Annotated in this window: 60 protein-coding genes and 1 pseudogene (1 of these 61 only partly in view); 26 read left to right on the forward strand and 35 right to left on the reverse strand. The window is 66.6% G+C overall.

The annotated features are described in order from the left end of the window. From ACZ1I2_RS07930 to ACZ1I2_RS07970, 9 genes are all read right to left on the reverse strand, one after another. Positions 1-574, reverse strand: the 5' portion of a protein-coding gene (locus ACZ1I2_RS07930; RefSeq protein WP_465174493.1) for a hypothetical protein. It extends 230 nt beyond the left edge of the window; the window shows 574 of its 804 coding nt (coding positions 1-574); its start codon is at positions 572-574; its stop codon lies beyond the left edge, outside the window. A gap of 92 nt (positions 575-666) precedes the next feature. Continuing rightward, complete coding sequence (locus ACZ1I2_RS07935; RefSeq protein ID WP_465170220.1) at positions 667-1,131, reverse strand: GFA family protein; 465 nt, start codon at positions 1,129-1,131, stop codon at positions 667-669. Beyond that, positions 1,128-2,504: a glycoside hydrolase family 47 protein gene (locus ACZ1I2_RS07940; RefSeq protein ID WP_465174492.1), complete on the reverse strand. Its 1,377-nt coding sequence runs from the start codon at positions 2,502-2,504 to the stop codon at positions 1,128-1,130. Before ACZ1I2_RS07940 ends, ACZ1I2_RS07935 begins: the two co-directional genes overlap by 4 nt. A 68-nt stretch (positions 2,505-2,572) precedes the next feature. Further along, positions 2,573-4,357: a hypothetical protein gene (locus ACZ1I2_RS07945; protein ID WP_465174491.1), complete on the reverse strand. Its 1,785-nt coding sequence runs from the start codon at positions 4,355-4,357 to the stop codon at positions 2,573-2,575. A 106-nt stretch (positions 4,358-4,463) separates the two neighbouring features. Then, positions 4,464-6,026 (reverse strand): flavin monoamine oxidase family protein, encoded by a 1,563-nt coding sequence (locus tag ACZ1I2_RS07950; protein ID WP_465174490.1) that lies wholly within the window; start codon positions 6,024-6,026, stop codon positions 4,464-4,466. Then, positions 6,023-6,523, reverse strand: coding sequence for a Rid family hydrolase (locus tag ACZ1I2_RS07955; protein WP_465174489.1), 501 nt, complete (start codon positions 6,521-6,523; stop codon positions 6,023-6,025). Before ACZ1I2_RS07955 ends, ACZ1I2_RS07950 begins: the two co-directional genes overlap by 4 nt. A 201-nt stretch (positions 6,524-6,724) precedes the next feature. Further along, complete coding sequence (locus ACZ1I2_RS07960) at positions 6,725-8,542, reverse strand: tyrosinase family protein (protein WP_465174488.1); 1,818 nt, start codon at positions 8,540-8,542, stop codon at positions 6,725-6,727. A gap of 389 nt (positions 8,543-8,931) precedes the next feature. Next, entirely contained in the window at positions 8,932-9,123 is a 192-nt protein-coding gene (locus ACZ1I2_RS07965; RefSeq protein WP_465170214.1) for a helix-turn-helix transcriptional regulator, read from the reverse strand. Beyond that, a complete protein-coding gene (locus ACZ1I2_RS07970; RefSeq protein WP_465170213.1) occupies positions 9,120-9,515 on the reverse strand; it encodes a hypothetical protein in 396 nt (131 codons plus the stop codon). The genes ACZ1I2_RS07965 and ACZ1I2_RS07970 overlap by 4 nt, the downstream gene beginning before the upstream one ends. A 50-nt stretch (positions 9,516-9,565) precedes the next feature. Here ACZ1I2_RS07970 and ACZ1I2_RS07975 point away from each other — a divergent pair, with 50 nt between their 5' ends. The 4 genes from ACZ1I2_RS07975 (at position 9,566) to ACZ1I2_RS07990 (ending at position 13,993) form a co-directional block, all read left to right on the forward strand. Beyond that, the gene (locus ACZ1I2_RS07975; protein ID WP_465174487.1) at positions 9,566-10,732 is read left to right on the forward strand and encodes a sensor histidine kinase; all 1,167 of its coding nucleotides are present in this window, start codon (positions 9,566-9,568) and stop codon (positions 10,730-10,732) included. Then, positions 10,729-11,469 (forward strand): LytR/AlgR family response regulator transcription factor, encoded by a 741-nt coding sequence (locus ACZ1I2_RS07980; RefSeq protein ID WP_465170211.1) that lies wholly within the window; start codon positions 10,729-10,731, stop codon positions 11,467-11,469. Before ACZ1I2_RS07975 ends, ACZ1I2_RS07980 begins: the two co-directional genes overlap by 4 nt. A gap of 96 nt (positions 11,470-11,565) precedes the next feature. Then, positions 11,566-13,467, forward strand: coding sequence for an alpha/beta hydrolase-fold protein (locus ACZ1I2_RS07985; protein ID WP_465174486.1), 1,902 nt, complete (start codon positions 11,566-11,568; stop codon positions 13,465-13,467). Then, entirely contained in the window at positions 13,451-13,993 is a 543-nt protein-coding gene (locus ACZ1I2_RS07990; protein ID WP_465170209.1) for a DUF6265 family protein, read from the forward strand. Before ACZ1I2_RS07985 ends, ACZ1I2_RS07990 begins: the two co-directional genes overlap by 17 nt. Here the strand turns inward: ACZ1I2_RS07990 and ACZ1I2_RS07995 are convergent. After that, positions 13,990-14,889: a LysR family transcriptional regulator gene (locus ACZ1I2_RS07995; RefSeq protein WP_465174485.1), complete on the reverse strand. Its 900-nt coding sequence runs from the start codon at positions 14,887-14,889 to the stop codon at positions 13,990-13,992. The two genes, ACZ1I2_RS07990 and ACZ1I2_RS07995, sit on opposite strands and share 4 nt — an antisense overlap. Positions 14,890-15,006: 117 nt before the next feature. Between ACZ1I2_RS07995 and ACZ1I2_RS08000 the strand changes: the two genes are divergently transcribed. From ACZ1I2_RS08000 to uvrA, 3 genes are all read left to right on the forward strand, one after another. Continuing rightward, on the forward strand, positions 15,007-15,927 hold the full coding sequence (locus ACZ1I2_RS08000; protein WP_465174484.1) for an alpha/beta fold hydrolase: 921 nt from the start codon (positions 15,007-15,009) through the stop codon (positions 15,925-15,927). Next, positions 15,924-16,400 carry a cupin domain-containing protein gene (locus ACZ1I2_RS08005; protein WP_465174483.1) on the forward strand — a complete coding sequence of 159 codons (477 nt, stop codon included), beginning with the start codon at positions 15,924-15,926 and terminating at the stop codon, positions 16,398-16,400. The genes ACZ1I2_RS08000 and ACZ1I2_RS08005 overlap by 4 nt, the downstream gene beginning before the upstream one ends. Positions 16,401-16,501: 101 nt before the next feature. Continuing rightward, complete coding sequence (uvrA, locus tag ACZ1I2_RS08010; protein ID WP_465174482.1) at positions 16,502-19,540, forward strand: excinuclease ABC subunit UvrA; 3,039 nt, start codon at positions 16,502-16,504, stop codon at positions 19,538-19,540. Positions 19,541-20,001: 461 nt separating this feature from the next. On the opposite strand, the gene ACZ1I2_RS08015 is transcribed toward uvrA, so the two are convergent. Further along, positions 20,002-21,333 (reverse strand): hypothetical protein, encoded by a 1,332-nt coding sequence (locus tag ACZ1I2_RS08015; RefSeq protein ID WP_465170204.1) that lies wholly within the window; start codon positions 21,331-21,333, stop codon positions 20,002-20,004. A gap of 13 nt (positions 21,334-21,346) precedes the next feature. Between ACZ1I2_RS08015 and ACZ1I2_RS08020 the strand changes: the two genes are divergently transcribed. After that, on the forward strand, positions 21,347-21,553 hold the full coding sequence (locus ACZ1I2_RS08020; protein ID WP_465170203.1) for a hypothetical protein: 207 nt from the start codon (positions 21,347-21,349) through the stop codon (positions 21,551-21,553). Between the two features lie 333 nt (positions 21,554-21,886). Then, a pseudogene (locus tag ACZ1I2_RS08025) lies at positions 21,887-22,191 on the forward strand (transposase); the annotation flags it as partial. 101 nt (positions 22,192-22,292) lie between these two features. Here ACZ1I2_RS08025 and ACZ1I2_RS08030 read toward each other — a convergent pair. Continuing rightward, positions 22,293-22,673, reverse strand: coding sequence for a hypothetical protein (locus tag ACZ1I2_RS08030; RefSeq protein ID WP_465174481.1), 381 nt, complete (start codon positions 22,671-22,673; stop codon positions 22,293-22,295). 346 nt (positions 22,674-23,019) lie between these two features. Here ACZ1I2_RS08030 and ACZ1I2_RS08035 point away from each other — a divergent pair, with 346 nt between their 5' ends. The 3 genes from ACZ1I2_RS08035 to ACZ1I2_RS08045 all read left to right on the forward strand — a co-directional run bounded on the left by ACZ1I2_RS08035 (position 23,020) and on the right by ACZ1I2_RS08045 (position 25,049). Next, positions 23,020-23,622, forward strand: coding sequence for an NIF family HAD-type phosphatase (locus ACZ1I2_RS08035; protein WP_465174480.1), 603 nt, complete (start codon positions 23,020-23,022; stop codon positions 23,620-23,622). A gap of 240 nt (positions 23,623-23,862) precedes the next feature. Further along, positions 23,863-24,219: a DUF7662 domain-containing protein gene (locus tag ACZ1I2_RS08040; protein ID WP_465174479.1), complete on the forward strand. Its 357-nt coding sequence runs from the start codon at positions 23,863-23,865 to the stop codon at positions 24,217-24,219. Positions 24,220-24,821: 602 nt separating this feature from the next. After that, positions 24,822-25,049, forward strand: a complete 228-nt coding sequence (locus tag ACZ1I2_RS08045) for a DUF6429 family protein (RefSeq protein WP_465174478.1) — start codon at positions 24,822-24,824, stop codon at positions 25,047-25,049. A 248-nt stretch (positions 25,050-25,297) separates the two neighbouring features. Here the strand turns inward: ACZ1I2_RS08045 and ACZ1I2_RS08050 are convergent, their stop codons facing one another. Then, positions 25,298-26,224, reverse strand: a complete 927-nt coding sequence (locus ACZ1I2_RS08050; protein ID WP_465174477.1) for a DUF3829 domain-containing protein — start codon at positions 26,222-26,224, stop codon at positions 25,298-25,300. 258 nt (positions 26,225-26,482) lie between these two features. Here ACZ1I2_RS08050 and ACZ1I2_RS08055 point away from each other — a divergent pair, with 258 nt between their 5' ends. Both ACZ1I2_RS08055 and ACZ1I2_RS08060 read left to right on the forward strand, forming a co-directional pair. Further along, positions 26,483-26,947: a transposase family protein gene (locus ACZ1I2_RS08055; RefSeq protein ID WP_465174476.1), complete on the forward strand. Its 465-nt coding sequence runs from the start codon at positions 26,483-26,485 to the stop codon at positions 26,945-26,947. A 165-nt stretch (positions 26,948-27,112) separates the two neighbouring features. Next, positions 27,113-27,943: an NYN domain-containing protein gene (locus ACZ1I2_RS08060; protein WP_465170196.1), complete on the forward strand. Its 831-nt coding sequence runs from the start codon at positions 27,113-27,115 to the stop codon at positions 27,941-27,943. A gap of 39 nt (positions 27,944-27,982) precedes the next feature. On the opposite strand, the gene ACZ1I2_RS08065 is transcribed toward ACZ1I2_RS08060, so the two are convergent. Continuing rightward, positions 27,983-28,807 (reverse strand): sterol desaturase family protein, encoded by an 825-nt coding sequence (locus ACZ1I2_RS08065; protein WP_465174475.1) that lies wholly within the window; start codon positions 28,805-28,807, stop codon positions 27,983-27,985. Positions 28,808-28,949: 142 nt separating this feature from the next. Here ACZ1I2_RS08065 and ACZ1I2_RS08070 point away from each other — a divergent pair, with 142 nt between their 5' ends. From ACZ1I2_RS08070 to ACZ1I2_RS08095, 6 genes are all read left to right on the forward strand, one after another. Next, complete coding sequence (locus tag ACZ1I2_RS08070; protein ID WP_465174474.1) at positions 28,950-29,666, forward strand: TonB-dependent receptor; 717 nt, start codon at positions 28,950-28,952, stop codon at positions 29,664-29,666. Positions 29,667-29,686: 20 nt separating this feature from the next. Next, on the forward strand, positions 29,687-30,454 hold the full coding sequence (locus ACZ1I2_RS08075; protein ID WP_465174473.1) for a hypothetical protein: 768 nt from the start codon (positions 29,687-29,689) through the stop codon (positions 30,452-30,454). A 340-nt stretch (positions 30,455-30,794) separates the two neighbouring features. After that, positions 30,795-31,028, forward strand: a complete 234-nt coding sequence (locus tag ACZ1I2_RS08080) for a hypothetical protein (protein WP_465174472.1) — start codon at positions 30,795-30,797, stop codon at positions 31,026-31,028. Beyond that, a complete protein-coding gene (locus ACZ1I2_RS08085; RefSeq protein ID WP_465174471.1) occupies positions 31,028-31,969 on the forward strand; it encodes a hypothetical protein in 942 nt (313 codons plus the stop codon). The genes ACZ1I2_RS08080 and ACZ1I2_RS08085 overlap by 1 nt, the downstream gene beginning before the upstream one ends. 116 nt (positions 31,970-32,085) lie before the next feature. Next, positions 32,086-33,171: an LLM class flavin-dependent oxidoreductase gene (locus ACZ1I2_RS08090; protein WP_465170190.1), complete on the forward strand. Its 1,086-nt coding sequence runs from the start codon at positions 32,086-32,088 to the stop codon at positions 33,169-33,171. 86 nt (positions 33,172-33,257) lie between these two features. Continuing rightward, entirely contained in the window at positions 33,258-33,716 is a 459-nt protein-coding gene (locus tag ACZ1I2_RS08095) for a PA2169 family four-helix-bundle protein (protein WP_465170189.1), read from the forward strand. Between the two features lie 47 nt (positions 33,717-33,763). On the opposite strand, the gene ACZ1I2_RS08100 is transcribed toward ACZ1I2_RS08095, so the two are convergent. The 3 genes from ACZ1I2_RS08100 to ACZ1I2_RS08110 all read right to left on the reverse strand — a co-directional run bounded on the left by ACZ1I2_RS08100 (position 33,764) and on the right by ACZ1I2_RS08110 (position 36,342). After that, complete coding sequence (locus tag ACZ1I2_RS08100) at positions 33,764-34,255, reverse strand: hypothetical protein (protein WP_465174470.1); 492 nt, start codon at positions 34,253-34,255, stop codon at positions 33,764-33,766. A gap of 295 nt (positions 34,256-34,550) precedes the next feature. After that, entirely contained in the window at positions 34,551-35,909 is a 1,359-nt protein-coding gene (locus ACZ1I2_RS08105) for an aminotransferase-like domain-containing protein (protein ID WP_465174469.1), read from the reverse strand. Next, positions 35,902-36,342, reverse strand: coding sequence for a DUF983 domain-containing protein (locus ACZ1I2_RS08110; protein WP_465174468.1), 441 nt, complete (start codon positions 36,340-36,342; stop codon positions 35,902-35,904). The genes ACZ1I2_RS08105 and ACZ1I2_RS08110 overlap by 8 nt, the downstream gene beginning before the upstream one ends. Before the next feature lie 120 nt (positions 36,343-36,462). On the opposite strand from ACZ1I2_RS08110, the gene ACZ1I2_RS08115 reads away from it, so the two are divergent. Further along, positions 36,463-37,038 carry a hypothetical protein gene (locus ACZ1I2_RS08115; RefSeq protein ID WP_465174467.1) on the forward strand — a complete coding sequence of 192 codons (576 nt, stop codon included), beginning with the start codon at positions 36,463-36,465 and terminating at the stop codon, positions 37,036-37,038. A gap of 1 nt (position 37,039) precedes the next feature. On the opposite strand, the gene ACZ1I2_RS08120 is transcribed toward ACZ1I2_RS08115, so the two are convergent. From ACZ1I2_RS08120 to ACZ1I2_RS08145, 6 genes are all read right to left on the reverse strand, one after another. Further along, the gene (locus ACZ1I2_RS08120; RefSeq protein WP_465174466.1) at positions 37,040-38,101 is read right to left on the reverse strand and encodes a Ca2+-dependent phosphoinositide-specific phospholipase C; all 1,062 of its coding nucleotides are present in this window, start codon (positions 38,099-38,101) and stop codon (positions 37,040-37,042) included. A 27-nt stretch (positions 38,102-38,128) separates the two neighbouring features. Then, the gene (yghU, locus tag ACZ1I2_RS08125) at positions 38,129-39,004 is read right to left on the reverse strand and encodes a glutathione-dependent disulfide-bond oxidoreductase (RefSeq protein WP_465174465.1); all 876 of its coding nucleotides are present in this window, start codon (positions 39,002-39,004) and stop codon (positions 38,129-38,131) included. An 85-nt stretch (positions 39,005-39,089) separates the two neighbouring features. Further along, the gene (locus ACZ1I2_RS08130) at positions 39,090-39,485 is read right to left on the reverse strand and encodes a hypothetical protein (RefSeq protein WP_465174464.1); all 396 of its coding nucleotides are present in this window, start codon (positions 39,483-39,485) and stop codon (positions 39,090-39,092) included. Positions 39,486-39,494: 9 nt separating this feature from the next. Next, positions 39,495-40,325 carry a TIGR02587 family membrane protein gene (locus ACZ1I2_RS08135; RefSeq protein ID WP_465174463.1) on the reverse strand — a complete coding sequence of 277 codons (831 nt, stop codon included), beginning with the start codon at positions 40,323-40,325 and terminating at the stop codon, positions 39,495-39,497. A gap of 94 nt (positions 40,326-40,419) precedes the next feature. Further along, positions 40,420-40,842, reverse strand: a complete 423-nt coding sequence (locus tag ACZ1I2_RS08140; protein WP_465170180.1) for a hypothetical protein — start codon at positions 40,840-40,842, stop codon at positions 40,420-40,422. Positions 40,843-40,934: 92 nt separating this feature from the next. Next, the gene (locus tag ACZ1I2_RS08145; protein ID WP_465174462.1) at positions 40,935-41,534 is read right to left on the reverse strand and encodes a DUF4126 domain-containing protein; all 600 of its coding nucleotides are present in this window, start codon (positions 41,532-41,534) and stop codon (positions 40,935-40,937) included. 101 nt (positions 41,535-41,635) lie between these two features. On the opposite strand from ACZ1I2_RS08145, the gene ACZ1I2_RS08150 reads away from it, so the two are divergent. The 3 genes from ACZ1I2_RS08150 to ACZ1I2_RS08160 all read left to right on the forward strand — a co-directional run bounded on the left by ACZ1I2_RS08150 (position 41,636) and on the right by ACZ1I2_RS08160 (position 43,773). Then, positions 41,636-41,938, forward strand: coding sequence for a hypothetical protein (locus ACZ1I2_RS08150; protein ID WP_465170178.1), 303 nt, complete (start codon positions 41,636-41,638; stop codon positions 41,936-41,938). Between the two features lie 59 nt (positions 41,939-41,997). Further along, positions 41,998-42,420 carry a glycine zipper 2TM domain-containing protein gene (locus ACZ1I2_RS08155; RefSeq protein ID WP_465170177.1) on the forward strand — a complete coding sequence of 141 codons (423 nt, stop codon included), beginning with the start codon at positions 41,998-42,000 and terminating at the stop codon, positions 42,418-42,420. Positions 42,421-42,546: 126 nt separating this feature from the next. Further along, positions 42,547-43,773, forward strand: coding sequence for a hypothetical protein (locus ACZ1I2_RS08160; protein ID WP_465170176.1), 1,227 nt, complete (start codon positions 42,547-42,549; stop codon positions 43,771-43,773). Here the strand turns inward: ACZ1I2_RS08160 and ACZ1I2_RS08165 are convergent. Beyond that, positions 43,728-44,408 (reverse strand): TMEM175 family protein, encoded by a 681-nt coding sequence (locus ACZ1I2_RS08165; RefSeq protein ID WP_465174460.1) that lies wholly within the window; start codon positions 44,406-44,408, stop codon positions 43,728-43,730. The genes ACZ1I2_RS08160 and ACZ1I2_RS08165 overlap by 46 nt on opposite strands. 109 nt (positions 44,409-44,517) lie before the next feature. On the opposite strand from ACZ1I2_RS08165, the gene hslV reads away from it, so the two are divergent. Next, on the forward strand, positions 44,518-45,072 hold the full coding sequence (hslV, locus tag ACZ1I2_RS08170; protein ID WP_465174459.1) for an ATP-dependent protease subunit HslV: 555 nt from the start codon (positions 44,518-44,520) through the stop codon (positions 45,070-45,072). Between the two features lie 129 nt (positions 45,073-45,201). Beyond that, a complete protein-coding gene (gene hslU / locus ACZ1I2_RS08175; protein ID WP_465170173.1) occupies positions 45,202-46,500 on the forward strand; it encodes an ATP-dependent protease ATPase subunit HslU in 1,299 nt (432 codons plus the stop codon). A gap of 3 nt (positions 46,501-46,503) precedes the next feature. On the opposite strand, the gene ACZ1I2_RS08180 is transcribed toward hslU, so the two are convergent. The 11 genes from ACZ1I2_RS08180 to ACZ1I2_RS08230 all read right to left on the reverse strand — a co-directional run bounded on the left by ACZ1I2_RS08180 (position 46,504) and on the right by ACZ1I2_RS08230 (position 53,175). Then, positions 46,504-46,887: a hypothetical protein gene (locus ACZ1I2_RS08180; RefSeq protein ID WP_465174458.1), complete on the reverse strand. Its 384-nt coding sequence runs from the start codon at positions 46,885-46,887 to the stop codon at positions 46,504-46,506. Then, the gene (locus ACZ1I2_RS08185) at positions 46,887-47,279 is read right to left on the reverse strand and encodes a hypothetical protein (protein WP_465170171.1); all 393 of its coding nucleotides are present in this window, start codon (positions 47,277-47,279) and stop codon (positions 46,887-46,889) included. The genes ACZ1I2_RS08180 and ACZ1I2_RS08185 overlap by 1 nt, the downstream gene beginning before the upstream one ends. A gap of 47 nt (positions 47,280-47,326) precedes the next feature. Beyond that, positions 47,327-48,061, reverse strand: coding sequence for a hydroxyacylglutathione hydrolase (gloB, locus tag ACZ1I2_RS08190; RefSeq protein WP_465174457.1), 735 nt, complete (start codon positions 48,059-48,061; stop codon positions 47,327-47,329). Further along, complete coding sequence (locus tag ACZ1I2_RS08195) at positions 48,058-49,113, reverse strand: NAD(P)H-dependent flavin oxidoreductase (protein WP_465174456.1); 1,056 nt, start codon at positions 49,111-49,113, stop codon at positions 48,058-48,060. Before ACZ1I2_RS08195 ends, gloB begins: the two co-directional genes overlap by 4 nt. 1 nt (position 49,114) lies before the next feature. Next, positions 49,115-49,531: a VOC family protein gene (locus tag ACZ1I2_RS08200; protein WP_465170168.1), complete on the reverse strand. Its 417-nt coding sequence runs from the start codon at positions 49,529-49,531 to the stop codon at positions 49,115-49,117. A 59-nt stretch (positions 49,532-49,590) separates the two neighbouring features. Then, the gene (locus ACZ1I2_RS08205) at positions 49,591-50,373 is read right to left on the reverse strand and encodes a tetratricopeptide repeat protein (RefSeq protein WP_465174455.1); all 783 of its coding nucleotides are present in this window, start codon (positions 50,371-50,373) and stop codon (positions 49,591-49,593) included. Next, complete coding sequence (locus ACZ1I2_RS08210) at positions 50,370-51,104, reverse strand: alpha/beta hydrolase (protein ID WP_465174454.1); 735 nt, start codon at positions 51,102-51,104, stop codon at positions 50,370-50,372. The genes ACZ1I2_RS08205 and ACZ1I2_RS08210 overlap by 4 nt, the downstream gene beginning before the upstream one ends. A gap of 319 nt (positions 51,105-51,423) precedes the next feature. Then, complete coding sequence (locus tag ACZ1I2_RS08215) at positions 51,424-52,362, reverse strand: alpha/beta fold hydrolase (RefSeq protein WP_465181617.1); 939 nt, start codon at positions 52,360-52,362, stop codon at positions 51,424-51,426. Then, positions 52,359-52,568, reverse strand: coding sequence for a helix-turn-helix transcriptional regulator (locus tag ACZ1I2_RS08220; protein WP_465174452.1), 210 nt, complete (start codon positions 52,566-52,568; stop codon positions 52,359-52,361). The genes ACZ1I2_RS08215 and ACZ1I2_RS08220 overlap by 4 nt, the downstream gene beginning before the upstream one ends. After that, positions 52,565-52,771, reverse strand: a complete 207-nt coding sequence (locus ACZ1I2_RS08225) for a hypothetical protein (RefSeq protein WP_465174451.1) — start codon at positions 52,769-52,771, stop codon at positions 52,565-52,567. The genes ACZ1I2_RS08220 and ACZ1I2_RS08225 overlap by 4 nt, the downstream gene beginning before the upstream one ends. After that, a complete protein-coding gene (locus ACZ1I2_RS08230; protein WP_465170162.1) occupies positions 52,768-53,175 on the reverse strand; it encodes a hypothetical protein in 408 nt (135 codons plus the stop codon). Before ACZ1I2_RS08230 ends, ACZ1I2_RS08225 begins: the two co-directional genes overlap by 4 nt. Between the last annotated feature and the right edge of the window lie 146 nt (positions 53,176-53,321).

The raw sequence follows: 53,321 nt of genomic DNA on the forward strand, positions 1-53,321 counted from the left end.
CGATCAGCTGTTTCTCCGCCATGCGCCGCAACAGCACCGCCGCCCCGCATTGCGCGGAGGTCGCCGTATCGGACCAGGTCCCGTCGGCGACATATTTGCCCTTGGTATGGTTGGAGAAGCTCCACAGATAGGGCGACTTCACCTGCGGATGGTATAGCCGGTAACCCGAGCCATTATAGCGTTCCAGCTTGAACAGCGCCCCCGCCACCGACCAGTCGGTCCATGTGTTGAAGCCCTCCAGCGTCAGCGCGTCGGTCGCGCTGGCTTCCCAGGTAAAGGGCGGCGATCCCGTCTTCGGCCGGCCGGCGGGCACCTGTTTCGTGCGCGCGGTCAGCGGATCGCCATTGTGCAGGTGTTTCGCGAAGTTCTGGCTCGCTTCCATATTGTGGATCACGGCGACGAAATGCCAGGGAATGCCGAGCGGCCCGCCGACCGCCTCATAGCGGGCCCGGTTCGCGACGAGCTTGGCCACCAGCGCTTCGACCTCCGCTGCGCGTGCGGGGTTGACGGTGCAGCTGTCGAACAATGCCTTATATTCGACGCGGAGCGCATCGGTCAGCGAAAAGGTCGCCATCTCGTCTCTCCCGGAGGACCAGCGAGCGCGAACTGTGATGCGTTGCCGTACCGAGTCCAGCGGGAATAGAACCGAAAAGGGGCAATCCGTGCCTAGGCGACCAGTGCTTCGCGCCGCATCAGGCTTGCTTCAGGCCAAAGCGCCGCGCGGTCGTAATAGATCTCCACCGCCGGCACCTCCTCGGGGAGCGCGACCCAGGGCAGCTTCGACCGGGTGAAGATATGGACGTCGGGCGGCACCGCGCCTGGCGCGTCGAGCGTACCCACGCGCACGAACGCCAGCTTGCGCCCGAGCGTGGCATAGTGGCTCCACAACGCGACATGACAGTCGGGGCAGCGCATGATCTCCTGACCCGCGCCGCTTTCCGACGGAGTCATCACGGCTTTCGGCGCGCCGGCAAGCAGGTCGATACGATCCCCCTCGATCAGCGCATTGATCACGAAGGCCGATCCGGTTTCGGTCTGGCAGCTCGTACAGTGGCAGCAATGCACGAACATCGGCGCGTCGTTCAGCCGGTAGCGCACCACGCCGCAGGTGCACCCGCCCTCAAGGCTCATCGCTTCAGCCCCTTCAGCACATTGCCTTCGGTCGACAGATAATTGTCGCGATAGTCGAAGCGCGGACAGTCGCTGAAGATCAGCCAGTAATATTTCATCTGCTCGGACCACCAGTAACCGGGGCAGGCATCGTTCCATGCCCCGGCCACGGTGACGTCGCGCAGGCCGGAATAGCCATGGGCGACCTTGCTCGTGCGTTTCATGGCAAGGAAGTGCGTCCGCGCGACCTGCCGCCAATGCTCGTCACGATCGTGCAGCCAGAGCGTGAAGGCTGAATCGGCCAGCTCGGGGCGCAGTGCATTGCCCCTGGACGTGATCGACCAGTTGGTGGGATCGAACGCCTCGGGCAGCACGCCGAACCTGTCCTGCGCCTTTTCCCAGCCGCGCATCGCCGCTCTGGCCTCGCCGGGCTTGCCGCCCTCGCGGAGCAACCCGGGATAGAAAGCGGACAGCTCGCTCTGCACCAGGTCGAGCTTCTCGCCGGTCTCGAAATCCACATTGGCGAACCAAAGGTCGCCGGTCGTGCGGTCGGTGAGATGCACCAGGATCGCGGCGGTGCAACTGGCGTACGCGTCGCGCAGGCGCGTATCTCCGGTCAGCGCCCATGTATCCCACAGATATTCGAAATAGCTGTCGGTCGGCGGGCCGATGGTGGCGACGCGCGTGGTCCAGGCACCGGTGGTCACGTCGATCGTATCGGCGAGCAGGCCGATTTTCGACCGTTTCCCATACAGCGTGAGCATCGCGTCGACCGCCGCTTCGCCGAAGCGCTTCTCGCCGGTGAGTTTCGACAAGGTGAGGAATTCCGGCGCGAGCCCGCCGCCGATCTCGGCGGGGAAGCTCAGCGGATCGCGGGTCTTGCCGGTGCGGAGATTGACGTAGCGCATCGGCATGCCGGTCGGCGTATCGAAGGCGGGCATCATCCGCGTCGCGAGATCATGCGCCAGTTCGAGCAGCTTGGCCTCGCCGGTCGCGAGATGGCCGGAGAGCAGCCCGCCGACCAGCCGGATCGTCGCCTCGAACACCTGCGCATCGCCGTCGAGATCGAAGCGCAGCGACTGCTTGATCCAGCGCACCCCGTCCTCGAGCTCGGCGTCCAGCCCCATCAGCCACAGCGTGTCGAGTGCTTCGACGATCGACAGCCCGACCGTCTGGCCGGGAATCAGGAAGGACTTGCTGGTGCCCGAGACTGGCCTGATCTCGTCCTGGCCCCAGGCCAGTTGGCGATATTCGGCCCAGGCCCAGGCCATCTCCGCGCGGACCTCCCGTGCCAGCGCATGCCAGTCGGTGCGCCCGGTCCGGGCAGGGGCGGGGTAGGCCGCCAGCGCCGCCGAGGCGGCGGCGCTGGCCAGGACATGGCGACGATCGATCAAGGCGCACCCCATGAAGAACGAGCCGCCAACTCTACACCGTCACAGGCTCCCTTCAACTGCGCAGCGTGTCAGCGATTGTGGTCCCTGCCGTTCCCCGGGCCAGGCTGTGGGCGTTGCGCGGCGGCGCGTTGCTGCGCCTGTTGGGCCTGTTGCGCGGCGCGCTGCTGTTGCTGGGCCGCCTGTTGCTGGGCCTGTTGCGCCGCGCGTTGCTGCGCCGCTTGCTGCTGCGCCTGTTGGCGTTGCTGCACCTGTTGCTGCTGGGCGGCGCGCTGTTGCGCCCGCTGCTGGTCGGCCTGTTGGCGCTGTGCCGCGCGTTGCTGCGCCGCTTGCTGCTGCGCCTGTTGGCGTTGCTGCACCTGTTGCTGCTGGGCGGCGCGTTGTTGCGCCCGCTGCTGGTCGGCCTGTTGCCGCTGCGCCGCGCGTTGCTGCTGCATCTGCTGGCCGCGCTGTTCGGCGGCGCGCTGGGCTTGTTGCTGCTGCGCGGCCCGTTGGACGCGTTGCTGCTCGGCCTGCTGGCGCTGCGCCGCGCGTTGCTGCTGCATTTGCTGACCACGCTGCTCGGCGGCGCGCTGCTGAGCCTGCTGCGTGCGTTGCTGCGCCGCTTGCTGCTGGGCCTGCTGGGGCTGCTGCGCGGCGCGCTGTTGTTCGACCTGCTGGCGTTGCGCGTCGCGCTGCTGGCGCATCTGCTGACCGCGCTGCTCGGTGGCGCGTTGAGCCTCGAGGACATGCTCGCGCCGGGCCTGATCGCGCCGCGCAGCCTGTAGCTGCAGTTGCTGCTGCACCGCCGTCTGCTGCCCGGCGGCATCGCGCCGGGCATCGGCCTGCGCGCGCTGGGCGTCGCGTATCTGCTGCTGTGCCGCCTGTTGCTGCTGGCGCTCCTGGATGGCGCGCTGCTGCCCCATCTGGCGCTGTGCCTGCTGCTGCAGCTCGGCCGCGCGCTGTGCCTGCTGGCGCGCCTGCTCGATCTGCCGGGCGCCCCCGCCGCGATCGGCCGGCACATAGAGCTGCGGCGGCGGCCCGGTCCGGCCCTCGCGCTGCCAGGAGGCGAAGCGCTCCGCCGCCCGTTCGCGGACGATCCGCTCGGGCTGGAGTCGCCGGCTTTCCTCGGCCGCATTGCGCTGGCGATAGGCCTGCCAGTCCGGCACCCGCTGCCGCGCGTCGCGCCAGTCGGTACGGGCCGCCGCGATCACCGGGCGGCGTGCCGCCCATTGCGCCGCGGCCACGCCGCGACGGTCGCGGTCCCGCGCCGCCGCGCGCAACGCCTGTGCCCGGGCATAATAGCGCGACGCCGCCTCGGCCTGGCGCTGCGCCTCGGCCGCCGCGAGATAGCGGCCCTGCCGGTCATAGACGCTGGCGATCCGACCGTCGCGATAGCCATAGGTGTAGGAAGGATCGCGCACGAGATACGGATAGTCGGCGCCCGGCTCGTAATAATAATAGCGATAGCCGTCATCGATCGGCTCGGCATAGGTCACGTAATCGCCGCTGGTTTCCCACGCCCAGGGCTCGACACCGTCATAGTCGAAATAATAATCGGGCGGGGCGTCGCCGATCGTGTCGCTGATCCAGTCGGCACGGTCGATCCAGGCGTAGCGATCGTCATGGGGCGCGTCGGCATAGCCGAGCCGCTGTACCGCCGGCAGCGCGGCGGCGCGCGGGGCGGAACGGATCGGTGTCGCCGGTCCCTCGGCCAGCGGCTGGACGACGGGCAGCGGCGGCAGCGCCGCTGCGGCTTGCGTGTTGGTGGGCGCGTCGACGCTCGCCTGTCGGGCCTGCTGCCCGCACGCGGCAAGCACGAGGGCAAGCGCGGTGGCGCTGGCGAGCCTCAGCGTGAGATGGGTCTTTCCGGCCATGGCTTATGCTCCTCTGGCTGTGAATCTGGCCAAGAGGTGGCACAACGCATCTGAACCCGCTCTGGACCCGCGGTTCATCGGAGGTTGTGGGGATCGGGAAAGGGGCTCAGGCCAGCTTGCTGCTCGTCATCCGGTCCGCGACCATGCGCGTATGGAGCAGGCTCATCGCTTCGTGCGCGGACAGTGCGGCGCCTTCCTGCCACGCGCCGATATAGCTCAGATGCTCGCCCGCGAAGAAGATACGGTCCTCCGGCCGGCACAATTCGGCATAATCGGTCTTGCGCTGCTCCGGCGTCCAGCGCGCGGCGATGCCTTCGCTCCACGGCGTCTCGTTCCACGCGACCGTCACGCCCTTGGTCAGCAAGGCCGATTTGCCCGGATGCATCCGCTCGATCACCTCGCGCGAGACCTGCAGCCGCTGCGCATGCGGCATGCCGGAAAAGGACGTCGCGTTGCCCAGGCCGCCCGCGGCATAGGCGCCGATCAGGATGCCCTTGGGCGCATTCCACCCGCCGCTCGGATACCAGATGAGCTGGCTCGGCGCGTCGGTGAAGGCGAGGCCGCCATAGATCCCTTCCTGCTCCCAGAAGCGCGGCGCTTCCCAGGCGACCTTGGCGGAGGGCGCATAGACGGTGTTGGCCAGCGCCGCCTTCTTCGCCGGCGACAGCGGCATGTCGATCTTCTTCACCATGGTGGCGGGCAGGGTGCAGAGGCAATAATCCGCCTCGACCGCGCCGCCGTCCGCCAGCAGCACGCGCACGCCGCGCGCCATCGGCCGCACCGCCTTGACCGGCGTGTTGAGCCGCACATCGTCCTTCACCCGCGCATAGATCGCATAGGCGATGCGATCCATGCCGCCGACCGGCTGGAACATCGGCGCCTGCTGGTCGAACGTCTCCTCGAAGGTCAGCCCGCCGCCCCAGAAACCGTCGGCGACGATCTGGTCGAGCGTCAGCGGATCCATCGGAACGCCGGGATTGGCATAGCCGCCGGGATTGTCGCGAAAGCCCGCCCGGTCCGATCCGCGATAGACGCCCTTGGGGTCGAGCGCCCCCCATTGCTGGAGATAGGCGCGCAGCTTCTCGCGGTCCGCCTGAGTCACCTGCGCATCGAGCGCGCCCTGGTCCAGCGCCTTGGCGATCAGCTCGGCGAAGCGGCCCTTGGTGTCGTTGACCGCCTGGCGCTCCGTGATCGAGCGGCCGCCGAAATCGAGCCGGGCGGCGCGGTTGACGTTGACCATCACTTCGATCGGCACGTCGAATTCCCGGGCATAGCCCAGGATCGCGGTATGCGCGGTCGGCAGCCGGGCCGCGCCCGCATTGAAATAGAATCCGTTGTCGAAGGTGCAGATCTGGTCCTCGCGCCCGGTCTGCTCGATCCGGTCGCCGCCGCGGATCGACCAGACCCGCCCGCCGACTCGCCCGCGCGCCTCGAGCACGGTGACCTTGTACCCCGCCTTGCCCAGTTCATAGGCGGCGACCAGCCCGGCGATGCCCGCCCCCAGGATCGCGACGGAGCGCCCGGTGCCCGATCCCGCCGGCAGGTCGACGATCCGCGTCGCGCCCGTGGCTGGCGTGGCCAGCAGGCCCATCGCCTGCATCGACAGATAGACCGCGCTATAGCCGCCGGCCCTTCCCATCGCCTGCAGGAAGGCCCGGCGCGTCGTCACTTGGCGGGGACCTTGGCCGCGGTCACCTCGACCTCGACGAGATAGTGCGGCGCGACCAGGGCAGCGACCTGCACCGTCACCCTCGCCGGCTTGAGCGGCTGGTCCGGGGTGCCCCACACTTCCTTGTACGCGGTCATCATCCCCGCGAAATCCATCGCCGGCGCGCCGGGCGGGGCGGCCAGATAGACGCGCATCATCACTACATCGCCCGGCCCCATGCCCTTCGCCGCGAGCGCCGCCTTGATCTTGGCGAACACCGAACGCGCCTGGGTCTCCGTATTGCCCCAGCGGCCAGGATCGGTTTCCGCCGTGCCGGGGACGGGATCGGGCAGCAACCCGCTGACATAGAGCGTGGTCGCGCCCGCCGGCACCGTCACCGAACCGGCGATCGCCGCGGTGGGGGCGCCGTCATGAACCACCTGCGCGGAAACGGGGGAGGCACCGAACGCCGCCGCCAGGCTGCCGGCGATCACGCACTTGAGCAACGGTCGGACCATCTCTCTCCCCCTTGAGTCGAGCGTGCAGTCTATGCTGCGGCGCAGCACCCGCAAGGGGAGGGCGAAGATTGCAGGATCGCGCGCATGGGCGGCGATTTCGTGGGGAAAAACGTCAATCCGGAGGGGTGGAAATGCCTTGGCCGCCGGAATTCGCATTCCGGCGGCCGTCGGCGGCCAGCACCCGGGGAGGGGATGCCGGTGCTAGCGCAGTTCGATCCGTGCCGAACTGAAGCGGACATTGGCCTTCGGGCTGATCTGCCGTGCGGCGAGATTGGGGGTGGTGCCCGTCACGCCGGTGCTCGGCTCGATCACCAGGGAGGTGTCGTCGCTGCCCAGCGCCTTCAGCGCTTCGGTCGCGTCGAAGGTCTTTTCGTCAGGCGCGTTCGCGGTCATGCCGGCCATGTCGCCATGGTCGCCATGCGGCGCGGTGAGGTTGAAGAAGTTGATCACGCCCAGCAGCACGCGCTTGCCCCCGGCGCCCTGGATATAGACCTCGTAGAGCACGCCCGGCGCTTCGTCATAGGTGAAGCCGTCGATCACCACCACCGATCGCGGCGCCTCGCCATTCTTCTGCGGCGTCGCGGTCAGCATCGATGCCTTCATCTCGGGCGCGATCTTCAGCGGCAGCACGGTGGTGCCGCGCTGCAACGGGGTCGGGCCGACCAGGGGATAGACGCGTAACGGTTTCTCCTGGAGCACCGCAGTCGGCAGGTTGATCTTCAGCGTCGCCGGACAGCCGCCACCACCGGCATAGCTGTAGCCAAGCTGCGCGGTGGTGAGCATGTCCTTCACCGTGCGCGTCACCAGCGCCCCGCTGCCGTCGATGAAGTTGAAATTGGTGCCCAGCTGGTTCGGGTTGTTCGGCAGCCGCGCCGCCTGGTTCACCTGCAGCCAGCATTCGTAGAGCCGGTCGATATTGGTGTGGTGAGTGTAGAAGATCGGGTCGTTCCCCGCCGCCGGCACCGCGCCCATATAGCCGGTCGGGCAGTTCGCCACGCCGACCGCGCAGTGCACCGCCCCGTGCGGCGTCTGCTCGATCGCGCCGTTGAAGGGGCTGTAGCTGGTCTGCTGCATCGCATTGGTGGTCGAGACGACCGACGGGGCGAGGTTGCTCGTGCCCGCGTTCAGCTGCGCCTGGCGGTTGGGGATGTAGAGCGGATTGGCCACGGTCTGGCCGCCCGAATTCACATAGGTCTGGTCGCGATAGGCGGCCGGCATCTGGGCGTTGGACTCATAGTCCCAATAGGGCAGCCGGAGATTGGCGTCGCCCGCCGCGCTCTGCAGCACCTGCTCGAAATAATAGAGGAACATGCGGTGCCAGGTCAGGAACTGGATCGTGCCGTGCTGGCAGGTGCACCAGGTCGCATTCTCGTCGGCATTGCTCTTCGCCTGGGCCGTCAGCCCGCTCATGCCCGCGGCGCTCAGCCCCGAGACATTGGCGCATCCGGTGCCGAAATAGGCATGCATGTTCGCCCAGTAGATCCAGCTGCGGCGGAAATTGGCGCTGCCGCGCGGCTCGCTGTTCCACGCCTTCATCTGCGCGACGCCCTTGCGCAGGCTGGCCAGTTCGGTCGCGCTCAATTGCAGGACCGACTTGCGCTGGGTGGTGACGCGCACCGGCGTGATCCGCACGCTCTGGAACTTGTTCCCGGGAGGGGCGCCGGCGGGATACATGTCGAAGGTCAGGGTCGATCCGGCGCCCGCCTTGAAGGCGAAGCTCGCGCTGCCCGTGCCGCTGGCGTCGGTACGAACCTGGCCCAGCCCGCGCTGGCATTTCCAGTAGAAATCATAGGAGGTGTTGGGCGTGCCGCGGCTGATCTGCACCGCGGCGGTGGTGTCCCCGGCGTCGGTCTGGGTGATCGTCACCTGGCCGCCATTGTTCGCGGGGTTGGAACCGTCGACATTGTTGTTGCCGCAATCGGAGAAATCCTGGCGGACCAGCGGCCCGGACGCCTGCAGGCTGCCCGATTGCGCCGAGGCTGTGGGGACGGCGGCCAGCGTGCCCATGACAAGCAACATGGCGACGCTTCCATGGAGGGCCGTAAGCCGCCCTTTTGGTATATAAGACATATCAAGCCTCTCCATCTCGTTTTCTCAGAAAACGCGCAGACGCCGGACGCGCAATCCATTAATGGAATGGCACCATGTCTTGGACGACGACTCGATCGCCTGAACTATATTCTTGAAATGTACGCCTGGTGTGACGCGCAGTCTTGCAGAACTGCCGCCAATATCGACAGCAAAGTCTATCCGGAATCCGTTCTATCCGGATCGATGCTTGACGCCGTTATTTGCCGGTCGCGGGTCGGGTCATTGCGCCTCGGAAAAGCTCGTGACGCCCGGCACTTCCACGCTGCTTGTCGCGTTCGGGCCGACAATCCGGCAACGGTCGTACCTCGAACGAAACGTCAGTCCGGAAAGAACAGCTCTTCGATCGTCATCCCGAATACCTTGGAAATATCGAAGGCGAGCGGCAGGCTCGGGTCGTATCGGCCATTCTCGATCGCGTTGACCGTCTGTCGCGAGACCTTGAGCAGCGCCCCCAGATCGACCTGGGACCAGCCCCGCTCCGCCCTCAATGCCTTTAGCCGGTTCCTCACCGGTAACGGAACCACTGAGTCCAGATGCACCCGGTCCAGATCAGGCTGAGCAGGATCAGCGGCACGTACATCGGCAGCCGGGGCCAGCCGACCACTTCGAGCAGGGCATAGGCGACCATCAGGAACAGCGCCGCGCCAAACGCCCAGGCCACGGCTTCGAGCTGCTTGCGCACCAGCATCTCGTCCATCCTGCGGAATTGCCGGACGGTGGCGCGCAGCAGCCCCGCGGCGGGGATCAGCGGCACCAGCATGACGGCGCTACGCCACGCATCGAGCCCGTCGACCTTGAACGCGAGCAGCACGGCCGCCAGCAGGACGGCGATATAGGCCAGCGTCCAGCCGAGCTGCGCCGCCAGCGCGACGCGGATCACGCGCCACTGTTCCGAAGTCATTTTGGGGCCTCCTATGGAAAGCTTCTTTTCCATATCCGAGTCGTTCGGCAATGACAAGCTTCTTTTCCATCGGCGCCGGGACCGCGGCGGAATCGCGTCTATCCCGCGTCGCGCCGATCGGGCATGAATCGGGCATGATCGCGCCAGTCACAGGACAGCCGCCCAGGGGAAACGCGCTCGTCCGGTTCGCCGGAATCTGGGCGATCTGGCTCGTCATCGCGCTGATCACCTCGGTCCAGGGCTATGTCGCCGGGCTCACCGCCGGAACGCCGCAACCCTGGCTGCCCGCCTTCGGCAATGGCGTCGCCTGGTATTCGGCCTGGGCGGTGCTGACGCCGCTGGTGGTGGCGGTGGCGCGCCGCTTCGCCGGGGAGCGGCGCATCGCACGGCTGCTCGCGATCCATCTCGGTGCGGGCGTTGGCGTCGCGGTGCTGCACTCGGCGCTTTACGCGTCGCTCAACGCGATGGTGTACGGCAAGGCGGCCTGGGCGCCGTGGAGCAAGGACCTGTTGCTGCTCAAGCTCACCAGCAGCATCCATGTTCAGCTGATGATCTACGCGATCATCGTCGGGATCGTGCTCGGCGCGCGTGCCTATCGCACCCTGCGCGACCGCGAGGTCGCCGCCGCCCGGCTGGAGACAAGGCTCGCCGAAGCCGAGACGGCGGCGCTGCGGGCGCAGCTCCAGCCGCATTTCCTGTTCAACACGCTCAACGCCATCTCCGCGCTGGTGCCGGACGATCCGGTCACCGCGCAGCGGCTGATCGCGCGGCTCGGCGACCTGTTGCGGCTGTCGATCGACCAGCACCGGTCGCAGCGTGCCGCGCTCGCTGACGAGCTCGACTTCACCGACGCCTATCTGGCGATCGAGGAGGCGCGGCTGGGCTCGCGGTTGCGTATCGTCCGGCGCATCGCGCCCGAGGCGCTGGTCGTGCCGGTGCCGGCCCTGCTGCTCCAGCCGCTGGTGGAAAATGCGGTGCGGCACGGCATCGCGCCGGTCGTGGCGGGCGGCACGCTGACGATCGAGGCGGCACTTCAGGACGGGCAGCTGCGGCTGATCGTGGCCGACGACGGCAAGGGCGCCGCCGAGATCGTCGAAGGCGTCGGGCTCGGCAATGCCCGGCTGCGCCTGCGCCAGCTTTATGGCGACCGCCAGTCGCTCGCCATCGACACCGCGCCGGGCGGCGGTTTCCGCGTGACCGTCGTGATGCCGCGATGATCCGCACCCTGATCGTCGACGACGAGCCGCTCGCTCGCCGCGCGGTACGCGCGCCGATCGAGGCGCATGGCGGGTTCGCAGTGGTGGGCGAGGCGGATCATGGCCGCGCCGCGGTCGAGGCGATCGGTGCGCTGCGACCGGATCTCGTGTTCCTCGACGTCCAGATGCCGGAAATGACCGGTTTCGACGTGATCGAGGCAGTCGGCGTGGAGACCATGCCGCTCACCGTCTTCGTCACCGCGTTCGACGAGCATGCGGTCCGGGCGTTCGAGGTGGAGGCGCTCGATTATCTGCTCAAGCCGTTCGACGATCTGCGCATCGGTCGCGTGCTCGAACGGGTCTGCCGCCAGCTCGCGACCGGCGCGCCGCACGGCGCCAGGCTGCGCGGGATGCTGGACGGGCTGGCCGGGCCGCCCGGGCTGGTGGTGCGGTCGCATGGCAGCGTCAGGCTGATCCCGCTCGACCAGATCGACTGGATCGCGGCGGCGGGGGATTATGCCGAGGTCAATGCCGGCGGCCGCGCCGCGCTGCTCAATGAATCGCTCGCCTCGCTCGAGGCGCGGCTGCCGGCGGAAGCGTTCGCCCGCGTGCATCGCTCGGCGATCGTCCGTCTCGACCGGCTGGCCGAAATCCGCCCGGCCGCGCATGGAGATGCCGTGCTGCGCCTGACCTGCGGCGCCGATCTGCGTCTCAGCCGGCGCTATCGCGCGGCGGTCGATCGCTATTTAGCCCGCTGATCCCGCCCGGCGAGCCCAGGGTCCCGCCCGGCGAAAGCACCTTGCCGCCCGCCGCCGCCGCATGCCCCGATGCGCGGGCAAGCGGGGAGGGTATCCATGCGCCACATAGGATTGTTTTTCGGCCTGTTGCTGGCGCTGCTCGCGGCGCCCAGCCTGGCGGAGGCGCAGAGCCGGCTGGTGACCAGCCAGCTGCGCTCGGTCAGTTTCGGCGAGAGTCGGATCGGGGTCTCGCCGCTGCGCAACGTCACCGTCTATCTGCCGCCGCATTATGCCGACGGATCGCGGCGTTTCCCGGTGATCTATTACCTCAATCATTTCTTCGAGGATCATCGCGAGCCCTTTGCCAGCCATGATGCGCGCGCGCTGTTCGACAAGGCGATCGGCGCCGGCGTGATCGGCGATGTGATCGTGGTGACGGCGGACTTCTCCACGCCGGCGGGCAGTTCCTGGTACGTCAACTCCTCCGCCACCGGGAATTGGGAGGATTTCATGGTGCGCGAGCTGGTGCCCTGGGTCGATGCGACCTACCGCACGCTCGCCACCCGGGATTCGCGCGGCGTCGTCGGGGACGGGGTCGGCGGCTATGGCGCGGTCCGTTTCGGCATGCGTCATCCCGAAATCTTCGGCACGGTGTATGGGATGCAGGCGGTCGGCACCGGGCCGGGCGTGCAGACGACCTATAGCCGCCCGAATTTCGATCTGCTCGCTCGTGCCCGCTCGCTCGACGATCTCGGCGACGACAGCTTTTCGCGGATCTTCACCGCTATCTACCAGGCTTTCTCGCCCAATCCCGATCGGCCGCCGCTCTATTTCGATCCGCCCGCGCGCCGGGTGGACGGGCAGCTGCTGGTCGACAGCGCGGTGATGAAGCGATTCCATGAAGACATGGATCTGGCCGGCCTCGTCCCCGACTATGCGGACAATCTGAAATCGCTGCGCGGGCTGAAGATCGACTGGGGCCGGGGCGACACCATTGCGGATCATATCGCCGGCAACCAGGCGCTGTCGCGGCGGCTCGCCGAATTCGGGGTGCCGCACGAGGCAGAGGAGCATGCCGGCGGCTTTCGCGACCGGCATTGGGGGGAGGACGGGCGAGTCTATACCGACGTGCTGCCCTTTTTCGCCCGGCACCTGCTGTTCGGGCCGCCGACCGCGCCGCGCGACCGCGTGACCGCCGCGCATGGCCGGCTCGGCGCGGCGATGATCGCCGGCGACGCGGACGCGCTCGCCGCGCTGTACCTGCCCGACGCGATCAGCATGCCGGAATATCAGCCGGCCCTGTACGGCCGCACCCGGATCGCGGCCTATCAGCGCGCCATGTCCGTCCGCCGCCGCGTGACCGGCTATGTCCCGGTGGCGGCGGAGGTGATCGATCTCGGCAAGGGCGTGCTGGTCGAAACCGGCCTCTTCACCATCGCCTGGCGGCTGTCCGGCGGCGGGATCGAGGAGGAGCGCGGCAAATATGTCAATGTGTGGAGCACCGGACCGGACGGCGCGCTGAAGCTCAAGGCCGATGTCCGTGGCTATCTCCGGCCACTGGCGGACCCGTCGTCCTTCGTCGTCGCACTGCCGGCGCAGGCACCCCCGGCGTCTCCCGCCGGCGGGCCGCTCGCCGCCCGGCTCGATGCCCTGAACCGGGCCAATGCCCGCGCCGTGCAGGATCATGACGTGGCCGCGCAGCTCGCGCTTTATGCCGATGACGGCATGTTCATGCCCTTCGCCAACACCCCAAGGGCGGGGATCGCGGAGCTCCGCCCCTTTCTCACTGCCTATGTCAATGCGGGGCGCGGCGCGACTTTCGACTCAGTGCGGGTCTGGAATACCGGCTTCGAGGATTTCGGCGGCTATGTCCTGGAATATGGGAAGTTCCGCGTCGCCTGGCGGGCGGGCGGGTCGTCCGGGGTCACCCGGGGCGGCGGGCTGCGGCTGTGGCGCCGGGGCGCGGACGGCGCGCTCACGATGCTGCGCCAGATCGGGACGCATGACCATGCCGGCTGACGGCCTCGCGCGACGCGCGGTCCTGTGCGCGCTCCTCGCGGCGCTCCCCGCGACCGCCGCCGCGCAGACCAGTCCGCGTTCGATGATCCGCCTGCTCGACCAGCGCCGGCCGGCGCCGCCGGCGAGGATCGCCGACATGGCCTGGATCGAGGGCCATTGGATCGGTGCCATGCCGGAGGGGCCGGTCGAGCATGTCGTGCTCGGCGCGGCGTTCGGTCACATGCCCGGTTTCGTCCGCGCGGTCAGCCCGCAGGGCGTGGTCTTTTACGAGATCAGCGTGTTCGTCGAGACCGGCGATTCGCTCGCGGTGCGGGTCAAGCATTTCACGCCGGCGCTTGCCGGATGGGAGACGCAGCAGGGCTATGTCGATCGCCCGCTGGTCGCGCGCGACGGCGATCTTTTCTATTTCGACGGCATCACCTTCCAGCGCACCGGGCCGGACGGCTTCACCGTCTATTTCCTCGACCGCCCCGGCGGCGTGGAGCGTGCCACTTTGGTCATCCCGTTCCGGCGGAAGAGTAACTAAGCCCGGTCCCAATAAGGCGGGTCGCCGAAGCTGCGCCTGAGGCTCGCGGTCAGCGCGGCGATCTTGGTCGAGGCGCTGCGGTCGCGCAGATAGGCGATGAACAGCTCGGCGCCCTCCGCCTCGATCCCGATATCGACGATCTCCAGCGCCCCGCTCGCCAACTGCTCGTGCACGAAGAAGGTCGGCAACAGCGTGATGCCCAGCCCGGCCAGCGCCGCGTCGCGCATCACCAGGCCGTTGTTCACCCGGAGCGCCGCGCGTGGCCGCAGCACCGTCCAGCCGTCCGCCCCGGCGAAGCGCCAGTCGGCGTCGCGATTGGCGTAAAGGATGCCGCAATGCCCCGCCAGTTCGGCCAGGGTCGCGGGCCGGCCCTTCTCCGCCAGATAGCGGGGCGTTGCGACCAGCACCCGCCGGGTCACCGCCAGCCGTTTCGCCACCAGCCGCGTGTCGCCGACCGGGCCGTGGCGGATCACCGCGTCGAACCCGCTCGCCGCCGCATCGACGAATCCGTCGTCCAGCTCCAGCGTCAGGTCGATATCGGGATGGTCGCGCAGGAACTGGTTCAGCGCTGGCCCGAGATGCAGGATGCCGAAGCCGACCGGTCCCGATACCCGGAGCGGCCCGGCCAAGGTCCCGCGCCGCTGCGCCAGCTCGGCCGCCGCCTCGCGCGCCTGGTACAGGATCTGCTGCGCGCGCGGCAGGAAGCTGTGGCCGTCCTCGGTCAGGGTCAGCTTGCGGGTGGTGCGCTGGATCAGTCTTGTGCCCAACGTGCGCTCCAGCTCGGCCAGCCTTTCGCTCACCACCGACTTGGCGAATCCCAGCCGCCGCGCCGCCGCGCTGATCGATCCGGCCTCAGTGATCGCGGCAAAGGCGCTGAGCCCGTCCATCTTCATCATCGTTCGGTTATCCCGGACACAAGTTTCAGCTTTATGCTACTAGTCCGAACAACCGATAGCGATCATTTTCCTCGGCAAGACGGGCGGCCCCGATGGCGCCCAAACAGGGGAAATCCGATGCTTCGTTCGTTGATGCTCGCCGGCGCCGCGCTGATCATGGCGGCGCCCGCCGCGGCGCAAGTGCCGCCTTATCCGGCCGCCTTCCATACCGAGGAGATCGCCACCAACGGCGCGACCATCCATGTCCGGGTCGGCGGCAAGGGTCCCGCGGTCGTGCTGCTGCACGGCTATGGCGAGACCGGCGACATGTGGGCGCCGATGGCGGCCGACCTGATGCGCGACCACACCGTGATCGTGCCCGATCTGCGCGGCCTTGGCCTGTCCTCCAAGCCGGCCGGCGGCTTCGACAAGAAGACTCAGGCGGGCGACGTGCTCGGCGTGCTCGACCGGCTGAAGATCGGCCAGGTCGATCTCGTCACCCACGATATCGGCAACATGGTCGGCTTCGCCTTTGCCGCGCAGCATCCGGACCGCGTGAGGCGCTTCGTGCTGATCGACGCGCCGGTCCCCGGCGTCGGCCCGTGGGAGGAGATCCTCAAGAATCCGCTGCTGTGGCACTTCCGTTTCGGCGGGCCCGACATGGAGCGGCTCGTGGCGGGGCGCGAGCGCATCTATCTCGATCGCTTCTGGAACGAATTCTCCGCGGTGCCGGCGCATTTCACGGAGGGCTCGCGCGAGCATTATGCAAAACTCTACGCCATGCCCGGCGCGATGCATTCCGGCTTCGCGCAATTCGCCGCCTTCGATCAGGATGCGATCGACAACCGCGCCTGGCTCGCCGCGAACGGCAAGCTCAAGATGCCGGTGCTCGCGCTCGGCGGCGAGAAGAGCTTCGGCCTGACCATGGCAGTGGTGATGCGCGCCGGCGCCGAGAATGTCACCGAGGGCGTGGTCCCCGGTTCCGGCCACTGGATCATGGAAGAGAATCCCGACGCGACCGTGAAGCTCATCCGCGACTTCCTGGTACCCGCGAAATGAGGGCGCGGCTCTGGCTGGCGACGGCGCTCCTGCCGCTCGCCGCCACGGGCGCGGCTCAGATGGGAGAGGGCGGTCACCTCCGCCTCGCCCCCGCCGATATCGCTGCGCTCCCCACGCTCGGCGCGGGTGCCGGCACCTCGGGCGTCGCGGGCATCCGCACCCGCATCCTGTCGGGCGACCCGACCAGGGCCGGCCTTTACACCATCGCGCTGACCGTCCCCGCCAACACCCGCATCGCCGCCCACCGCCACCGCGACGATCGCACCGCGACCGTCGTCTCCGGCACCTGGTATTTCGGTTACGGCGACAAGGCATCGGACGCCGCGTTCAAGCCCCTCCCGCCCGGCAGCTTCTACGCCGAACCCGGCGACGTCGCCCATTTCGCCCGTACCGGCGCCGATCCGGTGACGCTCTACATCACCGGCATCGGGCCGACCGACACCCGCTATGTCGAGGCCAGCGCGAGCCCTTGATCGAAAGCAACACGGTCGCGGCTCGAAACCGCGCCGCGCGTTCCTATATTGCCCGGTAGCGGCTCTTGCCGAATCCGAACAAATATGGAACATAACGGTCTATGCTGACCCATATCTCCGTGCGCGGCGCGCGCGAGCACAACCTCAAGGATGTCTCCATCGACATCCCGCGCGACACGCTCACGGTGATCACCGGGCTGTCCGGCTCGGGCAAGTCGAGCCTGGCCTTCGACACCATCTATGCCGAGGGGCAGCGGCGCTACGTCGAGTCGCTCTCGGCCTATGCGCGCCAGTTCCTCGAGCTGATGCAGAAGCCCGATGTCGATCATATCGAGGGCCTGTCGCCCGCCATCTCGATCGAGCAGAAGACCACCAGCCGCAACCCGCGCTCCACGGTCGCCACGGTCACCGAGGTCTATGATTATATGCGCCTGCTCTGGGCGCGCGTCGGCATCCCCTATTCGCCCGAGACCGGCCTGCCGATCGCCGCGCAGACCGTCAGCCAGATGGTCGACCGCGTCATGGCCCTGCCCGAGGGCACGCGCCTGTACCTGCTCGCGCCCGTCGTGCGCGGCCGCAAGGGCGAGTATCGCAAGGAACTGGCCGAGTGGCAGAAAGCGGGCTTCACCCGCGTCCGCATCGACGGCGAGCTCTACGAGATCGACGAAGCCCCCGCGCTCGACAAGAAATACAAGCACGACATCGAGGTCGTGGTCGATCGCCTCGTCGTCGGCCCGGACATGTCCACCCGCCTCGCCGACAGCTTCGAGACTGCGCTGAAGCTGGCCGAGGGGCTGGCTTATGTGGATCTGGTCGATACGACGGTGGCCGAAATATCCCCCTCCCGCTCGCGGGAGGGGCTAGGGGAGGGCCTGTCCGCAAGCAGCGCCGCCCTTGGTGACACGCCCTCCCCCGACCCCTCCCGCAAGCGGGAGGGGAGTAAGGTCAAGGAAGCCCCCCAGACCTTCGTCCCCGAAGGCAAGATGAAGAACACCGGCATCCCCGCCAACCGCATCGTGTTCTCCGAAAAATTCGCCTGCCCGGTCTCCGGCTTCACCATCGCCGAGATCGAGCCACGCCTCTTCTCCTTCAACGCCCCGCAAGGCGCATGCCCCGCATGCGACGGCCTCGGCGAGAAGCTGCTGTTCGACGAGGAACTCGTCGTTCCCAACCACGCGCTCAGCATCAAGAAGGGCGCGATCGTGCCCTGGGCCAAATCCAACCCGCCTTCGCCCTATTACATGCAGGTCCTCGGCAGCCTCGCCCGCGAATTCGGCTTCAGCCTGGAAACCCCGTGGGAGGATCTCCCCGGCGAAGTGAAGCTGATCATCCTGCACGGCACCGCCGGCAAGCCCGTCACGCTCACCTTCGTCGACGGCAAGAAGTCGTACGATGTACGCAAGCCCTTCGAGGGCGTCATCGGCAACCTCAACCGCCGCATGCTCCAGACCGAAAGCGCCTGGATGCGCGAGGAACTGAGCAAGTACCAGAGCAGCGCCGCCTGCGAAGTCTGCCACGGCGCCCGCCTCAAGCCCGAGGCGCTGGCGGTCAAGATCGGCATGCGCGACATCTCCTCGGTCACCCGCCTGTCGGTGGTCGATGCGCTCGCCTGGTTCACCGCCATCCCGTCCGAACTGACCAGTCAGCAGAACGCCATCGCCGAACGCATCCTGAAGGAGATCCTCGAACGGATCGGCTTCCTCAACAATGTCGGCCTGGATTATCTCAACCTGGATCGCACCTCGGGCACGCTCTCGGGCGGCGAGAGCCAGCGCATCCGTCTCGCCTCGCAGATCGGCTCGGGGCTCTCCGGCGTGCTCTATGTGCTCGACGAGCCGAGCATCGGCCTGCACCAGCGCGACAACGACATGTTGCTCAAGACGCTGCGGCGCCTGCGCGATCTCGGCAACACCGTGCTGGTGGTCGAGCATGACGAGGACGCGATCCGCACCGCCGATTACGTCATCGACATGGGCCCCGGCGCGGGCGTCCATGGCGGCGAGATCGTCGCGCACGGCACGCTCGATCAGGTGCTGGCCAACAAGGACAGCATCACCGCGGACTATCTCAACGGCACGCGCGAGGTCGCGGTGCCGACAACGCGGCGCAAGGGCAATGGCAAGAAGCTGACAGTGCACAACGCCACCGCCAACAATCTGCGCGGCGTCACCGCCAGCCTGCCGCTCGGCACCTTCACCTGCATCACCGGCGTGTCGGGCTCGGGCAAGTCGAGCTTCACCATCGACACGCTCTATGCCGCCGCTGCGCGCCAGCTCAACGGCGCGCGCGTGCTCGCCGGCAAGCATGAGAAGATCACCGGCCTGCAATATCTCGACAAGGTGATCGACATCGATCAGTCGCCGATCGGCCGCACCCCGCGCTCCAACCCCGCGACCTATACCGGCGCCTTCACCCAGATCCGCGACTGGTTCGCCGGCCTGCCCGAGAGTTCCGCGCGCGGCTACAAGCCCGGCCGGTTCAGCTTCAACGTCAAGGGCGGCCGGTGCGAGGCATGCCAGGGCGATGGCCTGCTCAAGATCGAGATGCACTTCCTGCCTGACGTCTATGTGACGTGCGACGTGTGCCACGGCGCCCGCTACAACCGCGAGACGCTCGAGGTGAAGTTCAAGGGCAAGTCGATCGCCGACGTGCTCGACATGACGGTCGAGGACGCCGTCGAGTTCTTCAAGGCCGTCCCCCCGATCCGCGACAAGATGGCGATGCTGGCGGAAGTCGGCCTCGGCTATGTCAAGGTCGGCCAGCAGGCGACGACCCTGTCGGGCGGCGAAGCGCAACGCGTCAAGCTCGCCAAGGAACTGTCCCGCCGCGCGACCGGCCAGACCCTCTACATCCTCGACGAGCCCACCACCGGCCTCCATTTCGAAGACGTCCGCAAACTGCTCGAAGTCCTCCACGCGCTGGTCGACCAGGGCAATACGGTCGTGGTGATCGAGCACAATCTCGACGTCATCAAGACCGCCGACTGGGTGCTCGACCTAGGCCCGGAGGGTGGGGTGAAGGGCGGCGAGATCGTCGCGGAGGGCACGCCGGAGAAGGTGGCGAAGACCAAGGGGTCGTTTACCGGGCAGTATCTCGCGCCGCTCTTGGAGCGCGGGCGGGAGCGGGTGGCGGCGGAATAATTTCTCTCCCTAGTCTCTCTCTCTCTCTCTCTCTCTCTCTCTCTCTCTCTCAGAAGGAGGGGAGGGAGCCGTGCAGCCGCGGAAGGCTGAGTGTGACACCCGCGAAATCACCGAGTCGCCAGAAGGCAGGGGGCAAGCAAGAGGGTCTGCATCGACCCGAATTCGAAGCTGCCTTCCGCCCTTCGCCCGCGAGTGAGGCCATGAAACGAGCGGCTGGAATCTGAGATCACCTTCTCCGCTCGCCCTGAGCATGTCGAAGGGTTGCTTTTCTCCGAGGAAAGAAAAGCAAAGTTCGACCAGTCGGTATCACCGTCGCCGCTTCTCTCTTACTACCCCCGCAAACGTCGTCTGCGTTCATCCCACATCCAACTATTCCCGTGACGAGGGATGGCGGAGATGAAAGAATCCTTCGAGAATGCGCTGTTTCGAGATCGCTTTCACATCAGGCGAGGGTCAATCCGTCACGATCCGCCGCAGAAATAGTCGAGACTGTAGCTGCTAGAAGCGGTCAGAGCCGCACCGGGATAAAACGTGATGCCAGACGTCGCCGCGACCTTGGCGACAAGGAGGGGCGTCGGCGGTGCTCCATTTCTTTGCAGGCTGATGGCGCAGTTCGGAATACGGCCCCGTCCGATCCCGAAAGTCAGCGTTAGGACAGGGCCGATTGAGAGTGAGCCGCTGCCCGTATTGAGTGTATAAGTCCCGGAGACTTGATCGCAGCTATGGCCTGTTGCGCAGGCGACGGAGGCTCCGGAGCCGACGAAACCAGGTCCGGCAAGTGTGACGGCCGAGTTGTTCGCGGTCCCTGTAAGGGCAACGGCTGCAACCGGCTGAAGGGCCGTAACCTGCGACGCGTTGATCTGAAGCTGACTGGAGCCGGCAACGACGAACTCCCAGCCTTGGATCGTCGCTTCATTGGATATCCAGTCGTTTCCGAGTGCAGTGGGAAAGCGAAGGTTGGGGTCCGAATTGGTTGTGTTGCCGTAAATGCGCTGGCCCCTCGCGATGGTGAGCGCGGCTTGGTCGGTGCCGAACGTCGCACCTGAGAAATCGAGGCCGAACCGATATTTGCCGGTGGCGCTCCACGCGGTGTCGACAGCTCCGATGCCTTGCTGCTGCAGCCTGACGCCTGCCCACATCGTGCCGAGATTCCCGATCGCGCTTGTACGCCGCAGGTTGAACACCGCACCGATGCCAGCAACGTCATTGCCTTGGTCATCGAGATTGATCTCGATGGGATTGAGATACACTCCGTCTTGACCGGCAAAGGCATCGCCCGCGAACAGGCTGCACGCGGGGTTGGCGAGAAAATTGGTGGCGCCGGCTCGTTGCCCCGTCACGAAGCACGTACCACTGAAATTGATCAGATCGCCTTGCCCCGCCTGATAGCTTTGAATGCGATAGCCGACCGCCGCCGTGCGCCCGTCATTGCCTGACGTTGATTGATTCCAGCCGGATGCATTGTAGATCGAAAGATAATGCGGCGATGCCTCGGGCGTGAATTGGTATCCCGTAGAAGGCTGGCCGAGCGTAGCGGCGCCGTAGATGCGGTACTCTTCTCCAGCGGCGTGACGCCAATCACCATTGAATGCGGTGTCGGGCGATGAATATGTTCCCAAAGCTGATGGTGCCTGCCTTATCAGGTCGAATTTTGGCGCCCGCCAATTTCCCGAGGAATCTCCAATCTGGCCAACCCCTTTCAAAGGAGCGGGCATTACTGAAGAGCCGATATTCGTCGGAAAGCGCCCTTCGGGCACATAGGCGACCCCGGCGGCATTGACTATGTTAGTCAAAGCTGTCGCGTTGATGGACGATGATGCCGTCGTCGCCCCGCCGGGCATTCGAATATCCAACAACGTGGTCGATGCAAGCCAGCATTTTCCGTTTGCACTGGGCACCTGGGACACGCCGTCGCCTGCGCCGCTGTTCAGGGCACACGCGCTGGCACTGGCGGTAAAAGTGACAGGTGGAGAATCTCCCGCCGTCGAGAACCCATCGCGTATGATTCGTTGAAGAGTGACAGTGGATAATGTTTGAAGGGCGGTGTTATTCGAAACATGTTGCAGGGTCGTTTGTGCGCAGGCTGGCCAGCAAATGCCGGAGAGTGTTAAGTACAGCCACCGGGGACGAATTTTTAGAATATACATGAATCATATCTCCCGGTTGGTACGAGGGCATTTCATGGCGACGGCATAACTGAGTGCCATCAGCGTCATCCTTAAAGAGTTCGGTGGCCGTCGCATGAGGCCAATTAATCTCTGGTACCGCACATTTTAATCGAGCGTCGAATTGCACAGTCTTTATCCCCGCATCAACCCGTTGACGAATTACATGGGGTGATCGCGGGCGTTGCGCGGCCAGGCCGCTGACCTCAGCCGGCAGCTCGTCGCCACAGCGCGCACCAACGCATCGTGCCGACTGCTGATGTCGATCCTCGGGGTCGGCACGGTCAGTGCGACGTCCTTTGTCACAGCGATCGAGGAGCCGCAGAACGTCAAGAAAAACCGCGCGATGGGGGCGTGGCTGGGGCTAACCACCCGGCGATATCCAATCGGCCGAGGTCGATTATGACGGCCATATCTCGCGGCGCGGCGACCGGCATCTGCGCAGCCTGCTCTAACGAGGCGGCAACCGTGATCCTGACGCGCGCAGTTGCCGAATTACAGTGACGAATTACAGTGACGGTGCACTAATTGGCCGCAACGCCGCCTTCAGCGTCGTTCGGCCTCAACCTCAACCCCACCTATGCCGATCAGCCCCGCTCCACCGCCTCCGCGATATCGGTCGGGCTGGTGTTGAAGCCCAGCCGCGCACCGGCCGTCGCCGCCGCATTGACCAGCGCCTCAAGCATCGGCGTCGATGCCGGGTCCAGCCGGACGCCACCGCCGATCACGACCAGTTCGGCGGGTCTCGCGGCCAGTCGTTCGCGCAAACGCGCAGCCTCGGCTGCGGGGTCGCCGGAATAGGACACCATCACCCATTCCGCATCGTGCCCGGCCGCCGCCACCCGTTCGCGATCCGCATCGATCCCGGCCTGGATCGTTTGCGCCGTGATCGGCTTCCCGCGAAAGAAGTCGCTCGTGAAATCGATGCTGGCCGGATCGAAGCCGACCACGATTACCTGCTTGCCCATATCCACCCCCATTTCAAAGTGCGCCGCCAAAGCACGCCACTGCTGCGGCGCCCGCAGCCTGGTCGTCGATGCAATGCTCGATCCAGCGCCTCAAGCGCTTCACGGGTCACACCGCCTGGTCGGCGAGAGTAACGTAGACCAGTGTCGCGCTCGTTACAGCAACAAAACAAATTTGCCGGCATGCGGGAATTACGGTGACAGTTTACTAATTACTACCCCGAGCGCCTACCGCAATGGCGCCCACCGAGGGTATTGCAGAGTGGTTTCGAGGACTCGGCACGAACCAAATCCTCGCCGAGCGAACCGCAAGACAAGCCTGTGTTCCCTGCGCTAGCCTGCGTCCATCATGCCACCCGCACACCCATCTCCAGATAGAACCCTCCTCATCCTCGACCTGGACGAGACGCTGATCTACGCGACCGAGACGCCGCTGGCTCGGCCAGCCGACTTCTCGGTCTATGGCTATCACGTCTATCGCCGACCCCATCTCGATACGTTCCTCGCCGTATGTGCCCGGCATTTCGAACTGGCCGTCTGGTCCTCCGCGTCGGACGCCTATGTCCAGGCGGTGGTGGACCGGATCTTCCCCGATCCGGCCGCGCTTCACTTCGTCTGGGGTCGCAGCCGCGCGACGCTTCGCCGCGTGTCGCCCAATGACGATGGCTATATGCTCGATCCCTGGGACCATCTCCATTACCTCAAGCCGCTCACCAAGGTGCGAAAGGCCGGGTGGCCGCTCCAGCGCGTGCTGATCGTCGACGATACTCCCGAGAAATGCATCCGCAACTATGGCAACGCGATCTATCCGCGTGCCTATGATGGCGCGGAGGATGACGCGGAACTGGTCGACCTCGCCCGCTATCTGGCCAGCCTGAAGGACGAGCCGAACGTCCGCACCATCGAAAAGCGGCGCTGGCGCGACAGGCTGAGCACGCCCGACCTTTCGTGAGGTTTTGCTGGGCAGAGGATACGGTGCCCGCTTTCTTAACCCCCGGTGGCCCCGCGCGGGCGCATCCGACGCGGGCGTCGCCGGTTTTGGTCCCGCCGTGACGCTCTGCGATTGTGGTCTCGTCCGTTGACGGCCAGCGGTCTGGATTGCATTACATGGGCGTCTAAGGCAGATTATACACACAGTTGACATATAACGAGGATCATGTATTTTAGCGTTTCCGGCCCTTAGGATGCGCTAATGTCTAAGTATATCAACCTTACGCTTCATCTTGGATCGTTGGACGGTGAATCATGGAATGCCACATTCAACGATGTGGAACAGGTTTTGGGTTTTCCGCTCCCCCCAAGCGCCCGGCAATATGCCGCTTGGTGGGCAAACCAAGACCGCGCTCAAGGCTTGGCATGGCAAAGTGCCGGTTGGAACGCCTTTGATGTCGATCTCGCAAACGAGAAGGTCACGTTCCGCTATGTCGGGGCGCAAGAGACCGGTGACGCGCCTGCCGTGCGCCCGCTCACGATAGCCCAAGCTAAGGCGGGGTTGGCCGCGAATTTCAATGTTCCCGTCGATGCCATCGAAATCCTTATTCGGGGGTGATGGACATCGCGGCCAGGCTCCGGCGGGGCATAAAGCCTCTAGGCTTCGACCCTCGGACGCTCGTTAAACCTAGGCAATGCGCGGTTGGGGCACGTCGGGTCTAGGCGACTTTCCTTCCACAGGGGGAGTGGATGTCATCTGATTTTCTCAAGGAAAGCGCGGGTGCCGCGTGGAGCCTCACATCCGCTGTAATCGCATCGTCAACATGGAGCTAACACTGCGGAATGACAGGTGACGGATCCGGAAGAAGATGATCAGGTTCTTTTATGGAGTTCGCGGTATGAAAAAGGTGAAAAAAATTCCGCGACATGAGGCGAGCGCTGTCCCCAGCCGAGCCGGTAACCACAACGCTAATAAGCCACCGTTGAACAGATGGGGCGCCATGGTGGCCGTCGTACATTCGTTCAACGACAAGGACCGTCCGTTCATGGCGTTAACGGCTGTTGGTATAATAATCGGCTTGCCCGGCGCGAGCCTCTTGATGTCTATTGTAGCGGTGTTGCGGTGATATCGCGGAATCGCAGCAACTGTGCTTTTTGACTAACAACTAAAACCGCACCAAAGCCGTTGACCGCCACCGTAATCTGAGTTCCAATCCCCCCATGCCGATCGACCATGACAGGATCGATGAAGCCACGCTCGCGCTGCTCTATCTCGGACTGCACGACGGTCGCCGCGCCTGGAATGGTTTCGACTGGGGCGCCACCGATCGGCTTTACGCAAAGGGCCTGCTCGACAATCCGCGCAACAGGAACAAGTCGGTGGTCTTCACCGACGAGGGCCTGGTCGCGGCAGAGGCCGCGTTCGCCCGGTTGTTCGGCGAGGAGTGAGCGGCCCGCCTATCCCGGCTCAAGGCCGACCACGATGCCTGCTTCCCCATATCCACCCCCTTCAAAGCACGCTGCCAAAGCACGCCATTGTCACACTCCGGCAGACCGCTCGCCCGATGCAACGCCGGGTCCAGCGCCCGCGCGCGTTCACGGATCAAGCCGCCCACGCCGCGGGCCGCCGCCCTGCCGCCCGTCTCCTGCCGGCCCGGTGCGGCGCGGCCGCCGGGCGGCGTAGCCGCGCCGGCGCTTCACCTGATCATGTTCGCGCTTTCGATCGCCTGATTATACGCTTTGATCATCGACTCCGCGGCCCGCGGCTCGGGATTCTGCTTCAGGTCGCGATAATAGCCGAGCATCGTGGTAAGGCTGCTCTCGGTCGTCCAATAGGTGACGGCGGGCGCCTCGGCCGGCGTCTTGGCCGCTGCCTTTGCCTTGGCATAAGCGGCGCGTTGCTCGTCGAGCGCCTTTTCGATCTCGGCAACCAGCGCATCGCCCTTCGCGATCAGCGCCGGGTTCCGGAGATCGGCTGATCCGTGGAACAGGTCGACCAGCGCTTCCGACTTTTGCAGCGCGAGCTTGGTGGAGTAGGCGAGCGTGTCGCCCTTGTTCTTCATCTCGGCGAGTTCGGCGTCGGTGCGGGCCTTGCGTTCCCGCTTCAGCACGGCGTTGAATGCCTCGCTGCTGGCGAGCGCTGCCCTGAACTCGGCGAGCAGGGGCCCATCTTCCGCCTTGCCGCGGGCGAGATTGTCGTCCTTGTACGCCTTGCTGTCATAATAGACGTTGAGCGGCTGCAGGCGGGCAAGCAGCTTGTCCAGCGATGCGATCAGCGCGTCGCCCGCCTGGTCGAGGTCGGCCGGCCCGCCGGGCAGGGCGCGCGCCTGCTTGAGCTCGGTCGTGGCCTGTTCGATCCAGCCGTCGCTGACAATGATGCTGTCGGTCGCGGACTGGCTCGGAATCTTGGCGGCTTCGTACTTCTCCGCGGTCTCGGGCAGGCCGAACGTGCCGATCAGCTTGTTATATCCCGTCACATAGGCGTTCAGCTTGGCCTGGGCGGAGTCAGCCGCGCCCGCCATGGTCACGGCATTCCCGCCTTTTCCGCTGCCGTCGCACGCGCCCAGCGCGAGCAGCACGGCCATTCCGATGGCGACCCGGTACCGGTGTTGCGAAGTCCTCATGCCGTTCCTCCCGTTCGTTCGCACAGCGAAACGCTCTGCGCGGCAAAAGGGATGCGGCCGGGAAATGATTAGAGCCAGTTCCGCACCAAAGTCAGTATAAATAGTTGAATAATAGGTATAAAATCTCACTGACTCGCACCAGCCGCCGCGACGGGAGATATGACACAGCCAGTGTCCCACATCTCCGGCCGATACCCCGCCCGACACGGCGCGGTCGCTCGATTCAAACCACGCCGCCACCCGGCTACACCGCGCCGCATGACCGAGGCCTGCCCGCCCTATAAACTCGCCTTTGCCCGCCGCGCCCGCGCGCAGGGCGGCGATGGTCTCACCGATCGCGAACTCGCCGCCGAATTCGGCGTCTCGCGCGCCACCATCATCCGCTGGCGCGCCGCTTATCCCGACTTCGCCGAGGCCACCGCGCTCGGCAAGGCCAGGGCGAACGAGCGCGTCGAGCGCGCGCTCTACGAACGCGCGATCGGCTATGTGGAGGAAGCGGTCCGCGTCTTCCTGCCCGCCGGCGCCGTGGCCCCGGTCATCGTCCGCTATGCCCGCGAAGTGCGGGCAGATGTCCGCGCCGGGCTGCAATGGCTGCGGGCCCGCGATCCGAAGACATGGGCCGGCGTCGGCGGGCCCGACGCCGAGTCCGATGGCCTGGTCGAGCGCCTGCGCAAGGCCATGGCCCGCGTCGCCGACAGGCAGGTGCCCTATGTCCCGGGCTGATCATCCCGCACGAAGCGGCAATCCCCGCCACCCTATGCTACCCTCATCCGGCACCGGCGACTCACGCACCGCCATCACGCCATCCACCAAGCGCCGCCGGAACATCGCGCCGCGCCCCATAAGCGGGCCCCGACAAACGATCGGGCCCCGACACGAAAGAACATCATGGAAGACTATCAACCCACCACCCCGGCCCCCAATCGCCGCATCGCGCTGCTGATCGACGCCGACAATGTCTCGCACACCAAGATCGCCTTGATCCTGGCCGAGCTCTCCAAATACGGCACCGCCAATATCCGCCGCGCCTATGGCGACTGGGGCAGCGCCGGCCTGAAGGGCTGGAAGGAGAAGCTGCACGCCTTCGCCATCCGCCCGATCCAGCAGTTCAGCTATTCGACCGGCAAGAACGCGACGGACATCGCGCTCGTCATCGACGCGATGGAACTGCTCTACACCCAGAAGCTCGACGGCTTCTGCATCGCCTCCAGCGACGCGGATTTCACGCCGCTCGTCATGCAGCTCAAGGCCAACGGCCATGACGTCTATGGCTTTGGCGAACGCAAGACGCCCGATCCGTTCGTCAACGCCTGCACCACCTTCCTCTATCTCGACAGCCTCGCTGATCCCGCCGCACCGGCCCCCGCCGCGCCGCCCGCCGAAAAGAAGGACAAGGCCGCCGGCGCCGGCGCAAAGGCCAAGGCCGAGGCGTCCCCGCCGAAATCGCCGGGCAAGGTCCTCGCCCAGGACGCCACCCTCGTCACCATCCTGCGCGGCGCGGTCGAGGCGGCCGCCTGGGACGATGGCTGGGCCTCGATGCCCGCCGCCGGCAGCGCGGCCAAGCGCCAGGCCTCGATCGACCCGCGCAATTACGGCATGCGCAATTTCCCCGAGCTGTTCGAGGCGATCGGCCTGTTCGACATCTACAAGGGCGAGGGCGGCCACAGCTTCGTCGCCGACAAGCGCAACAAGGACAAGGCACCACGGCCGTCGCGGTGAGGCCGGGTCACCGCCGCCGCGGCGGCACGGCGGCGTGGCTCAATGGACCAGCGCGGACTCGGCCGGTTCGTCCGGGCGCCCGCGCCGGAACCTGATCGGCAGGTCGACCCAGGCCCGCAGGCTGCGCGGCTGGTCGATCTCCGCCAGCCCCGTGTCGGGCCATTCGTTCCTGGCGGGGAACCACGCCGTGCCGAACAGGCGATCCCACAGGGTGGTGAAGGCCCCGAAATTGCGGTCGAAATGCTTCTCTTCGAGCGAATGGTGGATGCGATGGAACTGGTTGTCGCAGAAGAACACGCGCAACGGCCCGAGATTGATGCGGGTCGGCGAGTGAAGGAAGGACGCCTGGAGATGCAGGATGATCAGCATCGCCGGAACGGTCGGGCCGGTATCGGTCACGATCAGGCTTACCGGCAGCAACAGGAACACCGCCTGGAAGATCGGCTCGCTGACATGATGGTAGGAATTGGCGGCGTTCAGCTCCCGGATGGAGTGGTGCACCGCATGAAAGCGCCAGGCGAGGGCGTGCTGGGCCCGGTGGAACCAGTAGAAGAAAAAGTCGTAGATCAGCGCGGCCGCGATCGGCGCCATCACCATCCCCGGGATTCCCGCCCAGTCGAAGGACATGGGCAAGCTTATCAGCGGCCTGATGCCGATCGCGACCCACAGATGATGGAACAGCTTGTACATCACCATGCTGATCGGCACGTAGAACGCCCAGATTCCCAGTCCCATCAGCCTCTGGTGCAGCGACTGCTTCTCGCGCGGGAACAGAAGTTCGAGCGCCGTCATCAGCGACAGGCTGAACGCGCTCACGATCGCGACCGGCCGGGCCTGGGCCCATATTTCAGCGAGCAGCGTCACCGTACCGCCCTATGCCGTCGCACGACAACAAGCGGTTAATGCGCGTGTCCGCACGCAAGCCCGGGCACCGTCGCATTGCCGCTTGCCATCCGCGCCGAATCGACCGACCCTCCTCCCGGGAGAGACGATGATGAGACCAGGGATGAGACCAGGACTTTTTCTGGCGGCCGCGATCCTTGGTGGGGCCGCCGTTCCGGCCCTTGCGCAGGATGCGCCTGCACCGCCCCCCGGGCTGGGTGAAGTCGTCGTTACCGGCAACCGGCTCAACGCCCGCTATGCGCAGCAGGACCGCCCGGTCGTCGGGCTCCGCCGGCAGGCGGACGCCGCGGTGCTGCAGATCGCGGTCGCGTCGGACTCGCGCGACGAGGCGACCCGCAAGCGCGAGATCCACACCATGGTGCTCGCCGCGCTGGATCGTGCCGGGGCCGCGGGGGTCGAGCTGGTCACGGGCGGCTTCGAGCTGGTTCCGGTCACCAGGGCGACCTATCAGGATCTGCCGTTGGTCTCGGCCGGGCGCGTCGATACAAGCCAGGCGACGCTCATGGTCAAGGTCAGGCTGGCCGGGTCGATCGCCGATGCGGAAAAGCGCCTCGATGCCTTCATCAAGAGCGTGCCGCGCTCGGGCCGCGGCACCGTGGACAAGTCGGGCGCGCTGGCGCTCACCATCGTCAATCCGGATCAGTATCGCGACGCCATCGTGCAACTGGTGGCGGACAATGCCCGCCATTATGCGGCGATGTTCGGCCCCGATTATGCCGTCCAGGTCAGCGGCGTGGACGGCCAGGTTTCCTGGTCGCAGGTGAGCGGCACCGACGTGTTCCTCTATGTGCCCTATCGCTACATGATCCTTCCCAAATGATGCCGGTCGGGAGAAGAGCCATGAAAGCCTTTGCCTGTGCGGTGCTCGGCTGCCTGGTCTTCGTCGCCGGCCCCTCGTTCGCCCAGGATGGGGGCGGTGAGATCGTCGTCACCGGCCAGCGTATTTCCGCCCCCGGCTCCATCGTCCGCCCGCCGCCGGTGATCGGGCTGAAGCGCATGGCGGATTCGGCCGTGCGCACGATCGAGATCGTGTCGGATTCGCGCGAGGCGGACATGCGCAAGCGCGAGGTCCAGGCCATGCTGCTCGACGCGATCGACCGCGCGAAACGCGACGGGTTCAGCCTCGTCACCGGTCAGTTCGAGCTGGTCGAGGTCACGCGCGCCAACTGGCAGGACCGGTTTCCCGCCCTGGCCGGCAAGGCCGATGCGACCGACGACGAGGATGACGACGATGACGGCGACAAGCCGCCGCCGGGGTTCGAGGATGACGGCAGCATCGCGACCGTGCATCTCAAGGTGAAGACGAAGCTGGAAGGCTCGATCGGCAACGCCCAGCAAAAGATCAACGGCTTCGTCAAATCCGTGCCCGCCACCGGCCGCTCGCAGATCGCGCAAAAGGGCCAGCTCGCGCTCACCATCATCAACCCGGAGCAATATCGCGACGACATCTATCGCCGCATCGCCGCCGGCGCCCAACACGCGCTCAGCTTTTACGGGGCGGACTATGGTCTCGACGTCACCGGTCTGGATCAGGCCATCGCCTGGCAGCAGGTGAGCAATACGGAGCTGTTCCTGTACATCCCCTATGGCTTTTCGGTGAGGAAATAGGGGATCGTCCGGCACCCGCAAAATACCGGGCCCGTGCCGCGCTTGATTCAACCGTGCCGCCCGGGCGCTTATAAGCCGCCATGCGAACCCGAAGGGCGCACCGCTGTTTCTCATCGCCGGCAAAGATCCACCCGCCAGCAAGGGCGTCGCGACCCGCGGCGCGCTCCGGCGCATTAAGATTCACGCGAAGACGCGAAGACGCGAAGACGCGAAGCAACTATCCAGGTGATTGTCCCGTCCGGTCTCCAATTGCCGGACACATCTTCTTCGCGCCTTCGCGCCTTCGCGTGAATCCAATTCGATGCTATGCCGGGGCTCCTGATCCGTGGGGGAATGGGCGATGAGCGGGAATGCCTTGGACGACTCCGGTTTCTTGGCAAGGTTGGTGCGGCGTGTGCTGCGTTTTTTCGGCATCAGGCCGAAGCAGCGGCAACAACAGCAACAACAGCAACAACAGCAACAACAGCAACAGCAGCAACAGCAACAACAGCAGCAGCAGCAGCAGGAGGAATGGGCCCCGGATAGCGCGCCGATGGCCGGGCCGCACGGGTCCGGCACGTCTCCCGACGATTGATGAAGCTGCCGTTCGACATCGCAACCAAGCTCATCCTCCGTCTCGTTCTGCCGGGGGCGCTGTTTTCCGCGATATTGTGGCCGCTCATCACCGCCGCGCTGGCCACGCTCCGGGTCACCGTGGCGGAAAGCGTCAGCTTCCCGGTCGCGATCCTCTGCCTCGGCTGGCTCACGCTCCTGCTCGACATGCCGATCTACATGGTGTTCGAGGGTCGGCGCTACTGGCCCGCCCGGCTCTGCGCCTGGGGCGTCGCCTGGCAGCAGCGCCGCCTCGCGCGCCTGCGCACGCGCGCCGATGCGCTCGACCGCGCCGATCCGCGCTGTACCGAGCTGCGCCTGATGATTCGCGAATATCCCGCGGGGTCCGACGGGGTCGAACGCGCGCTCTACCCCACGCGCATGGGCAATCTGCTCAAGGCCTTCGAATCCTATCCCGACCGGAAATACGGGCTGGACGGCGTCTTCGCCTGGTATCGCCTCTGGGTCTCGATCGACAAGGATCTGCGCGGGGAGCTGGACGACCAGCAGGCGATCGTCGACAGCGCCATCTATGCCAGTTTCGGCCTGGCGCTGGCCGCGCCGGTCTGCGCCGCCTATGCCGCGACCGGCTGGTTGACGGGCACGCGCTATCTCACGGTGCTGCCCCCGCCGCCCGCCTTGCTCTGCCTCGCCCTGCTCGCCCTGGTGATGAGCTGGGCGCTCTACCACATTTCTCTTCACGCCCAGGCGCAATATGGCGAATTGCTCGCCGCGCTGTTCGACCAGCATATCGGCAAATTGCAATTCACCCCGCTGCTCGAGGACCTCGCGGAGAAAATGGACGATCCCGGCCTGCTCGTCGCCGATCGCCGCACGATGAACCGCGCCGCCGTCCGCTTCCTCAAATGGCACCGCCACCGCAACCCCGGTGAGACGGTCAACCGCATCGTCGAGGGCTGGTAACACGCGGCCATTGCCGCGGCCCGTCCACACCTTCTTTCCGCCCCCGCATTCACCCTGTTGCGCTCCGGCAGCTTAATTCCTATCAGATCGATAGGAATACTCCAGCAAGGTGCGTCATGAGCAGCGATTCCGAATTCCTCTGGTACATCCCCAATCAAATCGGCGCCGGCCATCGCGGCGACACCACGCCGGCGGGCGCCAGCAGCCTGGACACGCTGACCGAGCACGCCAAAGCGCTCGAGGATCATGGCTGGAAGGGCGCGTTGCTCGGCACCGGCTGGGGGCGGCCCGATACCTTCACCCTCGCCACCGCGCTCACTGCGCGCACCACCAGCTTCGAGCCGCTGATCGCCATCCGCCCCGGCTATTGGCGCCCGGCCAATTTCGCCTCGGCTGCAGCGACGCTCGACGATCTGAGCGGCGGCCGGGTGCGTATCAACATCGTGTCGGGCCAGGACAATCTCGCCGCCTATGGCGACAGCGAGGGCGATCAGGCGCAGCGCTACGCCCGCACCAGGGAGTTCATGCAGCTCGTCCGCCGCCTCTGGACCGAGGAGGAGGTGACCTATGCCGGCGAGTATTTCCGCGTCACCCGCTCGACCGTGGCCCCGCGCCTGCAGGCCCGCGGCGACCGGCGCCATCCGCGCTTCTATTTCGGCGGCGCCTCCGCCGCGGCCGAGCGGGTCGCCGCGACCGAGGCCGATGTCCAGCTCTTCTGGGGCGAACCGCTCGACGGCGTGCGCGAGCGGATCGATCGGCTGAAGGGGCTGAGCAGGGATCTCGACCGCAATCTCCCGCCGCTCGAATTCGGCCTGCGCATCACCACCCTGGTGCGCGACACCACCGAACAGGCCTGGGCCGATGCCGAGGCCAAGGTCGCCGAGATGGCGAAGGGCGAGGGCAGGGGCTGGAACGACCACCGGACCTGGGTCGCGACCGGCCAGCAGCGGCTGCTCGATCTCCATGCGCGCGGCGAGGTGCTCGACGACAATCTCTACACCGCGCCCGGCAAGTTCGGCGGCGGCGGCGCCGGCACCACCTGGCTGGTCGGCTCGGCCGCCGATGTCGCCGCGTCGCTGCGGAAGTACGAGGCGCTCGGCATCACGCATTTCGTGCTGTCGGACACGCCCTATCTGTCCGAGATCAGGCGCCAGGGCGATCAGCTCCTGCCGCTGCTGCGGCGCGTGCTCGTGCCCGCTTGATCTCGATCAGCGAGAAAAACCCGCGCTGATACGGCCCCATTCTCCGGCGTGCGCGTTCAGTCCGCTCACGCAATCAGGAGCTCTCCATGACTGAGACCAGCCACGACATCCGCACGCTCAACGGCCTGATCGCCACGACGCTCGACAGCGTCGACGGCTATACCGAGGCAGCGAAGGACGCCGAGAACAGCCGTTACGGCCAGCTGTTCACCGCCCGCGCGACGGAGCGCCGCCAGGTCGTCTCCGCGCTCCAGGCCGAAGTATCGCGCCTCGGCGGCAATCCCGAGGATGATGGTACGCTACTCGCCGGTGCGCACCGCGCCTTCCTGAACCTGAAGGCCGCCGTCACTGGCCAGGACGACGCGGCGATCGTCAACGAGGTCGAGCGCGGCGAAGATCATATCAAGGCGAAGTTCGAATCCGCCCTCGACGATCAGGACCTGTCCGCCGGGACGAAATCGGCGATCCAGACTGCCTATGGCTCGGTTCGCGCCGGCCATGACGAGATGCGCGATCTCAAGCACGCGCTCCAGGCCACCGGCTAGACCCTTCGGCGGCGGCGTGGTTCATGTCCGCGCCGCCGTCGATCCTCTTATACCCGACAACCCTTGGCCCGTTGCAGGCCGCGCAGGAAGCCGCGGCGCGCAAAGCCCGCGTCGAACGCCGCATTCAGCCGCCGCTCGGCCGGCGCTGCGCCGCTCACTTCGCGCACGAGCCCGCGGAACGGGATCAGCGAATTGACCACTGCCTCGCCGCCGGCCTTGGCGAGGTTGCGCTTCTTCGGCGTACCGTCGGCATCGAAATCCGGGCCGAGCACGCCGGTCAGCGCCGAGATCGAGCTGGCGATCTGCCGGCAGGTACCGGCGCCGCGCGTTGTGTAAGGCGCCTCGCTCACCTGGACGAGCAGCGGCGGGATCTTGGTCTTCGCCACGCCCACGTCGCGCGCCGGTTGCGAGACGATCCGCCCCGCCTCTTGCTCGGTCGTTCTGTTCTGCTGCGCCTGGCCCGCGCTTGCCGGTGCCGCGATGCCCGCGCACGCCGCGGCGAGTGCCGTTGGCAGGATCCATGCTGTCCGTATCGTCATTGCCGTAAGACTCCTATGGGCGAGATTGCGGCCCACCCCCGCCGCGCCAAAGCGGGAGTATACCCGGCCGGCGCCGCCACGAAACCGTCGCTCGTGATCGGCTGTGCCAAAACGCTCCAACACACCGCGCCTGTTTTGTGTCCGCGTTCCCCTCATGGACTCGCGATTAGGCTACGCCGGAGCGGCGGGCGATTTGACTCATCGCCCAGCAAGGGCGCTGCCGACCTTGATTCAACCCTTCCGCCGCACGCGCTATCCGGCCTTCATGCAATCAGGCTGTAATCGATCGTGTTCGTCAGACCAGCGGGAGCGCCTTGCCGAGCGGTTGGCCGAGATGCCCGTGCAGGACGCGCAGCGCCCGCGCCAGCCGCTCCCGGTCGAGCAACCCGCCCAGCGACACGCGCACTGCCTGGCTATCGTCGCGCCCCACCGCGAAGCTGCCCGAACCCACCACCGGCAGACCGAGCGGTCGCATCGCTGCGGCCAGATCATCGGCGCGGAGATGGCCGGGCAGGGGCAACCACAGATGATAGCCCTCGCCCGCGCGCCCGCCGGCCAGGCCGAGCAATTCGTCGGCCAGCTGCCCCCGCCACGCGATCTCGCCGCGCATCGCCGCGACCAGCCGCTCGAACGTCGCGTCGCCGATCCACCGAGTCACCATCGCCGCGTTGAGCGGCGGCGCCATGATCGCGGTCTCGTGCACGTCCGCGGCGAGGCGGATCGCGCTGCCGACGCTTGGCGTGCGGACAAAGGCGACGCGCAGCGCCGGCGTCACGATCTTCGACAGGCTCGCGACATACCAGCAATGTTCGGGGGCGAAGGCAGCGATCGGCGGGACGGGATTGCGGGCGAGCAGCCCATAGGCGTCGTCCTCGATCACCTGCAGGTCATGGTGCCGCACCACCTGGGCGATCGCCTCGCGCTCGGCCGCGACGATGGTCGCGGTGGTCGGATTGTCGTTGGTCGGCACGACATAGAGCGCGCGTACCGGATGCGTGCGGCATGCCACATCGAGCGTCGCGGCGTCGATCGCTTCGAGCGGCAGCAGGATCAGGCCCAGCCGTTCCGCCAGCGCCTTGAAGCCGGGATAGACGAACTGCCCGCACGCCACCATGTCGCCCGCGCCGAGCGTGGCGGTCAGGATCGCGTGCAGCGCATTCTGCCCACCCGCCGTCACGATTACCTGCTCTTCGCCACTCGCCAGGCCGCGCCGGGTCAGCAGCGCGGCGCCGGCGGCGCGGTCCTGCGCCGCGCCACCCGCCGGCGCATATTGCAGCCACGCCATCTCGGATCCGGCGAGCAGCGCGGCCGATGTCTCGGTGATCGCCCGGCTCAGCAGTCCGCCCGGAATCTCCGGCGGCATGTTCATGCCGGTATCGACCAGCGGCGGCGGCACGATCGGCTCGTGGATCGCGGCGACGAAGCTGCCCGCGCGTCCGCGCGCCTCGATCAGCCCGCGCCGCCCGGCCGAGTCATAGGCCCTGGTCACCGTGGTCAGGTCGACGCCCAGCCTGGCGGCGACCTCGCGCTGCGGCGGCAGCCGGTCGCCCCGGCGCAGTTCCCCGCGTGTGATCGCCGCGTCGATCGCATCGGCGATCGCCTGATATTTGGCGCCGCTGCTCCGCGCGAGATCGGGCAGCCAGGTGTCAGTCATCGAAATTCCCGGCGCCTTCCTCCGGCGTGCGGCCGTGCAGCTTGTTCCACAAGGCGCCGGTGCCCGCTTCCTGCGCCCGGTTCACATATTGCGAGGCGACCAGCCATCCCTTGATCGGCCGGAGCGGCAACAGGCACCCGACCACCATCAGCGGAATCGATGTCACCAGATGCACCCAGAGCGGCGGATTATAGACCACTTCCATCCACACCAGCAGGAAGGTCAACGGAAAGGCGACGATGCATAGCGAGAAAAAAGCCGGGCCGTCATCCGGCGCGGCGAACCGGTAATCGAGGCCGCACACTTCGCATTCCTTCGTCACCTTCAGCCAGGACGTGAACATATGCCCCTTGCCGCAGCGCGGGCACAGGCCCTTCCACCCGGCCTTCAGGATCCAGCGGAACCTGTCCGAGTCATTTTCCAACCGCATCATCGTGCATGCTTTCTGTATCCATACAACAACCCATACATAGTACGGGTCGTTCACGGAATCCAGTGGTCGCGCGATTGCCCACGGTCGCGCGATCTGCCACCTTCCTGCACGAGGACGCTCATGGCCAATGATCTCTTCCTGCACGTTCGCGTCATCGTGGGGGTGATCCTCGGCCTGAGCGTCAGCCGGCTGCTCCTCGGCCTCGCCGCCTTTGTCGAGCATCCCGGCAGGCGGAAGCTGAGCATCGTCCATCTCGGCTGGGTTGCCTGGGCGCTGCTGTCGGTCATCGGCTATTGGTGGTGGGAATTCCGCCTCAGCCACATCACTGACTGGACGTTCGGCCGCTATCTCTTCATCTTCGCCTATGCGTCCTGCTATTTCCTGATCTGCGCGATCCTCTTCCCCGGCGATCTGGACGGCTATGACGGGTATGACGAGTATTTCCTGTCGCGCCGCAAATGGCTGTTCGGCCTGATCGCGCTGACCTTCTTCCTCGATATCGGCGATACGCTGCTGAAAGGCGTGGCCTATTTCGAGGCGAATGGGCTGATGTACTCAGCCCGCGCCCTGCTCTCGATCCTGGGCTGCGCGCTCGGCGCGGTCACCGCCTCGCGCCGCGTCCAGCTCGGTCTGGTCGCTGTGGCCATCCTCGGCCAGCTCGGCTTCTTCTTCGTCTATTTCGACAGGCTCGGCTGACTCAGCGCTTCTCCAGGCGCCCGGCCGGACAATCCGCCGCGCGCCGCACCGGGTTGCACCGCGCCGTCAACCCGCCCGGCAACCGCACCTGATAGCCGCCGGCGAACCGCGCATCGGGCCACAGATAATCGGTCGAGACATAATGCGCCCCGCTGGCGAAGGCCGCTTCGCGCCGCTTGGTGTCGTTGACCCGCGCTTCCTTGGTATCGGCATCCGCCCGCGTCCGCACCAGATAGCCCGCCGCGACGTCGCGGCGGATGCGATCGCCCTCGGCAACCGGATCGTTGATGGTAAGATAGGCCGCCGCTGGCGAGTCCTCGTCAGTACTGATGAAGAACACCCGCCCCTCAAGCGACTTCCGCGCGCCGCGATAGCCCGCCACCTTCTCCGGCGTCTCGTCGAGCGTGAACAGGAAGCGGCCGCGCGCCCTGTCCAGCGTCGGCCAGTTGCCCGCGCGCACCGCGTCGCGCAGCGTGGGATATCTGCCCTGAACCTCGTCCGGCACGATCAGCTTCGTCACCGGCATCACCGAACGGATCTCGGCATCGAGCGCATCCCACGCCGCCGCATCGAACGGAAGCGCGTCGATCCCGCCGCGCCACGCATTCTTCTCGTCCTTGGCGTTGAACATCAGCATGATCGGCACGTGCCCGGGATGCTTGTCGGACCAGCGCAGGATGATCCGCAGGCACTCGGTCAGCAGCACGCAGCTGCTCGAATTGTCGATGCCCGGAATGTGCAGCACCTTGAACCCGGGCTGCAGCAGCTTCGGGTCGTTCGATCCCTTTGCGTAGAAGCCGCCCTTGGGATCGTAATTGACGTCGATCTCCAGCTGCCGCGCGCCCGCGTCGAGCTGCTCGGCCAGCGGCCGGTGCGCATAATCGAGCATCTCGGCGATCGGCACGCTGACCGCCCGCACCTTCGCCATGGTCTCGGCCGGCATCGCCAGCTTGTAGCTGTTGTGCGTGCCGACCACGCTCACATCGTTCAACCGCAGCGGCGCCGGTTTCGGGGCAGGGGGTGGCTCCGCCGCCGCGAGCAGGGCGATCAGGGGAAGGATCATCTGTGTCTCCGGGCCGGAGAGCACCGACTACTCCGTCGGCGCGAGCTTGTCCTGCGTCTTCGTCAGGAAATCCGCCGCATCGTGCCGCTCGTGCAGCTGGCTCGCCGGATCGCCCATCACGCGGTTGACCATCCGCCCGCGCGCCACTGCCGGCCGCGCCGCGATCTGGTCGGTCCAGCGCTGCAGGTTCTTATAGTCCTGCACCTGCAGGAATTCGCCCGCATCATAGGCCAGGCCCTTCGCCAGCGCGCCATACCAGGGCCAGGTCGCGATGTCGGCGATGGTATAGGCGTCGCCGCCGAGATATTCGTTCTCGGCCAGCCGCCGGTCGAGAACGTCGAGCTGGCGCTTCACTTCCATCGCATAGCGATCGATCGCATATTCGATCTTGATCGGTGCATAGGCGAAGAAATGGCCGAAGCCGCCGCCGAGGAAAGGCGCGCTGCCCATCTGCCAGAACAGCCAGGACAGGCACTCCGCGCGGGCCGCCGTCTCGGTCGGCAGGAATTCCCCGAACTTCTCGGCGAGATGCATCAGGATCGCGCCGGATTCGAACACGCGGATCGGCTCGGGTCCGCTGCGGTCCATCAGCGCGGGGATCTTGGAATTGGGGTTCACCTCGACGAACCCGCTGCCGAACTGGTCGCCCTGGTTGATGCGGATCAGCCAGGCGTCATACTCCGCGCCTTCATGGCCCAGCTCAAGCAGCTCCTCGAGCATGATCGTCACCTTCACGCCATTGGGCGTGCCCAGCGAATAGAGCTGGAAGGGGTGCTTGCCGACCGGCAGGTCCTTGTCATGCGTCGCGCCGGCGATCGGCCGGTTGATATTGGCAAAGGCGCCGCCATTCTCCTTGTTCCAGGTCCAAACCTTGGGGGGCGTGTACGCAGGCGTATCGGTCATGCTGGGCTCCTCACTATCGCGCAGGAGATAGTTGCTTTCGGTCGCGTAACCAGTGCGGCTCGAAATAAACCGTGCCGCGTTCGGGTCAGGGGGTCTGGAACCCCAACGCCCGCACTTCAAGGTCCGCCTTGCGCGGGTCTTCGTGGAAGAACAGCCCGCCCGTCGCCTTGCCCTTGCCGGGCACATAATCAATCGTCGCGCCGCTCGTCTCGATCTCGGCACCGCCCGCTTTCAGCACGCCTTCGATCTCCACCGCAGCGGCAGTCCCGTCAGTGCGGTTGCGCGCTTCGAACGAGACGACATAGCCCGATGCCGCCGGCGCCACGTCGGTGACCGCGACCTCGATCTGCGGCAACTGCGCCGCCTCGCCGTTCAGCGCCTCGCGTCCGATCACCGCGATCAGGAACAGCAACAGCACCGCGCCGATGCCGGCGGCGATCCACTCGAGCGGGGGCGTGTCGATCTTCTTCGTCCCGGCCATCGCCGACTCCTATACGACCAGCCGGGCCACGGCCGCGCCGATCGCCGCCGGGAAGCCGAGCACCACTACCGTCGCGGCGATTGCCCCGATCTCGCCGCCGTCCACCCGTCCGAAGGTCCATAGCGTGTAGAAGCTGACCAGCAGCGCGATGGCGTAGCCAGGCACGGTGTAGATCAGGAAGCGCCGGTCGAACCCATAACCTTCGGGCGCCTGTTCCTGCCCGGCAAAGCCGACCGAGAAGACCAGGGCATGCAGCAGCGCCAGCGACGCGGCGATCAGCGCCAGGCTATGCCACGGCGTCATCTTGAAGCCGATCAGGATCATTTCCTCGGTCGGCGCGACGTTGAAGGCGAGGAATAGCGCGCCGGCCATCATCAGGAACAGCTGCCCGGCATAGCCGGCGGAGCGCGCCTTATGCTCCGCATCCTCGTCGCTCTCGCCGGCGCTGAGCTGCTTGCGCGCGATCATCGCGCCGAAGCTCGCCGGCACGCTCTGGATTGCGATCATGCCGGCCATTTCGTCGATCGGCATGGCGGGCTTGAGCACTCCGAACAGCGCCAGCACCGCAGCCGATGCAATGATCCCGACGCCATACGCCGCCAGCCCGTCGAGCATATCCTCCACCAAGGTCGAGGTGCGCTCAAACCCGCCGAAGCGCGACAGGACGACCAGCACGACGAAGTTCAGCACCATGAACAGCAGCAGCCGCGCCGGATGCGTGTAGAGGCCGAGCGACCACATCTCCATCGTCATCAGCAGGGGGAGGCCGAACAGGATCGCCCCGGCAAAGGCCCGCGCCAGGCCGTAGACATAGTCGCGGTTGGGCGTGGCGGCGGTCATGCGGTCCTTCGGACTAATCGGCCATGGTGATCCGGCCGTTTATACGATCGTCTGCCGACACTCGTTCTGTACACGCAACGGGCGCTCCGCTGCCTCACCAGTAGTTGGCGGGGTCGGGCGTCGGCGCCTTGCAGGCGCGATTGCTGCCATGCTTGCAGGCATAAACCTGGCGGCGCCAGTCGCGCATCGCGTCGGCATAGGCACGCTCCTGGCGATCGGCGATGCGGGCGTCGCGCGCGACTTCGCGGTGATGCGCGCGCAGGGCTTCGCGATAGGCGGCGAGATCGGCGGCGTATTGCGTGTCGGCACTCGCCTGCGTGTCGGCATTGACCTCGGCGACGGCGCTCTGGCGGGCGGCGGCCTGCGCCGCGACATCCTGGTTGGCGGCTGCCACGTCCGGGCTGTTGACGTCCTTCTCCGCGCCGGACGTGGCAGGGGCGGGCGGCGCGGTCTGGGCGGTTGCCGTGGCGGCGCTGCCCAGCAGGGCAAGCGCCAGTGCGATGCTTTTCGTTTTCATGATCCAACTCCGTACACGGGGCCAGCTAAACGGATGCGCGAGGTCACTGTTCCCTGTGCGCACCGCCTGGCGTCCCGCCGGACCTGTCGCGATCATCCCGCCGGCCGCGTTCCTCGCCGCATCGCCCAGCGCAGCGCGCGGCGCAGCATCAACAGCGTCGCGGTGGCGCCCGCCAGCAGCAGCAGCGCCACGCCGATCGCGATGACCGGATTGGCCAGCGCCAGGATCAGCAAGCCGCCCGTCGCCACATCCTCGGTCGTGGACACCAATATATTGCTCACGGGTTCGGGGCTCGCATTGACCACCGCGCGCGTGCCGGCCTTCGCGCTGTGAGTCAGCAGTGAGGCACCGCCGCCCAGGATGAGGGCGATCACCTGCCATTTGGGATCGCCGGGGTCGACGATCGCCAGGGCAAGCAACGCCCCGCCAACGGGGCGGATCAGCGTGTGGACCGCGTCCCAGGCACTGTCGATCCACATCACTTTGTCCGCCAGGAACTCGGCCAGCGCCGCCACCCCCGCGACGCCGATCACCCAGGGATTGGCCAGGATGTCGAGTTGATGGAGGTGCGCAGGCAGGGCGAGCCAGCCACTGTGCATCGCGACGCCGGTGGCAAAGATGCAGAGATAGAGCCGCCAGCCCGATAACAGGCTGACGCTCGCAGCCAGGCCGAGGATCTCCGCTACGCCCATGACGCGAGGATCACATGCCGCGTGCCGGTACGCAACCGTCGGAACACGATGCCAGACCGCCCGTTGATGCCGCAACATCCTCAACCAGCATGGGAAAGATCATGGCGCCGCGAACGACGAGCAAAGCCAAACCAAAGCCGCCGATCGGGCGCACCACCGCCATCTCGCTCGGCGCCGCGGCGGTTGCGATCGGCGGGGTGCTCGTCACCCTTCTGGCGCGGGGCCGCAGCTATGCCGCATCGGCCGAGCATGCAGCGCCCGATCTTGCGCTCGACCAGCCTCATCCCGGCCCGCAAGACCGCGCGCCGCTCGCCTTCCGCCCGGATCCGACGGCGGCGGTCACACCCGGCGAACGTGAAGCGCTGCGCCCGCCATCGGGTTTCCCGTCGATGACGACTCACTAGGATTGCAACCATCCTCGTGCCTGCCGCGTTGCGCAGGCATAACGAAACGGGAGAGTGATATGCGTACCATGACCCTCGGCCTGCTGGCCGCGGCTACCCTCAGCGCCGGCCTTGTCTCGGGCTGTACAAGCTATGGCGACGAAGGGGTCGATCCCCGTTATCGTACATACCGGCAATATGATTATAACCGGCCGGACCCCCAATATAACGGCTATTATGCCGACCGGTATTATCGCGATTCGCCGCGCTATCGGGAACGCCGCCTGTCGCGTAACGACCGCGTTTATCGTGGTCAGGACGGCCGTTATTATTGCCGCCGCTCGGACGGCACGACCGGCTTGCTCGTCGGTGCGGCGGTGGGCGGCCTGCTCGGCAACATCATCGCGCCGGGCGGTTCCAAGACGCTCGGCACCTTGCTCGGCGCGGCGGGCGGCGGCGTTGCCGGCGCCTCGATCGACGCCAACAACACGCGCTGCCGTTAACTGACGCGCCGGGCGCGGCCGTGCCGCGCCCGGCCACGTCGCGTTCCTCCTAGCGCGCGATCGGCGGCACCTCTATCAAGTCCCGGTCCGGCCCCATATCGTCGGGGCTGGTTACCGGGGGGAACGATGGCCGATCTTCCAGCGAAGGCAGAACCGCGGGCGATGGTGCCGCAGCCCCGGGGCGGCGCGCTCGCCTCGATGAAACAGCGCTCGGCCGAGCTTTGGGGCAGGACCCGGACTGGTCTTTCCGAAGGGCTGCAGACCGCCGGTGCCACGATCGAGAGCGTTCATCGCCGCCTCGTGCTGGTGGTTGCCGCGATGATCGCGCTGCTTGTAGCGGGCGCCCTCTTCCGCAGCCTCGGCCTGCCGCAGCTCAACTATCTGCTCATCGCGATTTTCGGTGTCGGCGCGCTCTATGCCTTTCTCAACCCGATCCATGTCGTCGGCATGCTGCTGGTCAGCGGTGGCGTCGGCGCGGTGCGTGGGGTGGACGGCGCTCGCGATGCGCTGATCGGTTACGCGAAGCTGCTAGGCCGGGTCATCCTCGCCTTTCTCGTGCCCCTGCTGTTCTTTGCGCTCGCGCCGGGCGACCGCTCGCTCGGCACTTCCCTCACTTTCCTCGTGCTCGCGCCGGTCGCGGTGCTGGTCGTCTGGCTGTTCGGCCGCGTCGCGCCGAAGGTGGAGCGGGCGGTGTTCGTCGTCATCCCGCTGGGCGCGCTGCTGCTCGCCGCCGCCAACATGCTGATCCCGCAGCATGTGCTGGCGGCCGTCGGCGTGCCTGCCTGGCTCCGAGCGGATCGGCCCCAGGACGAGGAGCTGGCGCGGCTCGAGACCCTGATCGAGAAGCGCAGGAATGAGCAGCGCGCGGCCGAACTGCGCGCGATCAGCGCGAAGATCGAGGCCGGGGAAAAACTGACGCCGGAGGACGAGGCGATCGTCGCCGCCGCCCAGGCCGACCGGGTCACGCTGACCGGCTGGATCGGCAAGAATTACGACGCGGCGCTCGCCGGGATCGGTGAACGTGTCGCGGCCCAGCGCCAGGCCGCCGCCGTGGCCAAAGCCGCGCGGGTCGTGCCGCCGCCGGGCCTGGTCCGCCTGCCGGACCGGGGCTGGTCGCTTCCGGTCGCGGTACCGCCCGGGTTCAGATTGTGCCCCCTGGCCGATCGCGGCGCGCGTAGTTACCGGGCGCAATGCCACCTGCGCGGTGCGTCAGATGGGCTGTGGTATGCAGCGGACTCGGATCGCTGCGAGCCGGCCGTCATCGACCGCGCCCGTTTCCGCAGCCGTGGCAGCGCGCAGGACGTCCGTTATCGCTTCGTGGCGCTTGCCGGCTCCTGCGCCGGTCCGGCATGATCGGCGCCGGTAAAGTGCAGTCGGGTCCGGTGCTGCAGCAGGATACGCCATAGCGGGATGGTGATCAGCGCGATCTGGCTGAAGCGCGGATCGACGAAGCACAACAGCAGCGCGCAGGCGGCACCCAGCATCACTGACCAGCCGCGCACGCGGGTCAGCGCTACGGTCAGCGGTTCGGCGTGCTCGCTGACCACTGGCGCGGTCGTCACCATCCGGTTGAGGCGGACGTTGAGCAGCCCGCAGACGATCAGGGTCAAATCGTAGAAGACATGCGGCACCAGCGTGCCGAGATTGCCCGCCATGAAGGCCGTGGCGAAGGGCATGAAGACGATCGCACAAAGAAAGGCGAGGTTGGGTCCAAGCAGCGCGTCGCGGTAATGCGCGGCGAGGCAGAAGGCGCGGTGATGCCCGGCCCAGAAGGCGGCGATCACCCAGAAGCTGACGAAGAACCCGAAAAAGCTCGGCAACAGATGCTCGAGCGCGACGAGATAGTCGTAAGAGGTCGATTCCGGAGGGAGACGCGGGACATGAATCTCGATGATCAACAGGGTGATCGCGATCGCGAACACCGCGTCCGAGAAGAAGACGAGCCGCTCCAGCGCATGCTCGGGTCCGCTCGAATGCTTCATCTCCATTGCTTTCCCCCAGGTCGGTGCCGCTCTTATCGGGCAAGCCCATGCTGCGGCGCAACGCCAAAAACAGGCCCGGATTGCGCACCCGCTTTCGCCATCCCATATGCGCCCCATGAGTGGAAACGACACAACGTGGCACGGCACGACAATTCTCTCCGTGCGCAAGAATGGACGCGTCGTCGTCGCCGGAGACGGCCAGGTGACGCAGGGCCAGACCGTGATGAAGCCCAATGCGAAAAAGGTCCGCCGCCTCGGTGACGGATCAGTGATCGGCGGTTTCGCCGGCGCGACGGCCGATGCCTTCACCCTGTTCGAGCGGCTCGAGCGCAAGCTCGAACAGCATCACGGCCAGTTGCTGCGCGCGGCGGTCGAGCTCGCCAAGGACTGGCGGACCGACAAGTATCTGCGCAACCTGGAGGCGATGATGATCGTCGCCGACAAGGACGTGACGCTGATCCTCACCGGCAATGGCGACGTGCTCGAGCCCGAGGCCGGCGTCGCCGCGATCGGATCGGGCGGCAATTATGCCCTCGCCGCGGCGCGCGCGCTGGTCGATTATGAGGAAGATGCCGAGACGATCTGCCGCAAGGCGATGAAGATCGCGGCGGATGTCTGCGTGTACACCAACGAGCGCCTCACGGTCGAAAGCCTGGACAGCGCGACCTGATCCTTACTCCCCTCCCGCTTGCGGGAGGGGCTGGGGGAGGGGCTGTCCTCCCCCGATCCTTTCATGGCTGACAAGCCCTCCCCCGACCCCTCCCGCAAGCGGGAGGGGAGTTGAGAAGAACCCAGAAGAATGAACGAAGCACTTACCCCCAAAGCCATCGTCGCAGCCCTGGACGAGCACATTATCGGCCAGAAGGACGCCAAGAAGGCGGTCGCGGTCGCGATGCGCAATCGCTGGCGCCGCCAGCAGCTCGGCAGCGATCTGCGCGACGAGGTCACCCCCAAGAACATCCTGATGATCGGCCCGACCGGCTGCGGCAAGACCGAGATCAGCCGCCGCCTGGCCAAGCTGGCCGATGCGCCCTTCGTCAAGGTCGAGGCGACCAAGTTCACCGAGGTCGGCTATGTCGGCCGCGACGTCGAGCAGATCGCCCGCGACCTGGTCGAGGAAGCGATCCGGCTGGAAAAGGAACGCCGCCGCGTTGCGGTGAAGGACAAGGCCGAGGAAGCCGCGCTTGCGCGCCTGCTCGATGCGCTGACCGGCAAGGGCGCCAGCGAGGCGACGCGCGAGGCGTTCCGCCAGCGCTTCCGTGACGGCCATCTCGACCAGACCGAACTCGAGATCGAGCTGGAGGCCCAGGCCCAGATGCCGTTCGAGATTCCTGGCGGCGGCGCGCAGATGATCAATCTCGGCGAGATGATGGGCAAGGCGTTTGGCGGCGGCGGCCAGATGAAGCGCCGCAAGCTGACCGTGCCGGCGGCCTGGGAGAAGCTGGTCGAGGAGGAAGCCGACAAGCGGCTCGACCAGGACGAGGTCAGCCGTATCGCGCTCGCGGATGCCGAGGCGAACGGGATCGTCTTCCTCGACGAAATCGACAAGATCGCGGTCAGCGACGTGCGGGGTGGTTCGGTCAGTCGCGAAGGCGTGCAGCGCGATCTGTTGCCGCTGATCGAGGGCACCACAGTGGCCACGAAATATGGGCCGATGAAGACCGACCATATCCTGTTCATCGCGAGCGGCGCTTTCCATGTCGCCAAGCCAAGTGACCTGCTGCCCGAGCTTCAGGGCCGCCTGCCGATCCGCGTCGAGCTGAAGGCGCTGACCGAGGATGATTTCGTCGCGATCCTGTCCGACACCAAGGCCTCGCTCACGCAGCAATATGTCGCGCTGATCGGCACCGAGGGCGTGACGGTCGAGTTCACCGAGGACGGCATCCGCGCGGTCGCCAAGATCGCCGCCGAAGTGAATGGCGAGATCGAGAATATCGGTGCGCGCCGGCTGCAGACGGTGATGGAGAAGCTGCTCGAGGAAGTCAGCTTCGACGCCGAGGACCGCAAGGGCGAGACCCTGGTGGTCGACGGTGCCTATGTCGACAAGCAGCTCGCCGTGATCGCCCGCAACACCGATCTGTCGCGGTTCGTGCTCTGAGTCTCAGGGTTTCGGCTTGTCATAGGGCGTGAATTTGCCGAGCCGGCAGATCGGGCCGGGCACGACGCTGCCCGGCTCGGTCGGCCGGAACAGGTCGTTGCGGCACATCTGGCTACCATGCGCCTCGATCACCAGGATCGAGGTCTGACGCAGCGAGGGGCAGTTCGCTTCGAGGTCGTTGCGGTAGATGTGGCGACCGGACCGGTAGAGCAGGGTCTTGTCGTCGATGATCTGCGGCCCGCCGGCGAAGGACCGGTCGATACAGTCAACCGCGACACCCGGCGCGCGCCCGGCGAGCGCCTTGTCGAGATCCTTGCTGCTGTCGGCAGCGGTCGCACAGGCCGCGATCGTCACGGCGGCCAGGCCCAAAGCGGGACGGCGGCGCATCACTTTACCTTCCTGTACGGGGTGAACTCGCCGATCGCGCAGCTGCCGGTCGGGAAGCGCGAGGTCGGATCATAGGTCTGGCCGATATCGCCGCTGCACAACCGCCCCGAGGGGCTTTTGGTCACGAGGATGTCGCCGCGGCCGATCTTCTCGCATCCGCCGCCGGTTTCGGTGCGATAGACCAGGTCACGACCGACCTTGTAGAGGATCGTCGGGCCATACGCCTTGATCGAGGCCGATCCGGAATCGCTGATGCAGGACACCGGCTTTTGCGGGGTCAGCCCGGCCAGGTCGGCGGCCAGCCTGGCCTCGTCGCTGACCTTGGCCTGCGGCGTCGCCGACGCCGCGCACCCGCTCAGGACGACGGCAAGCAAGGGAAACAGGATACGCATGGCATGCTCCTCGATCCGGCGCCCCCGTCATCGCCGATATACCCTAATCAGCCGCGAAAATCATCCTTGGCTGCACGTCTAAGACGGAGCTGTTCGGCGGATTCCGCACGCAGGAAGGGGTTGGTCGCCAGTTCCGCGGCGATCGTCGTCGGCACCGTCGCCTCGCCGCGTGCCCGCGCTGCGTCGACCGTTTCCATCCGTTGACGTATCGCGTCATTGTCCGGCTCGGCGGCCAGCGCGAAACGGCCGTTCGACTGGGTATATTCATGCGCGCAATAGACGATCGTCTCGGGCGGCAGCTCGGCCAGGCGCTGCATGTTGGCGAACATCTGCGCCGCGTCGCCCTCGAACAGCCGGCCGCAGCCCATCGCGAACAGCGTGTCGCCGGTGAACACCACCGCATCGCCCGGGAGATGGAAAATGATGTGCCCGGCGGTGTGCCCGGGCGTTTCCAGCACGGTCGCGACATGATCGCCGATCCGGACCTTGCCGCCCTCGGACAGTTCCACGTCGAGCGTCGGAATCCGCGCCGCTTCGGCGGCCGGGCCGGACACGATCGCTCCGGTCGCTTCCTTGATCGCGGCATTGCCGCCGGTATGGTCGGGGTGCCAATGCGTGTTCCAGATCTGCCCGATCTTCCAGCCGCGCCGGTCCGCCTCGGCCAGCACCGGCGCGGCCTCGGCCGGGTCGACCACCATGGTCTCGTCGGACACGGGATCGTGTACCAGCCAGATATAATTGTCGCTCAGCGCCGGAATGCGGACGATCTCGAGGTCAGTCATGCGAGGCTCCCGATAAGGGCGGCACTGCCCAGGCGGTCGGTAAGGGCAGCGGCCGAGTCGGTACGGGCGAGCGCCACGCCCTGGCCGGCCCAGAGCGGCGAATAATCGCCCCGGCCGTCGTGCTCGGCATGGCTGCGCAGCGGGGCCAGCGCCGCGCTCGAATAGGGGAAGGGCGGGGCAGCATCGCTGACCGGGCCAATCGCCTCCATCAGCTTGTTGCGCAGCCCGCGCGCGAGGCCGCCCGAGAACAGATTGGTGAAGATGCTGTCGTCGGCCGTCGCCGTCTCCATCGCGCGGCGCTGCACCGCGCTCGGCCGGGCTTCGGGCGTGCGCAGATAGGCCGTGCCGACCTGCACCGCGGCCGCGCCCAGCGCGATCGCCGCGGCGACGCCGCGCGCATCGGCGATGCCGCCCGCCGCGATCACCGGCACATGCACCGCATCGACGATCTGCGGCACCAGCGCGATCAGCCCGACCGGGCGGTGGCCCATCAGGAAATGCCCGGCATGGCCGCCCGCCTCGAACCCCTGCGCGATCACCGCGTCGCAGCCACGCTCTTCGAGGTAGCGCGCCTCGGCGACATTGGTCGCGCAGCCGAATATCAGCGCGCCGGTCGCCTTCACACGCTTGAACAGGTCCTGATCGGGCAGGCCGAAATGAAAGCTGACGATCTCGGGCCGGACGGTGTCGACGGCCTCGGCCATCGCCGCGTCGAACGGCCGGCGCAGCGGCGGCGCGCCGGTCGGCGGTGCGACGCCTTCCGCGATATAAAAGGGTTCGAGACTCGCCCGCCACACCGTCTCGTCGGGGGGCGGACCCATGTTATGACAGAAGAAATTGAGGTTGAGCGGCCCGCTTGCCGCCGCGCGCACCGTGGCCGCCTGCGCGACCACGGCATCGGCATCGAGCACCGCGCAGGGCAGGGATCCGACCCCGCCCGCCGCCATCGCCGCGATCGCCAGGTCGGTTCCGGCGAAATTGGCCATCGGCGCCTGCACGATCGGCAGGCGCGCGCCGGTCATGGCCAGGAAGGCGCGGGTCGCCGCGCCCATCTTACCAGACGCCGGTATTGGGCATCGACACCCAGGGCTCGGCCGGCGGCAGGTGACCGTCCTGGAGCAGCTCGACCGAGATATTGTCGGGGGTGCGCACGAACGCCATGTGCCCGTCGCGCGGCGGGCGGTTGATCGTCACGCCGCCGTCCATCAGCCGCTGACAGGTCTCGTAGATATTGTCGACGCGGTAGGCGAGATGCCCGAAATTGCGGCCGCCCGAATAGTCCTCCGGGTCCCAGTTGTGCGTCAGCTCGACCTCGGCTTTCCCCTCCTCGCCCGGCGCCGCCATGAAGATCAGGGTGAAGCGGCCCTGCTGGCTGTCCATCCGCCGCACCTCGTTCAGCCCGAGCAGGTTGAAGAAACGGATCGTCGCGTCGGGATCGGTGACGCGGATCATCGTGTGCAGATACTTCATCGGCGTGCCTCCTTGGTCCCCGCGCGAGATAGGCGCGCAGCGCGAGGCTTGCCAGTGCCCTATTGCTTCGCCGGCGTCGTTGCCGGCGCGTCGAACTGCTTCAGCGCATTGCGGGCATTGCGCGCCGCCTCGCTCTCCGGCTTGAGTTTCGCGGCCTGATTCCACGCCGTCTTGGCCCCCGTCTCGTCGCCCAGGGCGGCGGCGATGTTGCCCGCTTCGAGCTGGACCGAGGGGTCGTCGCCGGCGAGCCGGATCGCCTCGGCGATATCCTTCTTCGCGCGCGGCATGTCGCCGGTCCGTCGCGCCAGCGTCGCCGACAATAGCCAGCCGAGCGGATCGGCCGCGGCATCGACCAGGGCATGGTCGAGATCGGTGCGCGCATCGGCCAGATCGCCGCTCGCGACAAAGGCGCGGGCACGGTCGAGATTGGCCTCGCCGCGCTGCATGCCCTGAAGCGTGCCCGAGGCCAGCGCGGCGTTGAGCGCACCGCGTGCCTTCATCGCTTCGCCGCCCGCCAGCCAGGCATTGCCCGCCTGCGCCCAGTAATTCGCCGCGCGCTTGTCCCGCACGATCTCGCCGCCGCGCGCCGCGGCCTCGAACTCCGCCGCGGCGGCGGTCCAGCGCGTCTGGTTGGCATAGGCGATGCCGAGGCATTGATGCGACAGGAAGCCGCCGCCATCGCGCTGCCAGCGCCCGGCCTCATCCTCGGCCGCGCGCGGATCGCTTTCGGCGAGATCGACGCACCGGTCGAAGCGTTGCTCGACCGGATCGGGCGGGCCGGAGACCTGGCCGGGGACGGGGGCGGCACTTTGGGCGGCAAGCAGCAACAGGGGCAGGATCATAAGCGCTGAATCACATCCTCGACCGCCCCGATGAGCAGCGCGATATCCATATCGCGCGACAGGCGGTGGTCGCCGTCCTTGACGAGCATTGTCTGCACATCGGCTGAACGCAGCAGCTCGGCGAGCCGGACGGTGCGGTGCCAGGGCACGTCGGGATCGGCCTGGCCCTGGATCAGCCGCACCGGTCCGTCGAACGGGATCGTGCCGGACATGATCCGGTTGGCCTCGCCCGATTGCCAGAAGCGCGCGGTATAGACGGTCGGCTGGTTCGAATAGATGGAGGGCCGCTCGATCCGGCCGTGCTGCAGCAGCGCCAGCTTCTCGTCGGTGGTGAAGCCCCAATCAGTGAAATCCGGCGCGGGCGCGATTCCGACCAGCCCGGCCACCCGGTCGGGCCGGGCCAGCGCGGCGAGCAGCATCAGCCACCCGCCCATCGACGACCCGACCAGCACGACCGGCCCGGTGACGGCCCGGTCGATCATCTCGAGGACGTCGTCGCGCCAGCCGGCCAGCGTCTGATCCTCGAACGCGCCCTGGCTTTGTCCGCAGCCGCCATAATCGAAGCGCAGGAAGGCGCGGCCTTCCTCCTTCGCCCAGGCCTCGAGCGCGAGCGCCTTGCTGCCGGTCATGTCCGAGGCATAGCCGGGCAGGAAGACGATCGCCGGGCCCGCGCCCTCGGTCAGGTGATAGGCGAGGGCGGGGCGGACGGAGATTGGCGCGGGATCAGTCATGAGGCCCCTTATACCGACTGCCTTGCGCCGTGGAGGGAAAGTCTTGGTCGGGGCATAGCGCCGGCACTGAAATCGTTGAATCGAGCACCGGCCCTGTCGGACCCATCGTTGCCGCGGGGAGATATGGGACACCAGCATGTCCCATATCTTTTTCCCGGGTATTTAATATTATCGTTATATATCAGTATGTTGTCGATAAGGGGCGACGACACGTTCCGGCCGACGGCTTCAGAACCGGAACCCGCTCGCCCCTTTCCGATCCGGATCCGCCGGCAGATCGATCGCAGGCTCGCTTGTTCCTGCGGCGTCAGGATCGGCGTCATTTCGCGTCGGCAAAGGCCTTGAGCGCCGCGGCGAAGGCGGCCGGCTGGTCGAGCATCACGAAATGCGCCGCGTCGCCGACATCGACATAGGTCATGTTGGGCGCGGCGGCATAGGCGCCCTTGTAGAGCATGTCCGCCATCGGCTTTGTTGCGGCGGTGCGCCACGGATAGACGAGCGTGATCGGCGTCCTGATGCCGGCCAGATCGGGCCGGAGATCAGTCGTCAGATCCTCATACATCGCCTGACCAGAGACGCGCGGATCGGCAGCCATCGCCCAGGCCTTCACCTTCGCGCGGGACTCGGGCTTGAGCGAGAGCTGGTTGGCGACTGCCTCGGCCTGGGCCGGGTCGGCCGGCTTGCCCCAGCTTGCCGTCATCTGGTCGCGCATCGCCTTGCCGCGCGGCTCGATCATCGCGACCGTCGCGGTCGGGCCGAACAACATGCCGTAAAAGGGCAGGGCATCGACCACCATCAGCCGCGACAGATGGTCGGGATGCGCCCTGGCGAACATCAGCCCGACCAGTCCGCCGAGCGAGTGACCGACGACCGCCGCGTCCTTGATGTTGTGGCTGGTCATATAGGCGTCGAGTTCCGCGACCACGCCGTCGAGAATGCCCGGCTTCAGGTTCGCGCCCGGCGCGTCGCCGCCGAAACCATTGATCTGCACCACATAGACCCGGTGCGTCTTCGCCAGGTCGGGCACCAAGCCGTCCCACACCGCGCGCGGGCTGGACAGGCCGGGGATCAGGAAGATCGCGGGGCCGGTGCCGGTCGCCTCGATCGAGATATGGTCCATCGTCGTGGCCGGTGCGGCGACGGTCGCCGCCTGGGCCGGCGCGGCATGGGCGGGGAAGACGTTGAGCAGCAGCAGCGGCAGGGCGATGGTCGCGATCAGGCGGCCCCTATTGGACCGAGTCATTTTGGCGGGGGTCATTGCATGGTCTCCTTGGATGGGCTGGTGAAAATGTCTTCGATCGAGAGCTCGAACAGCTCGGCGATCCTGAAGGCGAGAGGGAGCGAGGGGTCGTAGCGGCCGGTCTCGATCGCGTTGACGCTCTGGCGCGAGACGTCGAGCCGGTCGGCGAGATCGCCCTGGCTCCAGTCGCGTTCGGCGCGGAGCACCTTGAGGCGGTTCTTCATGCCTGGCCTCCGCGGTGGACGAGCAACACGCCGGCGGCCGCGCCGGCCGCAAGGCCGATGATGGCCCAGAGAAGCGCACCGGGGGCGCTGGTCCTCCGGATCAGAAGCGGCGTCGCGCAGACCAGGACGACATAGAGGAGGATGACAGGCCCGAAACGGCGCAGATAGCTGCCCACCCCGGGGTCGACGCGATCGCGGGTCATGCCTCACCTCCCGCTGCCTGGAGCTTGTTGACGCAGGCGCCGATGCCCAGCCCGGCGAACCACAGGATCACCGCATAATAGGCATAGACATGCGGCACGAGGCCGAAATTCTCGAGAAACCCCCAGGCGGTGGAAATGCTGAGCGCGAAGCCGGTCGCGATCAGTGCCTGGCGCACCATCATGTCGCGCAGATATTCGTCGGTCTCTTCGGTCAGATACCGCCCGATGACGACCAGCATGCCGATGATCGGCAACGCGGGCAGGATGGCGACGATCCAGGCGACCGGGCCGCTGAGCAGCTGGTGCTTGAAGCCATAGACCGCGCCGATCAGCGCCGCCGCGTAGATCAGGCTCAGAATGATGACCCGGCGATTATACCGCCCGATCGCTTTGCTTTTGGCCATGAGTAAGGCTCCCTTTCGAATCAGTAAGGGAAGCTTTACAGTCAAGGTCGCTTGTCTGTCAAGTGAGGTTGTCAATTAGACGCGTGTGGTTGTCATGCGCGCTGCGAGGAAGGAAGCTTCCGGCCCTTTTCTCTGCTGCGCTTTGT

The sequence above is a fragment of the Sphingomonas sp. BL-S-29 genome (assembly GCF_055521495.1).

Coding starts and splice junctions, on each gene's coding strand:
- ACZ1I2_RS08215 (WP_465181617.1), bottom strand. CDS start 52,362: ATGACCCCCGCCAAAATGACTCGGTCCAATAGGGGCCGCCTGATCGCG.
- ACZ1I2_RS08145 (WP_465174462.1), bottom strand. CDS start 41,534: ATGGGCGTAGCGGAGATCCTCGGCCTGGCTGCGAGCGTCAGCCTGTTA.
- ACZ1I2_RS08020 (WP_465170203.1), top strand. CDS start 21,347: ATGGACGATGATGCCGTCGTCGCCCCGCCGGGCATTCGAATATCCAAC.
- ACZ1I2_RS08085 (WP_465174471.1), top strand. CDS start 31,028: ATGAAGCTGCCGTTCGACATCGCAACCAAGCTCATCCTCCGTCTCGTT.
- ACZ1I2_RS08070 (WP_465174474.1), top strand. CDS start 28,950: ATGAGACCAGGACTTTTTCTGGCGGCCGCGATCCTTGGTGGGGCCGCC.
- ACZ1I2_RS08100 (WP_465174470.1), bottom strand. CDS start 34,255: ATGACGATACGGACAGCATGGATCCTGCCAACGGCACTCGCCGCGGCG.
- ACZ1I2_RS08155 (WP_465170177.1), top strand. CDS start 41,998: ATGCGTACCATGACCCTCGGCCTGCTGGCCGCGGCTACCCTCAGCGCC.
- ACZ1I2_RS07975 (WP_465174487.1), top strand. CDS start 9,566: ATGACAAGCTTCTTTTCCATCGGCGCCGGGACCGCGGCGGAATCGCGT.
- uvrA (WP_465174482.1), top strand. CDS start 16,502: ATGCTGACCCATATCTCCGTGCGCGGCGCGCGCGAGCACAACCTCAAG.
- yghU (WP_465174465.1), bottom strand. CDS start 39,004: ATGACCGATACGCCTGCGTACACGCCCCCCAAGGTTTGGACCTGGAAC.
- ACZ1I2_RS08120 (WP_465174466.1), bottom strand. CDS start 38,101: ATGATCCTTCCCCTGATCGCCCTGCTCGCGGCGGCGGAGCCACCCCCT.
- ACZ1I2_RS08105 (WP_465174469.1), bottom strand. CDS start 35,909: ATGACTGACACCTGGCTGCCCGATCTCGCGCGGAGCAGCGGCGCCAAA.
- gloB (WP_465174457.1), bottom strand. CDS start 48,061: ATGACTGACCTCGAGATCGTCCGCATTCCGGCGCTGAGCGACAATTAT.
- ACZ1I2_RS08195 (WP_465174456.1), bottom strand. CDS start 49,113: ATGGGCGCGGCGACCCGCGCCTTCCTGGCCATGACCGGCGCGCGCCTG.
- ACZ1I2_RS08045 (WP_465174478.1), top strand. CDS start 24,822: ATGCCGATCGACCATGACAGGATCGATGAAGCCACGCTCGCGCTGCTC.
- ACZ1I2_RS07960 (WP_465174488.1), bottom strand. CDS start 8,542: ATGTTGCTTGTCATGGGCACGCTGGCCGCCGTCCCCACAGCCTCGGCG.
- hslU (WP_465170173.1), top strand. CDS start 45,202: ATGAACGAAGCACTTACCCCCAAAGCCATCGTCGCAGCCCTGGACGAG.
- ACZ1I2_RS08220 (WP_465174452.1), bottom strand. CDS start 52,568: ATGAAGAACCGCCTCAAGGTGCTCCGCGCCGAACGCGACTGGAGCCAG.
- ACZ1I2_RS08165 (WP_465174460.1), bottom strand. CDS start 44,408: ATGGAGATGAAGCATTCGAGCGGACCCGAGCATGCGCTGGAGCGGCTC.
- ACZ1I2_RS07955 (WP_465174489.1), bottom strand. CDS start 6,523: ATGGTCCGACCGTTGCTCAAGTGCGTGATCGCCGGCAGCCTGGCGGCG.
- ACZ1I2_RS08160 (WP_465170176.1), top strand. CDS start 42,547: ATGGCCGATCTTCCAGCGAAGGCAGAACCGCGGGCGATGGTGCCGCAG.
- ACZ1I2_RS08095 (WP_465170189.1), top strand. CDS start 33,258: ATGACTGAGACCAGCCACGACATCCGCACGCTCAACGGCCTGATCGCC.
- ACZ1I2_RS08040 (WP_465174479.1), top strand. CDS start 23,863: ATGTCTAAGTATATCAACCTTACGCTTCATCTTGGATCGTTGGACGGT.
- ACZ1I2_RS07990 (WP_465170209.1), top strand. CDS start 13,451: ATGACCATGCCGGCTGACGGCCTCGCGCGACGCGCGGTCCTGTGCGCG.
- ACZ1I2_RS07935 (WP_465170220.1), bottom strand. CDS start 1,131: ATGAGCCTTGAGGGCGGGTGCACCTGCGGCGTGGTGCGCTACCGGCTG.
- ACZ1I2_RS07970 (WP_465170213.1), bottom strand. CDS start 9,515: ATGACTTCGGAACAGTGGCGCGTGATCCGCGTCGCGCTGGCGGCGCAG.
- ACZ1I2_RS08080 (WP_465174472.1), top strand. CDS start 30,795: ATGAGCGGGAATGCCTTGGACGACTCCGGTTTCTTGGCAAGGTTGGTG.
- ACZ1I2_RS08050 (WP_465174477.1), bottom strand. CDS start 26,224: ATGAGGACTTCGCAACACCGGTACCGGGTCGCCATCGGAATGGCCGTG.
- ACZ1I2_RS08205 (WP_465174455.1), bottom strand. CDS start 50,373: ATGATCCTGCCCCTGTTGCTGCTTGCCGCCCAAAGTGCCGCCCCCGTC.
- ACZ1I2_RS08030 (WP_465174481.1), bottom strand. CDS start 22,673: ATGGGCAAGCAGGTAATCGTGGTCGGCTTCGATCCGGCCAGCATCGAT.
- ACZ1I2_RS08060 (WP_465170196.1), top strand. CDS start 27,113: ATGGAAGACTATCAACCCACCACCCCGGCCCCCAATCGCCGCATCGCG.
- ACZ1I2_RS08035 (WP_465174480.1), top strand. CDS start 23,020: ATGCCACCCGCACACCCATCTCCAGATAGAACCCTCCTCATCCTCGAC.
- ACZ1I2_RS08135 (WP_465174463.1), bottom strand. CDS start 40,325: ATGACCGCCGCCACGCCCAACCGCGACTATGTCTACGGCCTGGCGCGG.
- ACZ1I2_RS08130 (WP_465174464.1), bottom strand. CDS start 39,485: ATGGCCGGGACGAAGAAGATCGACACGCCCCCGCTCGAGTGGATCGCC.
- ACZ1I2_RS08090 (WP_465170190.1), top strand. CDS start 32,086: ATGAGCAGCGATTCCGAATTCCTCTGGTACATCCCCAATCAAATCGGC.
- ACZ1I2_RS08115 (WP_465174467.1), top strand. CDS start 36,463: ATGGCCAATGATCTCTTCCTGCACGTTCGCGTCATCGTGGGGGTGATC.
- ACZ1I2_RS08110 (WP_465174468.1), bottom strand. CDS start 36,342: ATGATGCGGTTGGAAAATGACTCGGACAGGTTCCGCTGGATCCTGAAG.
- ACZ1I2_RS07945 (WP_465174491.1), bottom strand. CDS start 4,357: ATGGCCGGAAAGACCCATCTCACGCTGAGGCTCGCCAGCGCCACCGCG.
- ACZ1I2_RS08210 (WP_465174454.1), bottom strand. CDS start 51,104: ATGACTGATCCCGCGCCAATCTCCGTCCGCCCCGCCCTCGCCTATCAC.
- ACZ1I2_RS07995 (WP_465174485.1), bottom strand. CDS start 14,889: ATGATGAAGATGGACGGGCTCAGCGCCTTTGCCGCGATCACTGAGGCC.
- ACZ1I2_RS08150 (WP_465170178.1), top strand. CDS start 41,636: ATGGCGCCGCGAACGACGAGCAAAGCCAAACCAAAGCCGCCGATCGGG.
- hslV (WP_465174459.1), top strand. CDS start 44,518: ATGAGTGGAAACGACACAACGTGGCACGGCACGACAATTCTCTCCGTG.
- ACZ1I2_RS08200 (WP_465170168.1), bottom strand. CDS start 49,531: ATGAAGTATCTGCACACGATGATCCGCGTCACCGATCCCGACGCGACG.
- ACZ1I2_RS08185 (WP_465170171.1), bottom strand. CDS start 47,279: ATGCGTATCCTGTTTCCCTTGCTTGCCGTCGTCCTGAGCGGGTGCGCG.
- ACZ1I2_RS08230 (WP_465170162.1), bottom strand. CDS start 53,175: ATGGCCAAAAGCAAAGCGATCGGGCGGTATAATCGCCGGGTCATCATT.
- ACZ1I2_RS08055 (WP_465174476.1), top strand. CDS start 26,483: ATGACCGAGGCCTGCCCGCCCTATAAACTCGCCTTTGCCCGCCGCGCC.
- ACZ1I2_RS08075 (WP_465174473.1), top strand. CDS start 29,687: ATGAAAGCCTTTGCCTGTGCGGTGCTCGGCTGCCTGGTCTTCGTCGCC.
- ACZ1I2_RS08005 (WP_465174483.1), top strand. CDS start 15,924: ATGAGGGCGCGGCTCTGGCTGGCGACGGCGCTCCTGCCGCTCGCCGCC.
- ACZ1I2_RS08140 (WP_465170180.1), bottom strand. CDS start 40,842: ATGAAAACGAAAAGCATCGCACTGGCGCTTGCCCTGCTGGGCAGCGCC.
- ACZ1I2_RS07980 (WP_465170211.1), top strand. CDS start 10,729: ATGATCCGCACCCTGATCGTCGACGACGAGCCGCTCGCTCGCCGCGCG.
- ACZ1I2_RS08180 (WP_465174458.1), bottom strand. CDS start 46,887: ATGCGCCGCCGTCCCGCTTTGGGCCTGGCCGCCGTGACGATCGCGGCC.
- ACZ1I2_RS08225 (WP_465174451.1), bottom strand. CDS start 52,771: ATGACCCGCGATCGCGTCGACCCCGGGGTGGGCAGCTATCTGCGCCGT.
- ACZ1I2_RS08000 (WP_465174484.1), top strand. CDS start 15,007: ATGCTTCGTTCGTTGATGCTCGCCGGCGCCGCGCTGATCATGGCGGCG.
- ACZ1I2_RS07985 (WP_465174486.1), top strand. CDS start 11,566: ATGCGCCACATAGGATTGTTTTTCGGCCTGTTGCTGGCGCTGCTCGCG.